Raw genomic sequence first — 57,671 nt, forward strand, 5'->3', positions numbered from 1 at the left:
CGATAAAAGAGACGAGCAGATCGCTCCAACTATCCAAGTCAATCATATCTTCGGTTTCGCAAATAAACAGCTCGCTCCAACCGAAACCTAGAGAGCTTGTTAAACGAAGACATACGCGATGGCCAGCGGAATCGACTGCGAGCGCGGGAATGACGAATAGTTCAATTCGAGAGACGGTGAGTGTAGGGGACTGTTCGGTGACAAATGGGAAATGATTTGCAGATTGACACAACATAAATAAATCTCTCCTCTTTTCGCTTACGAGGTTAGCTGTCGGATTCGGGCTAGAGAGAATGCCCTACCAGGGTTACAAATCCCTGGATTCACCCCTTGCGACCCGTTAAATAACGTTCGCGTTGGTTCCCCCGCTTTTTCATTCGAAAAATTCAGCGTTATTGGTATGCCATTTAATTTTAAACCTGATGCACGCTTTTGTAAACCACCAAGCTCTCAAAAATGGAAACTCTATCAATTATTGTATGTGGAATCAGAATAAAGATACATAAGAAATAGCAAAAAGGCTAACGTCATTATTTTTGAAAACGAGAGAGAAACGGAGAAATAGTTAAATAGATCGAGATCAAGCCCAATGAAAGCGTTGCTTTTCACTTTACAGCATCTTTAACAATCTGATTTAGCCGGCAGGCTTGCTTTACAGTACTATTATCGAGGAGTAAGATTCGATACAGGAATTGCAAATATGTTTCATTTGATGATCGCTGAGTTTCCGTTATAGCGGAAAGCGGGGGAACCAATTATTAGGCAGTGTACGAGTTCGATGTGAGAGTCGGACTGTTGCACCGCAGGGGTGAATCTTTGCACGGTACCATGGATACCGGACAAAGTAGGGCGACTCTCACCGCCCGAATCCGACAGCTAACCTCGTAAGCGTGGATCGAGAGAGGGATGATGAAGCTTGTGATCGATTAACTTCGACCGCAGAGTGTCATAGGCCTCTGCGGTTTTTTGCTGCCCGGAAAACGTGCATCTGGTAAGAATATGAAGTAAAACGCTGAGTCCTGCAACGGCAGGAGCGGGGGAACCAACGATCGTTTCGTGTTTAATAACACGCAATCGAATCATGGGGTGAATCGCTTGGCATAGGCCAAGCGTAGGGCAACTCTCAAGGCCCGAATCCGACAGCTAACCTCGTAAGCGCACTCGAGAGAGGCAACAGCCATCGTGCTTCCTGCTGCTTATTAAGCTGCGGGTAAAGAAGCCGCGGGAAAAGTTCCTCTTATCCCAAGGCTTCTTTTTTGTTGCCTTTTTTTCAAAAATGGAGGAGGGATTTCCGTGATAGATGTCTATATGATTATTGCCTTATTGGCTTGTTTCGGTTTGTTTTACGGATTTTTGACCTGGTGCGGCAATGTCATTGAGCAATCGGGAGGGGACAACGGATGATTATCGTAACCGTTCTGGCGTTGTTTGTGTTCGTTTATCTGATCTATGCCTTAATTCATCCGGAAAAATTTTAGCCAAGGAGGATTTACGATGGATGTTTTACAGATGCTGGTAGTCATTGCCGTCCTCTTACTGCTTGTCAAGCCGCTAGGAACGTATGTGTACCATGTATTTTCCAATGAACCAAATCGGCTGGACAAGATTTTCGGAGGAACGGAACGGTTTATTTTTAGGCTAATCGGCTTAAACCGGCGTGAGGGCATGAGCTGGAAAGGATATGCGCTAACCTTCATTGCTACGAATATCGTTCTCGTCGCCTTTAGTTATTTGATTTTGCGGCTGCAACATGCGCTCCCGTTCAATCCGAACGGCATGGGCAGTATGGAGCCCACGTTAACCTTTAATACGGTCATCAGTTTTATGACGAATACGAATCTCCAGCATTACAGCGGCGAGAGCGCCTTATCGTATTTCTCGCAAATGGCTGTCATTATGATGATGATGTTCACATCTGCGGCTACGGGCTTCTCGGTGGCGATTGCCTTTGTCCGCGGCATTACAAGCAAAGGAGAAACGATCGGCAACTTCTTCGAAGACTTTGTCAAAGCACATACGAGAATATTTCTTCCGGCTTCCTTCATTATTACGCTTGTGCTCGTGGCGCTTCAGGTGCCGCAAACGCTCGATCCGACGTTAACGGTCAAGACGCTCGAGGGCGCGATGCAGAAAATTGCGGTCGGACCTGTCGCTTCGCTGGAATCGATCAAGCATTTGGGAACAAACGGCGGCGGATTTTTTGGCGTCAACTCGGCCCATCCGTTTGAGAATCCGAGTCCGCTCACAAACGTCATTGAAATTTTATGCATGTGGGCGCTGCCGGCTGCATTGCCGTACACGTTCGGGTTATTTGCTAAGAACAAAAAGCAGGGCTGGGTTATTTTCTCGGCGATGATTTGCTTGTTCCTCGTCTTCCTAAGCGTGGCGTATACGTCGGAGAAAGCCGGCAGCCCAGCGATGGAAGCCCTTGGCATCGACGCTTCCCAAGGCAGCATGGAAGGCAAGGAAGTGCGGTTCGGAATTGCGCAATCGGCGTTGTTTACAACGGTGACAGCCGCCGCAACGACAGGAACCGTAAACAATATGCATGATACGCTCACACCGCTAGGCGGGTTGGTCCCGCTCGCGGAAATGATGCTTAACGTCATTTTCGGCGGCAAAGGCGTCGGACTGGTCAACATGCTGATGTATACGGTATTGGCCGTGTTCATATGCGGGCTCATGGTCGGCAGAACGCCGGAGTTTCTAGGACGGAAAATCGAGCCGCGCGAAATGAAGCTGATTGCCGTCGCCATACTGGCTCATCCGTTCATTATTTTAGTACCGACGGCGATTGCCTTCATGACCGATCTCGGGCATGGAGCGATAACGAATCCCGGTTTCCACGGCATTAGCCAGGTGTTGTACGAATACACTTCATCGGCAGCGAATAACGGCTCGGGATTTGAAGGCTTAGGCGATAATACCCCGTTCTGGAATATGAGCACCGGGCTTGTCATGCTGTTCGGCCGATATATTTCCATGATCGCCATGCTGGCTGTTGCCGGATCGCTCGTCCGGAAGCAGCCGGTGCCGGAGACGATCGGTACGTTCCGCACGGATAACGCTTTGTTTACGGGCTTATTAATCGGTACCGTTCTATTGATAGGAGCATTAACCTTTTTGCCGGTTATCGTTCTTGGACCGGTTGCCGAATATTTGACACTCCGCTAAAGGATGAGGTGAACGATGATGAGTAGCAATCGAACAAAAAAGATGCTGTCTGCTGATGCGGTGAAACGCGCTTTAGTGGAGAGCTTTATCAAATTGAATCCGGTCGTCATGCTGAAAAATCCGGTTATGTTCGTCGTTGAGGCCGGTACGGTTATTGTTCTGCTGATGGCTGTATTCCCTAATTATTTCGACTCGCGGGAGCGTGTCGGATTCAACGTAACGGTGTTTCTCATATTATTGTTTACGCTGTTGTTCGCAAACTTCGCAGAAGCGATTGCGGAAGGCCGCGGCAAGGCGCAAGCTTATTCGCTCAAAAAGTCGAAGCAGGAAATAACCGCAAATAAGTTAGTCGGGGGTTCTATCGTAGTAGTATCGTCAACCGAGCTTCGTAAAGGCGATATTGTAATGGTGTCGCAAGGGGAAATGATTCCCGGCGACGGCGAGGTTATTGAAGGCTTGGCTTCGGTGGATGAGTCGGCTATTACGGGCGAATCTGCTCCGGTTATTAAGGAAGCGGGAGGGGACTTCAGCTCCGTTACGGGCGGAACGCGTGTCGTTAGCGACTCGATTAAGATACGCATAACAAGCGATCCTGGGCAATCGTTTATCGACCGCATGATTGCGTTAGTCGAAGGTGCAAAGCGGCAGAAAACGCCGAACGAAATTGCGCTGAACACGCTGTTGACCAGCTTAACGATTATTTTTTTAATCGTTGTTGTGACATTGGCGCCTATCGCCAATTATTTGGATATAAAATTAGAGATTCCGGTATTGATCGCCCTGCTAGTATGTCTGATCCCTACGACGATAGGCGGACTGTTATCGGCCATCGGCATTGCCGGCATGGACAGGGTTACGCAATTCAACGTGCTGGCCATGTCGGGCAAAGCGGTCGAGGCGGCGGGCGACATTAATACGATGATATTGGATAAAACCGGCACAATCACCTTCGGCAATCGGATGGCAAGCGAGCTTGTACCCGTAGGCGGCGACAATATCGAGCAGTTATCGGGATGGGCAGCCATCAGCTCGCTCAAGGATGAAACGCCTGAAGGCCGCTCCGTGCTGGAGTGGATGAAAAAGCAAGGAATGAGCTACGATGCATCGCTTGCCGAAGGCGGCGAATTCGTTGAGTTCAAAGCGGAAACGCGAATGAGCGGCATGGACTTGAAGGACGGCCGCCATGTTCGCAAGGGTGCGGTCGATGCGGTCAAGAAATGGGTGGCTGCGCAGGGCGGGGAAATTCCGTCCGATTTGGATCAAGCAGCGAAGCAGATTGCGTCATTAGGCGGCACGCCGCTCGCCGTAGCAGTAGACAATAAAATGTTTGGCGTTATTTATTTAAAGGATACAGTGAAGCCAGGCATGAAGGAAAGGTTCGACCAGCTGCGCGAAATGGGCATCAAAACGATCATGTGTACAGGTGACAATCCGCTTACGGCAGCAACAATCGCGAAGGAAGCAGGCGTCGATGAATTTATTGCGGAGAGCAAGCCGGAAGACAAAATCGCCGTTATCCGCAAAGAGCAGGCTGAAGGTAAAATGGTTGCTATGACAGGCGACGGCACGAATGATGCGCCTGCGCTTGCGCAAGCGGAGGTTGGGCTTGCCATGAACAGCGGTACGATCGCGGCGAAAGAAGCGGCGAATATGGTCGATCTGGATTCTGATCCGTCGAAAATTATTGAAGTGGTCGCCATAGGCAAGCAATTGCTTATGACAAGGGGCGCACTGACCACGTTCAGCATCGCCAACGACATTGCCAAATATTTTGCGATTATTCCTGCGATGTTCATGCTCGCTATCCCGGAGATGGGCGTGCTCAATATTATGAAGCTCGGATCTCCGTTGTCGGCTATTTTGTCGGCGCTCATTTTTAACGCGATAATCATTCCGCTCCTCATTCCGCTTGCCATAAAAGGTATAACGTACAAACCGATGAGCGGGGCGCAGCTGCTAAGCCGCAATGTGTTCATATACGGGCTTGGCGGGGTTATTGTTCCTTTTATAGGCATAAAACTAATCGACTTAATCGTGCATGTATGGATCTAACTTAACTTTACATTAACAGGAAAGAAGGCGTGACATATGGACGGTCAAGCAAAATCAAGCCCGCGGGTCGGCTTATCGATTCTGTCGGTTTCTTTACGCATTAGCCTATTGTTTATGCTCATTTGCGGAATCATTTATCCGCTCGCAAGCACGGGAGCAGCACAGCTGCTCTTTCCATATCAGGCGAACGGCAGTTTATTAAAAGACAGCAATGGCGAGTTAACGGGTTCCGAGCTTATAGGACAAAGCTTCTCGGACCCAAGTTTCTTCCAAGGACGTGTATCAAGCATCGAATATAATGCGGCTGCATCCGGCTCTAATAACTTCGCACCGTCAAATCCCGCCCTAATTGAGCGGACTAAAGCTTCGGTCGAGGAATGGAAAGCGAATAATCCGGATGTTCCGGTCGATCAGGTTCCAATCGCGCTTCTTACGAACTCGGGCTCCGGACTGGATCCCCACATCACGCCGCAATCCGCGGCTGTCCAAATTCCGCGGATCAGCAAGCTGACCGGTCTGCCGGCTGCAGAGCTTACAGTGCTTGTTAAGGAGCAAACCGAAGGACGTGATTTAGGACTTTTCGGCGACGAGCGGGTTAACGTGCTTAAGCTGAATCTTGCATTATCAGCCAAATTGGTGAAATAGCATGCAGTATCGCAGAAAGACGCCGGAAGAGCTGCTGCTTTCCATTTCAAAGCTCCACCTTGGAAGGTTGAAAATATTGATAGGCTCCGTTAGCGGTTCAGGCAAAACCTATCACATGCTGCAGGAAGGAACTCAGCTTAAGCGTGATGGAATCGATGTTGTCATATGCGCGGTATCCACGCTGCAAAGGCCGGAAACGGTCGGCCAACTCGGTGAGCTGGAGCGGGTTCCAAGCATTCATTGGTGGAAGGACGGCGTTGAACAGAAGGACTTGAATCTCGATGCGCTGATCGAGCGCAACCCGGAGGTCGTGCTCGTAGACGGACTGGCGCACCGCAATCGTGCAGAGGCGCGTTTTCGAACGCGTTTGGAGGATGTTCTCTTTTTACTTGAGAAAGGGATTAGCGTAATAACGACGATTAATGTATACGAACTGGAAGGAGCGGATGAAGCGGCATTGAAATGGACCGGCATTCGTGCAGAATGCACGGTTCCGGCCCATACACTCGAGCTTGCGGACGAAGTCCGGTTAATCGACGTATCACCCGAAACGATATTGCAGCGGATTAAGGAGGGCGTTCTTGGCGAAAATACGCATCCGGCGATTTCGATGCGGGGAAACCTGGCTGTGCTGCGGGAGCTGTCGCTGCGGCTCGTTGCTGAAGGCGTGAATGAGACACTGGAGAAGCACCGCGAACAGCTGGGGCTCACCGGACCTTCCGGGGCGTCGGAGCGCATTTTAGTAACGGCTCAGTACCATTGGAACGGCTCATTGTACGTGCGCAGGGGCCAGCAAATCGCAAGAAGGCTGAACGGCGATATTGTCGTTGTTTCATTTGTTCACCCCCGCAAGGTGCTTTCTAAGGAGGAACTGGCTTTCAAGAGCTCCATCATGAAGCTCACGGAAAAAGTAGAAGGCAAATTCGAAGAGCTGCCGCTCCTTCATCGCCGTAAGCTGCCAGCCGCTCTCGTGCGATATGCGGAAGAACAGAACGTGACGCGCATCGTAATGGGACACTCGAAGCAAACAAGATGGCAGCAGTTATGGCAAGGCTCGATCGTTGACAGCGTGCTGCGCAGGCTGTATCAGATTGATTTGTTTCTGATGGCGGATCGCGCGGAGCACGAGGGCGAGCGTATTATGCCTATCAGGCAGAAAAGTGGCTCGAGCAGGGAGCTGTTCCGCCGCTTCAGCATGGAAGAGAAGGAGAAGCGGATCGAATCGATAAGCAGAGGCATGTTCAAGGTTTATATCGGAGCGGCGCCGGGTGTAGGGAAGACCTATACAATGCTTGCAGAAGCGAATGTCCTGCTCCGGAAAGGCATCGATGTCGTAGTCGGTTTGGTCGAAACGCATGGGAGGCGCGATACACTCCATCAAATTGGCGATCTACCGGTTATTGAGCAGCAGACGATACAGTATCGCGGGACGACGCTGAAGGAAATGGATGTCGACGCCATCATTCGCCGAAACCCCGATGTTGTTTTGGTCGATGAGCTTGCGCATACGAACGTTCCGGGAAGCTTGCGTAAAAAGCGGTATGAGGATGTCATTTATTTATTGGAAAATGGGATTTCAGTCATATCCACCATGAACGTGCAGCATATCGAAAGCTTGAATGATGCCGTCGAGCAAGTAACCGGCGTGCGCGTCAGGGAAACGGTACCGGATGCGATTTTACGTCTGGCGAATGAGGTCGAGCTCATCGACGTGACGCCTCAAATGCTGCAGCAGCGTATGAGAGAAGGCAAAGTTTATGCGATTGAAAAGGTCGAGCAAGCGCTTGGCGCTTTTTTCACGACCGTCAATTTGATTGCACTGCGCGAACTCGCTCTCCGCGAAATTGCCGATGATGTCGATGAGCGGCTCGAGTCGTGGGACCGCAACCAGTCGCTCCGGGGACCGCTTCGCAGGCGGGAAGTTATATTTGTCGGCGTCGATATCGACTCCGATGCCGAACGCCTCATACGCCGCGGCTTCCGTCTCGCTTACCGGCTCAAGGCCGAATGGTATACACATTACGTGCAGGACGGCAGCCCATGGACGGATGAGAAAACAACAAAACGAGATGCATTATTGAAGCTGACTGAGCGCCTCGGCGGGAAGTTTGAAATGTCAAAGGCGGAGAGCAAGCAGCATATTGCCGCGACGCTCCTAACAGCTGCCAATCTTGCGAAGGCAACGCAGCTTATAATAGGCCAATCCAACCGTACTTTGTGGCATGGTTTGCTGCGCGGCAATATCGTCCGCCAACTGCTGCGAACAGGCCGTCATATGGATGTGCTCATTGTCGCAAACCGGGTGGCGGAGAGGCCATAAATACAAAACAGCCCGAACCGTCTGCAGTTTGGGCTGTTTTGATTGTATTGGTTCAAATATAAGAATTATAAGTTTCAGTAAGCTGCGCCTCCAAAGGACGGCACAGAACCGAGCTGAGCACAAACGCAGCTAACGGTTCGTGCAAAGCGACAGCCGTTTACGCTTGTATATCAGGCTTCCTCAGCCGGTTCAATCCATTCTTGCGACCACACTTGTATTTCCCGAATGACCGGCTCAAGCGCGCGGCCTTTCTCTGTTAACGAATATTCTATGCGAACAGGTATTTCGGGGTAGACGTGCCGGTCGACAATACCTTCGTTCTCTAAGTCTTTGAATCGCTCCGATAACAGTCTGCCGCTGATCGGCAGCGCCGATTGTACGGCGCAAAATCGCTGCGGGCCGGACAATAGCTGATATATGATTAGGCCGGTCCAACGTTTGCTAACGATGTCCATTCCCTTCTGGAAACGGGGACAAAGGTTTGACTGATCCATGTGTATCACCTCTTTTTAGCTTCCATTAAGTATAACTCCAATATCTTATTTATACAAGCACACCTGAATATTGTTAATTACTTGACTATCATAAGTTATAAAATTATAATTAGTTACAAATAGTAACTGAACTTGAGGAGGCACAACCATGAACCCGTTATTTCTAGCACACGGATCACCTATGCTCGCTGTCGAGCAAAATGAATATAGCAAGTTTCTTCAAGCAACCGGAGCGAAGCTGAAGCCTGATGCAATCGTTATTTTTACGGCACACTGGGAGACCGAGACGGTTACCATTTCGTCAAAGGACGATGAATACGAAACGATTTACGATTTTTACGGCTTTCCCGATGAGCTTTATCAGGTTAAATATCCGGCTAAAGGATCAACGAAGGTTGCCGCTCTTGTCGGTCAATTGCTGAGCGACAAAGGCATACCGGTCGCTTATGATACTACGCGTGGACTAGACCATGGCTCCTGGACGATGCTGAAGCATATGTTTCCGATAGCTGATGTGCCGGTGGTTCAAATATCGGTCAATCCTTACCGCTCTGCGGAGGAGCAATATCAAATCGGTGAGGCGCTGCGCAGCTTAAGCGAACAAAACATTTTGCTGATCGGCAGCGGTGTTACTGTTCATAATCTGCGGGCTGTAAAATGGGGACAAAAGGAGCCGGAAAGCTGGGCAGTCGAGTTTGACGAATGGTTAATTAATCGAATGAACGAGCTCGATACAAAATCCTTATTTCAATATGAACAGCTTGCCCCATATGCTAAAATGGCAGTACCGCGTGCGGAGCACTTAGTTCCATTATACATTGCGCTTGGAAGCGGAAACCCTGCAAAAGCGCCGAAAGTTATTTATCGCAGTTATGAGTTTGGCACACTGAGCTACCTATCGTTGCAATTTTAATAATATATTTGTTGGAAAAGGTGAATTAGGATGATTAAACCCAATATTGCAGCCATTATTAAAGATAAAATAAAGCGCACGCAAAGCGGAGGCAATGACATTTACGTAGTTGGACCGGTAAAACTTCCTGTCGAGCTGGACGGTGAAACGAAGATATTCCACTGGTACAGCTGGCTCCGTAAGGAGGCTGGCGAGGAGCAATCAGCCGAACAGCTTGTTGAGGATTTGAATCGCTTCTCCTATGCCGATATGCAGCAATCGAGCGTGCTTGTGTACGGTGATTTCGAGAATAACTCAGATGCGCTTATCCGGATGCACAGCATTTGCCATACGGGCGATATTTTCGGAAGCGCAAGATGCGACTGCGGCTTTCAATTGAAGCAGTCGATGCGTATCATTACAGAACATGGCAGCGGCGCGCTCTTTTATTTAGCAAACCATGAAGGCCGCGGCATCGGCTTATTTAGCAAAGCGATCGCGTATTTACTTCAAGAGGAAGGTTTGGATACGGTCGATGCCAACACGGAGCTTGGCTTTGCTGACGATGCGCGTAATTACAGCGATGCAATCGCCGTACTTAAGCTGCTTCGCGCCTTGCCGGTGTCGATCATCACGAACAACCCGCGTAAGGTTGAGGCGCTGCGCACAGCCGGCTTGAATGTTGCTGCGAGAGTGCCGTTATGGGGCAACTCCTCAGTCTATAATGAGAAGTATATACAAACCAAAAAGACCCGGTCCGGTCATTTCGGGCAAGAGCCGCAATCGATTGTGCAGTAAAGTTTATAAAAGAAGAAGAAAGCCGTTTTTGCGTGTATGCGCAGGAACGGTTTTTTGTTGGTTAGGAAATCACATCGGTCATATCTTAATGTTGCTAGGAGCGCTTCGGCTCCGACAGTGCCCTTCTCTTTAATTAAAGGAAAATCCTCCAGTTAATTTGTCTTTGAAATCGTGAGGATCTATCTAGCTGGAAAACCTCCTTATAAAATCGGCGAATTGTTGAAAATTGCGTAAAATTATTAATTTAACGGGAGAATTTCCTTTTATATGATTACTAAATCGATTAAATTGAATAATTAGCTGGATGTTTTCCTGATATGTCCCCAGGGTGATTTTGTTCTGGCATCTCAACCTTTTTGACTCTTGTATCGTCTGTGATAATATCGGATTACAATTCAAATCATATCGAATGGAAAGGTCGGATAAATGATGAAAAACAAAGATCATACTAAACCGAATAAGCGGAGGAAGCGGCTGCTTGCCGGGCTTGTTTTAACAGCCGTATTGGCAGCAGTGACTGGCTGCAGCATAGAGATTGAATCAAAACCGGCGGATACTGACATTGCGACTGAGGACAATGGTTTTGCTGCTTCAGAAGGAAAAACGGATCAGCAAGCGCTGCTTAAACAGTTCCAGACGGTGGTGAAGGGGGCGTCAGAAGCCCCGCCTATAATTGCTTATCTGAATGCACAAATCGCAAACGCGGACCAGATAACGGCGGATACGATGCTCCGCGGACTGCACTCTTATTACGATTCGAATTTGGAAGCGGCACAAAAGGCTTTCTTTACAGATAACGTGCAAGACGTGCTGTTGAAGGAAGAATGGCCAATTACGGCGCAGACTGCAGCATCTATACAAGATACAACGGTACGAGAGCTTGTACAGAGTGCATTCTATGGCGGATATAAGCTGGAAATGGTCGAGGGCTCTCTCTATCCCATCGTGGATTACAGCTTTCAGAAGCGATATAGCAAATTTCTATCGAATCAAATGAAAACATTCGTCGAGCTGCAAGCAGTCGAGTCGGATAAGGCATCGGCCATGGATGGCGGACTTATGATTACATGGGATGAACTAGCAGAACGGGCTTTGCTTGCGGAAGCTTTTATTACGGAATATAAAGATTCGCCTGAGCGCGAGACTGTATTGAATCAATATGTAAATCGTTATTTGACGATGTATATTAACGGTTTAATTAATACGCCGATCCACGATTTTGAAACGTTCAAGCTGCTTGATGAAGTGAAAGACAGCTATAAGAAAACGGCTGAAGAAGCACCGCAAACTGTTACGGGTAACCTTGTTGCCCAATTTTTGGATGTGCTGGCCTCGACGGGTGATCAGGTTTTTGCAGTGAAGGATGGAAAACAGCTTGAATTACCTGCTGTTAAGCAGTTCCGTGAAGGCCTTTCCGCTAAGGCGGAAGGGCTGCTAAAACAGCCATAAAACGACAAAATTATTTTGCGTTCCGCATCCTTTTCAAGTATGATGAGAAAAACTGAACTCATGTTCACATCAAAGGAGTAACAACGCATGCATTCAAAAACGAGCCATTGTAAAATTGTTGACTGCACGATCCGTGACGGCGGACTCGTGAATAACTGGGATTTTAGTGTCGAGTTTGTTCAGCATTTGTACCAAAGCTTGAACGAAGCCGGCGTCGATTATATGGAAATCGGCTACAAAAACTCGCCAAAGCTGCTGAAAGGCGCTGAAAGCGCAGGCCCTTGGCGTTTTCTGAACGATGATTTCTTGAAGAAAGTGCTCCCTAACAAAGGTAACACGAAGCTTTCCGCACTCGTTGATATCGGCCGTGTAGACGAAAATGATATTTTGCCGCGCAGCGAGAGCTTGCTCGACCTAATCCGCGTGGCTTGCTACATTCAAGATGTTGACAAAGCGCTTGAGCTTGTAAAAGTGTTCCATGATCGCGGATACGAAACGACGCTTAACATTATGGCGCTCTCGAACGTTATGGAGAACCAGCTGGTCGAAGCATTCCAGCTGATCAATGACAGCGTGGTTGACGTTGTTTATATCGTTGACTCATACGGCAGCTTGAAGCCGAATGATGTAAGCTACCTGGTAGATAAATTCCGTCAACACCTGCCTAACAAACGTCTTGGCGTGCATGCGCATAACAACCTGCAGCTTGCTTTCGCCAATACACTGCTTGCAGCTGAGAAGGGCGTTGAATTGCTGGACGCCTCCGTATACGGCATGGGCCGCGCAGCCGGCAACTGCAACACGGAGCTGCTGGTATCTGAACTGCAAAACACGAAGTACAGCATCCGTCCAGTACTCGATATGATCGAGAAATTCATGATTCCGCTTCGTGAGAAGGAAGAATGGGGCTACATCATTCCGTACATGATTACGGGGATTTTGGATGAGCATCCGCGTTCCGCGATGGCGCTTCGCGATTCAGCGGACAAAGACAAAGGCGTGGAGTTTTACGACCGCCTCACAACGCCGGAAATTGCACACAGCAAATAAACAAACTTAAGGGCAGCTCCGATCAGTCTGTTGAAGACTATCGAAGCTGCCCTTTTTTTGTGAAAACACAGATATGTTATTGCTCAAACAGCTCGCCGTCTCCGCGAATGGCCGCCGCTTGATGCGGCTCGTTCGGATGCAGATATCCGCTGCCCCGGAAGGTTTGACCGCTGTTTGCAACCGCAGTAAGCTGTATGCTTATATCCTCGCTTTGCCCAAACCATCTGAGCATCTCGCGGTCGGCTACCCCGTTAATGTCAACGTACCAAAGCCGGTCGCCATATTCCGTAACACGGACAAGCTCGGCGGATGTGAAGGTTAACGGCTTCGTTTGACGCTGATACATAATTTCAATTGCGATTAATTCAAATGTTTCCACGATGAAGTCCTCCTGTATATCCAGCATAATGCAGCCGGTCCTTGGACTCGCCGCATGTCTGTAACCGATTGTAATGTTAAGGGCCAATTTATGCAACATTTGTAAGCCGCATCTCGTTAGATTAGCAAATACAAATACAAGGGGTTGAAGGGATGAAGGCGGGTCATTCGTTCAAAGGGTCAGGTAGACTTAGAAGTGCGGGAAGCTGGATCATTGCTATTCTTCTTGCAGTTATGTTAACACTCAGCGCGTGCTCTTCCGAATCAAATGATGCGTCAAACGGTAACGCAGGAAGCGATACGTCTGACAGCCGGGGGGCTGGTAATGAAGCTGCTAAGGAAGAGGATCACGGCACTAGTTCTGAGAATCGCGCCCCATCAATCGAAGAGCCTAAGCCTGAGAAGGAAGGCGGCAAGCGCGGTTATGATAATCAAGACAAAGAAGTGCAGGCTGGTCAATTAACGGCAGGCGAGTGGGATGATTTGGCGGCTTGGGAGCGGTTCGGCAATTTGCTGAATAGTCAGGAAGGCGACAGCAGCAAGCGGGTATGGTCATTTTGGAATTTTCATAGGCTTGAGGTTGTTGTGACCGCGAACGGCAAAGCAGTATCGGATGCAGAAGTGCAGTTGCTTGCCGGCAAGCAGACGGTTTGGAAGGCTCGCACGAATACGGAAGGAAGAGCTTACGTATTTGCCGGACTGTATGTGCGGGATATAGCCAATCAAGGAAGTTTTACGGTACACGTACAATCCGGGCAGGAAAGGAAAACAACACAGCAGGTTGATATCCCGCAGCAGGGCACCATAAAGGTCGATATAGGCAAAGGAACGAAGCTTTCGGAACAAGTAGACATTATGTTTGTTGTCGATACGACAGGCTCGATGGAGGATGAGCTGAACTACTTGGAAGCGGAGCTTAAGGATGTCGTTAAACGTGTTGCAAACGAGCATGCAAATCAGCTTGGCATTCGGATTAGCGCGAACTTTTATAAGGATAAGTACGATGATTATATTGTAAAGCCTTATCCGTTCACGACGGATATCGATAAAGTTATCGGTCAGTTCAGCAAGGAGGATGCAGACGGGGGTGGCGACTTCCCGGAGGCAGTCGATCAAGCGCTCCGCGATGCTATACATGAGCATAAGTGGAGCGAGGAAGCGCGGGCACGGCTTTTGTTTCTCGTCCTGGACGCACCGCCGCATGCTGATCCGCAAATTATTGACGAGATCCAGCGGCTGACGGAAGAGGCGGCGGCTCAGGGCATTCGCATCATCCCCGTAGCCTCCAGCGGCGTCGACGTCGATACGGAATATTTACTGCGGTTCATGGCGGTAGCGACAGGCGGAACGTATTTATTTCTAACCGATGACAGCGGAATAGGCGGCGGCCATTTGGAGCCTGCGGTAGGCGAGTATGAAGTTAAGCTGCTGAACGATTTGCTTGTCGAGGTTATTAACCGTTATGTGCAGGAGTAAGCTGAATATTTAAAGCTAAAATCAAGCGAAGATGGCTGAGCGGAATAGAGCTAAAATTTAATGTAATTTCAGCACTTTCCGCAGATCAGGATTCAGCTAGCTTATGTGGATGCGGACATAGGATTCACTATTTGTGTGAAAGAGGTTAAAATCCAAACTGTCCGGACATAGGATCTCCTATACGCCTTAAAATCCACTTAAAATACCGGTTTTACGGCAAATAACGGATTCCATGTCCGCAAGTACCTCAAAAGAGGGGCAAAACGGACAAATAACGGATTCCAGGTCCGCACGGTGGACATTGGATCCGTTTCGATTCTGTTTTTACAGCCGAAGCTTGTACGTCCGAAAACGTCCTTGACCACTGGCAACGCATGAATTGCTGTTTCAACACCGAGCCGTGCAAAATTCGCCTTAACATCTCGAAGGCTTACTCTAAGATAGTAATATTGCGTAAGTTAACAAAGGTCTATCCTGAAAGCGGTCTAGAACGCTTTCAGAATAGACCTGTTTTTTTAAAAATGGAAGTTTGAGACTATTTCGTCTTAACGGACTTTGGGTTAGTTAATCGACAGTCTCAGTTACTCAGTACAGCTTACCCTGCCTATACAGCACGGTGGACAGCTTCATGACGGCGTGGTTGTAGCAATTTTGGCGAAGCGGGTTAGGATCCCCGAAATAGGCCGGCAAGATGCCGTCTAACGTTTTTTGCATTTTCGCGTAGAGCATCTTATGAATTTCTTCTTCGCTGTAAAATTGTGTTTCCCGACCTTGCAGCCACTCGAAATAGGATACGATAACACCGCCGGCATTCGCTAATATATCGGGAATGACTATGGTACCTCTGGCGGTGAGCTCTTCGTCCGCATCGCCCGTTACAGGCGCATTCGCTCCTTCAACAATAATGCGGGCCATCACTTTCGCGACATTGTCCTTCCGTATTTGATCCTCCAGCGCAGCAAGGATGAGTGCATCGACATCCAAATAGAGGATATCCTCGCGTCCGAGTATTTGTGCTTTTAGGCCAAGCTCGGATAGAGCGGCTTCGGATGCTGGCAAATCTCCTTGATGATAAGCAGCGTATTCGATCAGCGCCGGGATTAACAGTCCATCCGGATTATAGAGCGTAACGTTTCGATCGCTTACCGCGACCACTTTATTGTGTAAGTAAGAGCACTTATATGCTTCAAGCGCAGCTACCGATCCGACATTACCGAAGCCTTGTACGGCGATAGTCAGCGAGCGATTCGAGTGGGCGACCGCCGTTTGCACGAACGGATTGGTGCTGCCGGCCAGCCAGCTGCTTTGTGCCTTGAGAAAATCGTAAATCATATAGCGGAAGGTGAAGTACACCCCTTTGCCGGTAGCTTCTCTGCGACCTAACGAGCCGCCGTTAATGACGCTCTTCCCGGTGAAGCTGCCAAGATAAGGATGACCGGGATGGATGCTCTTATATTCCGCCATCATCCAGTCCATCTCGCGCTCGCCGGTACCCATATCAGGTGCTGGAATATCTTTGTCCGGCCCTAATACGTCACTGAAGTACTGCACGTATTTTTTGCAAATGAGATACAGCTCTTTCACGGAATAGGTGCGCGGATTAATGACGACACCGCCTTTGCCGCCACCGAAGGGTACTTCGTGCAGCGCGTTTTTCAGCGTCATAAGAGCTGCCAGATTGGTTACTTCCTCTTCACTCACCGATTCATGGAACCGGATGCCGCCCTTATAAGGACCAAGCGTATCGTTATGCTGGATTCGATAGGCTGGAATGCGAACGACGTTGCCGCTATCGACCGTTATACGTAAAAATGCCTTATGAACTTTATTAGGTGTTGAAAGAATAGCGGCGAGCGACAAAAAGGCTTGCTCGCGGCTCTGGTCCTGTAGATGCGGCAAAAATGACGGGTCTCCCATTAAAGCGTTTAAGGACTGCTGTACGATGGCACCGGTTTGGCTTGCCATATCTAAACGACCTCCTTGTTCATGAATGGTAGTGCCGAAACGTGATGAAAGGGCGGGGCTTAATGGAAATAATTCACATGATAACTTTACCATATTGCATCGCTTAAGCCAAAAAAGCCCCTATCCGAAGGCCGGTTGCGCAACCGTCATTTGGACAGGGGGCTCTATAGTGAGAATGCCAGATAGTTACATTACATTATTATGTCAATTTGAGCAGCAATGAGCTGTGCGGAGGCAGTGAAAACGATAGCTCGTCTAACACGCCTAAATCCTCACGCTTCCACAGGTCGCGTACACGTTGCGCACCCGTCAAGCCGAGCTGTGATAATGATACACTAACGGTATCAATCTGTTCACCGGCATTAAATAATGCAGCATATACGGATCCGTCTTCACCCTTCGCGGTCCATGCTATTCGATCGGCTTCGCGATAAAGCTGGCGGGCGCCGCGCCCGTTGCGATGCAGCTCGAGCACCTCTTCATTCGTAAGCAAGGAAAGCGTCCACTCATCGTTATCGCGCATTTCACCGCCAAACATGAGCGGCGACCTAAAGATCGCCCACAGCGACATCATCGTTACCTGCTCGTCCCGCGTAAACCTGGTCCAGCGGTCGCTAGCTCCGCCATCAACGGAGCGAATGCCCAGGTGGCCAAGCGGCAGCATGTCGCAATCCGGCCATGCTCCAGCAGCCACATGCGGCGCCCACTTCTCGCAGCGCTCGAACATATCGTGCAGAAGATGCCATAAATCCCAGTAATCGTCCGTCATCCGCCACATATTCGCATGATCCGCGAGCGCCTCAGCATGCTCAAGCGGAGCTGGACCTGGCGATAGGCTGAGCACCATCGGCCGGCCGCATTGGTCGATGGCGTTACGGATTAATTGGATTTCTTCGAGATGAATGCCGTATAGCCGCGAAGCAGCAATATCATCCACTTTGACAAAATCGACGCCCCAAGACGCATATAGATCAAACAATGAATTGTAATATTGCTGCGCACCATCCTTCTTAGCATCCACCCCGTACATGTCCGTATTCCATGGACAAATGGAGTTCGGGTGAGCGATGGAGCGTGCGGTTGCGCTTGTACCTAAAATGGGGGTGTCGGCATGGACGGCCTGCCGCGGAATGCCCCGCATAATATGAATGCCGAATTTTAGGCCAAGACTGTGTACGTAATCTGCAAGCGGCTTAAACCCTTGACCGTCAGCAGCGGAAGGAAACCGTCCGACTGCAGGCAGCAAACGGGAATATTCGTCCATTTCAAGCGGTACGAAAGGGCGGTACTGCGAGGAGTTTGCGCCAGGCTCATACCATTGGATGTCAACGACAACATAGTCCCAGCCGAAAGCCTTTAAATGCTCGGCCATATACTCCGCATTGCCGCGAACCTCGTGTTCCCTCACGCTGGCGCCATAGCAGTCCCAGCTATTCCAGCCCATTGGCGGTGTTACTGCATATTGATGATGTTTCGAAGCAGTTATCATTACTTTTCGTCCTCTCTTATCATAATATTGCTCTCTTCGATAATCGTAAAACGAAACAATAGCCTGTGGCTAGCACAATTTATTGCGATAATGTGTAAAATATTGCCCTCTAATCGAACTGCAGGCGATCGATGGAAGGAAGCTCCTTCGCCATGCGGAAATCACCGGGCGGGAAGCCGACTCTGCTGCGAAACACCTTGCTAAAATAGCTGCCGCTCGAATAACCGACGGCAAACGCAATGTCCTCGACCGACAAGGCCGTGAAGCGCAGCAGCTCGACCGCTTTCTTGATTCGAAGCTTCGTGACGTAATCCATCGGCGACATGCCTGTCGTTTGCGTAAACATTCTCGTAAAATAATACTTTGACAACCCGGCGGCATTAGCGACGTCATCCAAGCTTTGCAGCTTATTATATTCTGCTTCCATATAAGCGGCAGCCTGCTGAATCTGAACGGGCCAATTCGCTCTTTCTTTTTGCTGTACCGAGCCTGATTGAAGCAGCTCCATCATGAAACGGTATAGAGATGCCGAAGCCTGATAGCTATTCTGAATGCGATTGCCGCGGGCATCCCCATATAAGCTTTGCAGTGCACGGACGGCTGCACTCGACTGCTCGAGCTTAGGCGTGGCGCCAATGCTCTGAACGAGCTCAGTCCACAGCTCCCGCAAATGCCGCTGACGGAACAGCACGAAATAAAACTCCCATTTGTCGCTTGTTTTCGGTAAGCAGTAATGATGATCGCCTGGAATTTCCGCCAAAAAGGCTGAACCGGCGGGAACTTCGCAGGTATCTTCTCCGAGGCGGAATTGGCCGGAACCGGAAACGGTATATTGAAACAAATATAAGGGGCCGTCGATACGCTTCATCCCGTCCCAGTAATAATCGTGCTGCGTCACAAGCTGGTAGCCGACAGCGAACAGCTGATAGATCGGAAGCTGCGGCGGGTCTTGGAAACGGTAGCCATAAGCGCCATAGGGGTTGTGCTGAGCCATGTCGGATAACTCCTCCTCCTGTGCAATGTAATTTGTATAGCGGAAAGATGTCAACATTAACTATTGAACTGTGTGCGAATTTCTATCATAATGTTAGAAAAACTAACGTCAATTATCGGAAGGACGGCAGTGTTTATGGATCTCATTCGCGTTTTCATTTATGGTTCGCTGCTTCCCGGTCACAGCAATCATCATGTTGTCGCTAATTTTGTGCACGACTACTCGCCAGGCCAAATTGCCGGCCGGTTAGTCGATTTTGGTCCATACCCGGCTGCCATTCGCGATTCCGTTGCAAAGGAATGCAATAGTATTATACGTGGACAATGGATTACCGTCGACAGAGCGGGCCTTGCTTCGATGGATGTACTTGAGGACTTTCACGGTATTGATGAGTATAACGACTACGACCGCATTTGGGTACAGGACATTCAAAATGCAGAGGTCTCGGGATGGGTATACGTATGGGACACAAATAGAGGCTGCCCGGCTATTCCGGAGGCCTATTGGCCGGATTTCTTCGCCCGCAAGAGCGGGTAAGCTTGTGCGGGAGTCATCGTGTATCCGTTCCCGGACACAAATAAAGGCACTGTCCCAAAGCGTGATTAACGCGGGAGAGTGCCTTTCATCGTCCTGCATGTCCCAGCCGGACAGCTGTTAGCTGTCGTCTTCTTCCTGCTCCGCGCTATAAGCGATCAGCACGACATCCGAGCCGTATTGCTTGCTTAGCTTCTCCTCCAGCTTGTGAATAGCGTCAAGCGCATCAGTTTGGCTGCTAAGCTCGGCGATCCGAAAGTCTTTGTCCATCATCGTCTCCCACATCCTTCTTTATTTTGCACTATGAATAGAATTAACACGATGGCTCTCCGTTATACGGAACGGGACGGTATAAGAATGGGCTCTGCTGCGCCATAGGCCGTTTCGTTGTTCTTTTGGTTACGGTCTAGTACACTGAAGCTGAACAATATAAAGGAAGTGACATCGTGGGCAATATGAAATACATAGTCTTTTTATCGCTATTTCTGCTTTTCTCCGCAGCCTCGCCCTTACTAATCGCAGCATCAAGCGTATCGGCGCAACCGCTATCCATAATCGAGGCATCCGCCTTCGATCCGCATCGGCAGGTCGGACACGATCATTCGGCCGCTGACTATGCGGATGCCGGCGTCACCGTGGAGCAAGCTTTATTTTATGCGGTTAGAACGGCTTATTATTTCGCGCTTATGGCTGCAGCAGGCATGATGCTGTGGACGATTGCCCTACCGGCAGGAGCAAATGAAACCGCGAGGCAGCTTGTGGATAAATGGAGCTTACTCGCATTACGGGGGCTGCTGATCGCTGTCCTTGCATTCGTCTTTGTTCATGTCCAAGCCTTATTGAAGGGATATGAGGGGGGCATTGCGAATGAATGGCTGCGCTTGCTTACCGAAACAGCGACAGGAAGGTCGTTTCTAGGCATAGCCGTCCTTTCGTTACTCGGCTTTGCAGTGCTGCGGTTAAATGATTCATTCAAAATGGTTTGGGCGCTGCTGCTCGCGGCTTCAGAAAGCTTTAACGGCCACGTCAATGCTCTGCCAGCCAGCACGTTAGCCATCGTAATTGATTTTGTCCATCTTATATGCTCGGCTTTGTGGGCAGGGGGCTTAATGCTGCTCCTGTTGTTTTGGTATGCTGACCGCAAGGAGGCGGCCAGGTTTGCCGAGAAATTTACAAAGGTTGCATGGCTGTCGATCTTGCTGCTTACAGCGAGCGGAATTGGAATGACTTATCTCATACTCCCGTCTTGGCGTTACTTGCTTTATACGGATTGGGGAATTATGCTGCTCGCGAAAGCGGTTATCGTTGTTCTGGTCATTGCAGTCGGAGCTTTATTGCACATAAGGGCAAGGCAACGAGAGCTGCCAAGCGGCAGGATGCTGAAGCTGGACGGCCTGTTGCTGAGCCTCATCATAATCATCGTAAGTGTGTTTACCTATTTGAGCCCTGTACCGAAAACCGTACCGCTGTCCTATCATAAAATGGGCGATACCCTGCATTACACGCTGGCCGTGACGCCTAATGGACCAGGACCAAATCGGGTAACGCTGAAGGTGTGGCTGCCTGAACAGCTTGGCGCCCCAGTGGAGGTGCAATTGCGGCTGCTTGCGGACGAGCATCCGGAGCGGTCTGCCATCGATGTCCCGTTGCATAGCGTAGAGACTGAGGCGGAGGAGTCGTTCCCAGGTTTTATTGAATCGGATTATCTAGCAGAAAAAGTGGATGTACCTTCGCGCGGCGCATGGACGGCGGAGCTTGTCATTATCGATGCAACAGGTGCGGAAACGAAGCAATCCATCGCATTTCGCAACGACTAAACCTGGAAGGGAGCAGGAGTGTAATGTCGTATAAATGGTTGAAATGGCTCATTTTATGGATTCCGACGGTCACGATAGGGGTGTGGGAATATTTGCGCCATATGCTGCTGCTTCCGTTCATTTCAATGGATCTAGGCAATTTGCTCGCTCCCGTCTTCGTATTTCTTATATCATTAACGCTGCTGCGGTCGCTGTTCGCTAAGCTGGAGCAAATGCAGGAATCGCTTCAGCGCGAGCGTATCGTCAAAGCGGCTTTCGAGGAACGGGAGCAATTGGCCCGTGAGCTGCATGACGGCATCTCGCAATCGCTGTTCATGCTTTCGGTTAAGCTGGACAAGCTGGAGCGGGCGCAATCGGATTCGGATGTGCAGCAAACGACGGAGCAAATAAGGCTGACGGTGCGCCATGTCTATGACGATGTGAGACAATCGATTGCCAACCTGCACGATGCGCCGTTCCCGGAGGATATGTCCTGGATGCAAAGCATCCATCATTTGGCAGCCGAGATCGAGCAAACCAGCGGCATACAGACGACCGTGGAATGGCATGTTCAAGAGCGTTTGTTGTCTTATAAGCAAAAGGTTGAGCTGCTTGCCATTATGCGCGAAGCTCTTATGAATGTGCAAAAGCATGCCCGGGCTGGGCGGATCGTTATTCGCGGGGATTATGAAGCCGCTATCCATTCGGATGATAGCACCTTCAGATGCACAATTTTAGACGACGGCATAGGAGTATCAGAGCAGATGCTTTACGAAAAAGGGAAATACGGCGTTAAAATGATGCAGGAACGGGCTGCCGCAATGGGCTGGACATTGACGGTGCAGGCAGCACAGCATCAAGGAACAAAGGTTGAAATAATAGGCAGGAGCATATGAAGATGACGGAAAAAATCGAACAGGTACGTGTGTTTTTGGTCGATGACCATCCGCATGGGCGCGAAGGAATGCGCGATATCGTCATGAGCGACGATTCCTTTGCCATTGTAGGAGAGGCGGCGAGCGGCGAGGAGGCGATTGCAGCCATACCTGAAACGCAGCCTGAATTGGTGCTGATGGACATTAATATGCCGGGAATGGGCGGTCTCGAAGCGACACAGCAGCTGAAGCTGCTTATGCCTACTTTGAAAATCGTGATGGTAACGGTATCTGATGACATTACCCACCTGTTCGAAGCGATTAAGCGGGGAGCGCAGGGCTATTTGCTCAAAAATTTAGCGCCATCGGCCTGGATGGAATATTTGCGCGCTGTATCGCTTGACGAGGCGCCGATGTCTAAGGAGCTTGCGTTCCGGCTGCTGCAGGAATTTTCAACAGACAAGGGACAGGAGGCAAAGCGGATAGCGGGCAAACCACAGAAGCTGAACAAAGACGCGGCCATCATTACGACTCCTTTGACGGAACGGGAGAAGGAAGTGCTGGAGCGGGTTGCTACCGGTGCGTCAAACCGCGAAATTGCCGGCCAATTTGGACTGTCTGAGCATACGGTCAAAAATCACCTCAAAAACATTTTGCAAAAGCTTCATCTCGACAACCGGGTGCAGCTGACACGCTACGCGATGGAGCAGGGACTGATCGAAAGGTAAATGCCGTGACATGACTTGCTTAATGTCTTATCTAAACATAACTGCTTCCGTTCCATTGATAAAATTCGAGCATTTCAAGGTCGATTTCGATCCCGATCCCATGGCCGGAGGGAACGGTAATTTCTCCATCCGACGGATAAATCGGGATTAATTTAGTAAACGGATTATCCATAACATCCCATTCAACAGGCTCGATGGTGTCCGTTCCCATTTTGCTCCATGCTTCCAAACAGGCTTGAGCGAAAATGGCGTATAAGCGCGTTAATGCACCGTCAAAGGTATGCGGCGTTGTACGTATGCCGAAATTTCTGGCAAGCCTTAATGTTTCCCTGTATCCGTCTATCCCTGTGACATGAAGAGGGTCGGGAGTGATGAAATCAAGAGCATGCTGTGTAAGGATAGGAAGGAAATCGGCCGCCGCCTCGATATTTTCACCGCCGGCAAGCGGTGCATTTAAACGGTTTCTCAGCATCGCATAGCCGGCAGTGTGGCTAATCGGCAGCGGTTCTTCAACCCAAAGGAGATTAGGCCATCCCTCAAGAAGAGATTGCCATTTAAGAGCAGCAGCCACATCATAGCTTTGATTGGCGTCCAAAGCCAATTCAATCTTTCCTTGCAGCGAGTTCTGTATTAAGAGGATATGCTGTTGATCCTCAGCGATAGATTTTCCACCTATCTTCACCTTGATTTTATCAAATCCCTGATTAACCGCATTTTCAACGGTCCTTAGGGAATGCTTTTGCCAGTCCATCTCTTCCGAATAGGACTGAAACGAAGCATAAACGGGCACTTTCTCGCGAAACTTGCCTCCCCAAAGGCCGCATACGGAAACTCCGCATATTTTTGCCATAATTTCGGTTAATGCCATACTAACGGCCGAAGCCGCGCGCGTATGCCATTTTTTTATGCTCCGGACTAAAAGGTTTCTATCGGCGACAGATTTTCCGGTCAAATAAGGAATGATACGCTCGTGAAATCCTTTATGCAAGGTTGGAAGCCAATCGACGCATTCGCCCCAACCCTCGACGCCGGTATCAGTCGTTATCCGGATCATATAACAGGCCCGGTACGATTTAATGCCGTTGGCGTCCCCATACGGCTTAGGAAGGCGATAAAAGAGCGGAAACGTATCGATTTTATGAATCTGCAAATTATGCAGCCTCCTTAACTTTTAATTGCCGATTAGTTTGGCGTAGCGGAAAAAAAGATTTCATTGTAGACAAAGCACTTTGTAAACTTTTTCAATACCTGACACTTAAACCGCCCGGCTTGAAATAATTCCAAATAGCTGTCCTCATTACGTATATAATCGCCGTCATCATACCAGTTCATAAACCGGTTATTAAATTTATTTTTATTGCATAGGTATGGCTCCATGACAATGACTCTTCCACCAGGCTTTAAGATCCTCTCAAATTCAAGCAGATAATCCTTGATCTGATCGTCTGATATGTGATGAAGAACCGCAACTACAATAATATAATCAACCGATTCATTATGCGTCGGAATCCGTTTTTCATCAAATATCATAAAGTTGTGGTTCGGGTAAAGCCGCTTGGAAAGATCAACCCTCTCTGCACTCGGTTCGATCCCTAGATAATGACTGGGATTACATATGGAACAATTTGCGCCGGTACCGGACCCAAAATCCAGCACGGCTTTATTGTCCAAAACGAAATGGCTCTCAATGTGGTCGTGGATGTATTTTTTTGTAAACCATCGCGGACGAACAAACCAATGGTACAATTGCGGAGAAAGATGCATTTTGTCAGTACTCACCACCATTTCTTTAAAGTAACGAAACATAATTTAACTCTTTCCTCCAGTAAACATACATGGAAAATATTACTGATCCGGAAAAAACAAAAAGCGCATCTCTTTATAAACCATAAAGAAGATGCGCTTTCGCTTTCTTCAACCTCGATTAATGGACTGGTTCGTTATCTATAATAAGTTCATCAACCAGTTCGTTTTTGAACATCAGAGAGAGGTTAAGACCGTCGTAGTCCCTTTCTTTGTCAAGCTCCTTCATTAGCGCGGAAGTAATAGCTCCAGCATCGTTGACGTTGGGTTGGTCGCGGAAATCAATGAAGCCGGTTAACCGGCGATGCCTAATGTTTACAGTTGCGGTTCCGATCGGTAGTTTTCCGGCAGTATGCTGATAAATCTCGTAGGTTAAAACTTCTCCGTCATCACGGGCTAAAATGACGTTAAAATCTTCCTCCTCCGCAGAATCCCTGATTACCTCGACCGGAGTATCCAATAGGTCATCGTGGGTCAATTCCACGGTTTCTAATAGTTCCCCATTGAATTTATGGTTAATAATGAATGTATCCACAATATCTTCATCAAAATCCGAAACCAGCAGCTCAGTGATATTTTCGACTTCATCGTCATCCGGCTCGATTACCCAGCGTACATCCCCCGAAATGTGCGCATGGTCAGTTCTGAGTAAGGCCTCAGCTATCCATTTTCCTTTGTTGTCGTAAACCTGATAATCGATGCGATTCCGTTTTTTGTTCACCATTACCAATTCGTATTCGGCGGATTCCCAATCCTCCGCTGACACTTCGTTCTCGTCGGAAAAATGAGTTTGACGCTGTGGGCTGTAATCTTGCCGGTCTCGAGTAGTAAACTCCTCTGCGTTAAACTCCTCTGTCTTGGCTTCATAATCCTCCTCAGCCGTAGTTACAATATCATCGAAACGGCTGAAAGTCATGACAACATCGCATGCCTCTGCCCCGACTGCATCGATCAAGGATTGAATATAGTCCTTCAAGTAGGATTCGACGCGTTGTTTGTAAGCAGGCTTCAATGATTCCTTGTCCAGCTGGACGGACCCCGTGACGCGGTCTCCTTCCCTGTATACCAGTGTTAAGGAACCCGCAAACCGGCCGCCTACCATAATATCACTGAATTCTCCCCCGGCCGTTCTAAGGTTCGGCCTGATTTCGATATTTCGCATGTTTTCGCCTCCCGTATGATTATAAAGCAGCGTTTGTTAATGTTCCCGAACCGGGACGGAAATATAGATGCCCCTTTGAGCTCCGCTGTTTCTGGAATAATTTATTTCAATTCAAGAGAAAATAAACCAGGAAAAAAAGCTTTAAAGAAGGTTGGGAAATCCTATGAAAGCAAGACATAAAAAGGCCATTATGTTCGTGGTATGCCTAAGTTTGCTTATTACCGGCTGCACGGGGGAGTCTGGAGAGCGGATCAAACAACTGAAAGCAAAGTCCAATGCCACAGTAAATCAAAACAACAAACCCGTCGTATTTATCATCATCGATTCTTTGATGGACAAGCCTCTGCGGAAAGCGATGCAAGAAGGCCGCGCTCCCGCTCTGCAGTTTTTGATCAATAACGGAAAATATTTTCCGAAGGTCGTCAGTTCGTTTCCCACGATGTCTGTGACGATTGACAGTACATTATTAACAGGAGTGTATGCAGACCGGCACCAAGTGCCTGGACTAGTCTGGTACAGCGGTAAAGAAGGCCGCATGATTTTTTATGGAAATGGTGCCAAGGAAGCCTTGAAAATCAATCAACCGCAAGTACTTATGGATGCTATTTATCAGTTGAATCAGGTTCAATTGAACAAAAAAACGAAAACGATACATGAGGAGCTGGCTGAAAAAGGAAAAAACTCCGCATCGATCAATGCTGTCGTTTTTAGAGGGAAAACGGCGCATGCCTTACGCATGCCGCAATGGGTAGCGGACAGCACAAGTTTACCGGAACAAATCAATGTAACAGGACCGAAATGGTTATCCTATGCGGCGCTTGCACAGCAAGATCCGAACAATATCCTGGATACCACAGTCTGGAAAAAATATGGAATGAACGACGAATTATCCGCGCAGGACACTGCTTATCTTATTAAACAAAATAAACGTCCAACGGTCACGATTACTTATTTTCCGGAAAATGATAATGTCGTCCATCGAAAAGGCCCTTCTGAATTGGGGGGGATTGAAAAAGCCGATCAAGCGCTACAGGAGGTGCTGGGTGCTTACGGCTCATGGGATCAAGCTGTAAAAAACGCCATATGGGTCGTCATGGGAGACAGCGGGCAAAGCTATGTCTATGATGACCGGAAAGCAGCCGAGGTTGATTTAAGGCCGCTTTTGAACCGGTACCGTATAGCAAAATTAAATCAAACTGTCAGGACCGAGGACCAAATTGTGATCGCCGCTAACGAACGGATGGCCTATGTTTATGCGATAGATGCTAAGGTTGAGATATCTGATCTCGTGGAGCTTTTGAAAAACGAGGAGAAGCTAGATATCATCGCTATGAAAGACGGTAAAAATATTCGTATCACTGCAGGGATAAACGGCAAAACGTTTTCTTACCGCCCAGGCGGAAAGTATGTGGATGAATATGGGCAATCGTGGACATTTTCGGGCGACTCCGACCTCGTGGATATTATGATAACGAACAACCGGATCAAGTATGGAAAGTATCCTGACGTACTTGCCAGATTATACGGGTCCATGAATTCTCATGAAGGAAAATATGTTGTCGTCACGGTGCAGCCGGGATACGAAATTGTCGGTGAAAATTCTCCTACCCACTTCAACGGAGGGGCCCACGGTTCGCTGCATGAACTGGATTCACTTGTGCCATTAATTGTAACCGGAACGAGTACCCGGCCTAAAACATTGCGATCTGTTGATATCAAAGACTGGATTCTGAAAATAGTTAACGGATAAGCTGGCAAATCATATGAAACACGAACCTTAATTGTTGCAACGCTGCAACAGATTGCATATAATAAAGATTAATATTTCATATTCGCAGTAAAGCGATGATGGAGAAAAGTACGCAGTGCTTTCGTACAGGGAGAAGACGCCGTAGATTGAGAGCGTCTTTGTGAAATCAGGCTGCCGAAGTTCGCTCCGGAGCAGACCCCTGAAACGCTGGCGCAGCTTGCTGCAAGGCGCGGGTAGGGAGTGTCCGGTTCCCGCCGTTATGGGGCTAAGGGATTGCAGTCCGCCGTCAGGCGATAGATGACAGGCTGGCATGTAATCCGAATTAGGGTGGTACCACGGTTCTTTCGTCCCTTTAGGGAGAGAGGGCCTTTTTTTGTGTCAAGATTTATGGAAGATGATATGGAGGCGAAGAACGATGAAGGAAAGATTGGAAGGGCTGCGCATCGAAGCGCTTCAAGAGCTGCAGCATGTGGAAACGCCGCAGCAGCTGAACGACTTGCGCGTAAAGTACTTAGGGAAAAAGGGCGCGCTTACAGAAATTTTACGCGGAATGGGCGGATTGAGCGCGGAAGAGCGTCCGGTTATCGGTCAGGTTGCGAATGATGTCCGAGCGGCAATTGAGACGGTTATCGAGGAGAAGCAGGAGGCGTTCCAGCAAGCTGAAACGAACAACCGACTGCTCGCCGAGACGATTGATGTGACATTGCCGGGCAAGCAGCTGCCGACAGGCTCTGTGCATCCGCTCAATAAGGTAGCTCAAGAAATCGAGGATGTGTTTATCGGACTAGGCTATACGATAGCGGAGGGCCCGGAGGTTGAGGAGGATTACTACAACTTCGAGGCGTTGAATTTGCCTAAAAACCATCCGGCACGCGACATGCAGGACTCGTTCTACGTGACGGATGATATTTTAATGCGCACGCACACGTCGCCTGTACAGGTCCGCACGATGAAAGCGATGAACGGAGAAACGCCTGTCAAGGTTATTTGCCCGGGTAAAGTGTATCGCCGCGATGATGACGACGCTACGCATTCGTTCCAGTTTAATCAAATTGAAGGACTCGTTATCGGCAAAAACATTCGGATGAGCGACTTGAAGGGGACACTGCTGCAATTCGTCCAGCAAATGTTCGGAGCGCAAGCGCAAATTCGTCTTCGTCCAAGCTTCTTCCCGTTCACAGAGCCGAGCGCCGAGGTTGACGTGACTTGCGTGCAGTGCGGCGGCCATGGCTGCCGGATGTGCAAGCATACGGGCTGGCTTGAAATTCTTGGCTGCGGCATGGTGCATCCGCGCGTGCTTGAGATGGGCGGCTACGACCCGGAAGAGGTCAGCGGCTTCGCTTTCGGCATGGGCGTTGAGCGTATCGCGCTTTTGAAATACGGCATTGACGACATTCGTCATTTCTATACGAACGATCTGCGGTTTTTGAGTCAATTTGCGAGAATGTGACGAAGAGAAGGGAAGAAGAGAAATGAACGTATCCTATCAATGGTTAAATAAATATATCGATCTGTCGGGTTATACGGCCGAAGAGCTGGCGGAGAAAATGACGCGCGGCGGCATCGAGATCGACAGCGTGGAATCCCGCAACAAGGGCGTGACCGGCGTCGTTGTCGGTTATGTGAAATCGAAAGAAAAGCATCCTGATGCGGATAAGCTGAACGTTTGCAAGGTGGACGTCGGTACGGGCGAAGAGCTGCAAATCGTATGCGGCGCCAAAAATGTCGATGCAGGCCAGCTTGTTCCCGTAGCGGTTATTGGGGCGAAGCTTCCAGGCGACTTCAACATTAAGCGCGCGAAGCTGCGCGGCGTTGAATCACAAGGCATGATTTGCTCGGCGAAGGAGCTTGGCCTGAACGACAAGCTGCTGCCGAAGGAGCAGCAGGAAGGCATTCTTGTGCTGCCTGCAACGACAACGATTGGCGCGCCAATCGGGGAAGTGCTTGGCATTAATGATGAGGTGCTGGAGCTTGATCTGACGCCGAACCGTTCTGACTGCTTAAGCATGCTGGGCGTAGCGTATGAGATCGGGGCGCTGACCGGCCGCGAGGTTCGTCTGCCGGACACATCCGTTAATCATACTCCGGTCCGTACCGATAGTCTCGTATCTGTTAGCATTAGCGCAGCTGAGCAATGCTCGCATTATTCGGCTCGTTATATTAAAGGGGTTAAAGTCGGCCCTTCTCCTTTGTGGCTGCAAAACCGTTTGATCGCTGCAGGCGTGCGTCCGATTAATAATGTGGTTGACGTGACGAACTTCGTCATGCTGGAATACGGTCAACCGCTGCATGCATTCGATGCAGACCGCGTGCCGGGCGGACGTATTGACGTCCGGCTTGCAAAAGCCGGCGAAACGCTCGTAACGCTGGACGATCAAGAGCGCCGCTTGGAGCCTCATATGCTCGTTATTACGGATGGCAATCAGCCGATTGCGCTGGCGGGCGTAATGGGCGGAGCAAGCACCGAGGTAACGGGAAAGACCGTTAACATTTTGCTGGAATCGGCTAAATTCGATGGCGGCACCGTACGGAAAACGTCGCGCCAGCTCGGCCTTCGCTCGGAATCAAGCATCCGCTTCGAGAAAGAAGTCGACCCGGCTAGAGTGATACCGGCTCTAGATCGTGCGGCTGCTCTTATCGCAGAGCTTGCGGAAGGTCTAGTTACCGAAGGTATAGTCGAGGTTTCAAGCGGTCTCGTACAGCCGGCCAAAGTGGATGTTTCCTTGGATAAAATCAACGGCTACCTCGGCACCGAGCTTTCGAGGCTTGAGGTTCAGACGATTTTTGGCCGTTTGCATTTTGAATATGAGCTGTCTGACAGCAATGTGTTTAGCGTTCACGTACCGACCCGCCGCGGCGATATTACGCGCTCTGTCGATTTAATCGAGGAAGTTGCCCGCTTGCACGGCTACGATAACATCCCTACGACGCTTATTCACGGCGATGTGGTGCCGGGCTCGCTTTCGAAGCCCCAGGCGATTCGCCGCGAGCTGCGCAAGCGTCTGACGGATGCAGGCCTTCATGAGGTCGTCAGCTATTCCTTCACGGGACCTGGACGGACGAAGCTATTCCCGGCATTAGCGATGGATACAAATCCGGTTCGCCTGGCGATGCCGATGAGTGAGGACCGCAGTGTCCTTCGGACGACACTTATCGCACAGCTGCTCGAAACAGCTGCCTATAACCGCAACCGTAAAAATGAATCAGCTGCAATTTTTGAAATCGGCAGCGTTTTCCATACCGATGAAGCGCAGCTGACGCGCTTGCCGCAGGAGAAGCACCGTTTTGCGGCGCTGCTGACAGGCAATCGCACGGAAGCGCAGTGGAACGCTAAAGCGGTTCAGGTTGATTTTTACGATGCGAAGGGCATTTTGGAGACCGTGTTTGGCGTGCTTGGATTAACGGCAAGCGTATCGTACGAGGCGGCTCAGCCGGAGCATTTCCACCCGGGCCGAACAGCTGCCGTTCTTATTGATACGCCGCATGGACCGGAAGTGATCGGTTACGTCGGACAGCTGCATCCCGCTCTTCAGCTGGAAGCGGATCTCGCTGATACGTACGTGCTCGAGATCGGTCTGGATTTGCTTTATGAATTAGCGGATTCGGAAATTGAATACAAGGTGCTTCCCCGTTATCCGGCTATGCAGCGCGATATCGCGGTGGTCGTTGATCAAGCGGTGGCGGCTGCCAAGCTGACCGGTACAGCATGGGACATTGCGGGTGAATTGCTTGAGTCTGTCCGCGTGTTCGATGTATTTACGGGAGAGAAGCTTGGCGCGGGCAAGAAAAGTGTCGCAATATCGCTTGTGTACCGTCACGGCGAGCGTACTTTGACAGATGAAGAGGTAACAGAGCTGCACGGAAAGGTTGTTTTCCAATTGGAACAATCTTTTGCAGCGGAATTACGAAAGTAGGCAGGAAACCTTCAAAGTCGCATCGAAATAGTTCCTAGTGAGCTACGATGCGGCTTTTTGTTGCTCTACTTGGACAATGGGAGGATTTGCCTTAATGGATGCTGAACAAACGGTAGTTACGGTTGATATATATGGAGTTCAATATAAGCTTAAAGGTCATTCCAATGTGGAATATATGAAAAGGGTTGCAAGTGCAATCGATGAAAGCATGAAGAAGCTTGCCAAAGGCTATCCGCGTCTGGATATGCAAAAGCTGGCTGTTCTCTCCGCCGTACAAATAACGGAGGAAGTATTTCGTCTGCGGCGGGACAATTCAAGACTCCAAGAGGAGGAGGCTAAGCTGCATGTGCTTAGTCACCAGCTCGAGCTGACGACTAAACAGGCAGAAGCGCTTCAGGCTGAATTGGCTGAGGCGAAACGCGCGACTAACGAGAAGCTCCAAGAGGCGAAGGCTGCTGCTGAAGCGGAGCTGGCAGAAATGCTTGAGCTTGCCGCTGAGCAAGCGAAGGCTCAGCAGGAAGCAGCGGCCGAGGCGCTTAAGGCTCAGGAGGAGAAAATCGCACAGCTTACTGCGGCACACGCGGAACGGTTAACGGCGTTAAAGCTCGAGAAGGAAGAGCAGATGGCAGGGCTCAGTAAGGACAAAGAAGAGCAGCTTACAGAGCTGAGGCAGGAAATACAAGTCAAGCTGTTAGAGCTGGAGCAAGAGAAGGAAGCGGAGCTGGCAGAGCTGCGGCGCGAGAAGGATGAGCAGCTGGCAGCATTGGAAGCAAGCCATGCAGCGCTGTTTGCCGATGTAACAGCAGAGAAAGAAAAGCTGCTGACTGAGCTGGCAGCAAGCTGGCAGAATAAATGGGATGAACGTGAGCAGGGCTGGCTGGCGAATGCTAAAGCTGCGCAATTGGAGCGTGACCGCCTGAATGAGGAACGGGAGCAAGCATGGAAGGCAGAGGCTGCAGAGAAGGAGCAATCGTTCCGCTCGGATCTCGAACGGCGCAGAAACGGCTGGCTGGAAGAGCGGAGCAGGCTGCAGGCACAGATAACCGAGCTCCAGCAAAGCTGGAATGCGGAAAAAGAAGCGTTGGAGAAGCGTATTGCATTAGCAGAGGAACAGCTGGTACGTGCAATGGAGCAGGAGGAGTCTTTCCGTACGTCTTTTGCACAGCTTGAGCAAGAAGGCCGGGATCGCGAAGATCAGCTTAATGAAACCAGTAAACAATTAGCGGAGCTGCAGAAGCACAATAGCCAAGCTAATCACATCATACAGGAGCTTGAGCAGAAGCTCATTCACGAGCGCAATCACGTTTCGGCAGCAGATAAGCGCGCGACGGAATTGCTGCTGCGTCTGAAAGAGGCAAAAGAGAGGGAGCAGCAGCAAGAGCAAAAGCTGATGCAGCTTGAGGAGCGGCAAATGGCGCAAGAGGAGCTGATTTTGCAGCAGCAGCTGGCGCAAGAAGAGCATCTCGATACATTGAGGTCAGAGCTTGAAAAGCAGCGGGAAATGCTTCAAGAGACGCATGAACAGCAATTAATATCGCTCAAGAAAGAGCATGGTGAGCTTCTGCAATCGTTACGTCAGGAGCAGGAAGAGCAGCTTAAGCTGGTAGAAGCAGAAAATGATGAGCTATTCAAGCAATTGGCGGCTGAAAGCAACGAACGATTAGAGCAGACGATAGCTGAGCGGGATGAGCGTTACAAGCATCTTGAAGCTCAGCATAAACAGCTGGTTGCCCTGCACGAAGAGCAATATAAGCAATTAGAAGCGAATCATGAGGAGCAGCTATTGCAGCAGCGTCATGATTACGAGACGAGCATTCATAAGCTGCAAGCACAGCTTGAGCAAATCGAGAAAATAGCAGCATCCGCAGCGCAAAGCGAGCAGTCCTATAAAGCGGAGCTTGAGAAGCTGGAATCGAGAGAGCGGGAGCTAACCGAGCAGCTCGAGCTCACGGCAGCCCGCGAGCGTATTGCGGCGCAGCAGCTTGAAGCGGCTGCAGCCCGTGAGCGGGAATTGAGCGAGCGGCTGCAAGCACAGCAGCAATATGCGGAGCAGACGGCAGCGGAAGCGGTAAGGCTGGAGCAGGAGAAGAAGGCGCAAGAGGCAGACGAAGAGGCGCTGCGCATACAGCTTGAACGGGCGGTGCAGGAGGCTGCGGCGGCATCTGAGCTGCAGGAGGAACTGAGCGAGCATACTTCGAAGCTCGAAAGCGAGCGGGATGAGGCAGCCCGGGCTGCTGAGAAGCTGGCGTCCGAGCGTGATAAGGCAGCCCGGGAAGCGGAGTCGTTAGCATACGAGCGCGATGAAGCAGCCCGCGCAGCAGCTAAGCTGGCTGAGGATCACGCGCATTTGCTTGAGCAGCACCATAAGCTGAAAAACGAGTATTCCAAGCTGCAAACCGAATACAATGAATGGATTGAACTCATCGAACAAAGCTAAAACGACAAAAAAACCCTGCAGTAACAAGCGAGGCTGGAAGCCGATGCTTATCACTGCGGGTTTTTTTCGTGGAAAAGAGTTGTGCTTGAATTAACACGCTGCCCTTGTATAGTTGCCTTTTCCTACCCATAGGAGAGGATCGTGCCGGTAGGACCACCGACAGGCAGGGTTGCCAGTCGAATGAGATCAGGCGTTACGATGGCAGGATCTTTACCGGTTGCATGCATTTCCGTACGAAGCGTACCTGGATTGTACAAGTTAACTAGAATGCCATGCTCATGCTCTTCATCTGCAAGCGTTCGCGTTAATGATTCCAAGCCTGCCTTGGCCGCGCTATAAGCGGCATAGCCGCCGGCTCCGTTCCAGGATAAACCTGAGGTTATATTAATAATTCGTCCGTATTTTGCTTTACGCATGGCTGGCAATACGGCTTTCGTCAGAAGAAACGGTCCGGTTAAATTAGTTGCGATTTGATTTTGCCATTCGTCAGACGTTAATTCAAGTACTGTTCCAGGCTCAAACACGGCGGCATTGTTTAAAATAATATCGATCCGGCCCCGTTGCTGAAGCGCAGCCGTTACGGTATCCAGTACTTGCTGCTCATCTGAGACGTCAGTTTGCAATATCAGCGCGTCTTTGCCCGTCTTTTGCTTAACTGCTGCTGCTGTTTCCTCAAGCTTAGCCTTACGCCTCCCCAGAAGGACGACATCCGCACCTTCGGAGGCGAAAGAAATTGAAGCTGCGCGGCCCAGCCCCGTACCGGCTCCGCTGATTATGGCGACTCGATCGTTTAATACTCCCATAACCGTTCCTCCATTCCTTGTTCGTATTGTGACTATCTTATCAGAGGTCAGTTAGCAGCGGAAGAGGCAGAGCTATCAGACTTTCTTACTTAATGGGTAAGGAAAGATTATATTAATGCGGCTAACTTGCTCCTGCAAGATCTTAACCGGATTACTGAAGATCTATTGTGGATTTTCGAGACTGTCGATTAACTAGCCATAAGCGAAACTTCGGACGGAATCTGAGTAACAGCATGCTACCCCAAAGAATCATTCATACGAAATTAGATAAAACTTGATTGAAATAGTAACGATTTTTAGGGATGTCTAGAATATATTTTATGACGTCTTCTCGCATTTATTCGCAGCAATAAAAGCAATATAAATAAACCCGCAGCATAAATGCCGCGGGTTTATTTATTTACTCTACAACTAATGTAGCTTTCATTTGTCTATGGCCTTGTCCGCAGGGAACGTTGCAAATCAATTCGTATGTTCCAGCTTTCGAAAAGCTGACAGGGACTGTTTTGCCATTTTCGATTTTATCATAGTCTGTGTTTAGGATTTGTATGCCATGTACGCCATCAATCGATTTAAGCGTAAGATTGACCGTTTCGCCGGCTTTGATCTTGTATTCCTTCTGATCAAACTCCCAGTTGGATGCCGTGATAACAAGCTCCGAGGATGCTGCGCCGCTGTCAGCGATACCTGTGCTAACCTCCTGATTAGCTGCGTTGTTCGTGCCTTTGTTGGTACCGCATGCTGCAATGACAAATACGACACACATGACGCTGGCAAAAAGTAACCATTTTTTCATTTGTAAAGCTTCCCCTTTCAATATGTTAACTTTGTTAAAATATAAGAAAGTATAAATTTGAACCTTATACGATGCTTATATTTCACCGCGAAACGAGCTTTTGCCGCCAAGACGGCGTCAGCCGTTTACGCTTGTATGGCTTGAATATTTTTATTGTAACCTATCTGGTCTGTAAATACAGTGACAGGAGTATGACAAACTGATGAATAGCATGTGAATGCAGCAAGCAGCCCTTGAAGGCCGTATTGGGCTGTCAAGGGCTGTCGCTGCAACATCATTTAGGCACGTTCGCGTCTGCCTGCGTCATAAGGGGTGCTGACCGGAATGAACAGGTCAATAATCCCTATGACAAGAGCAGCCAATATGGCGCCAAGCCATGTTACGGTAACGTCTCCGACGATGAATTGGGCGATCCAAATGACCGCTGCGCTGGCAAGAAAGCCGACGATACCGCGTCCAAATGGCGTAATCCGTTTTCCAAATATACCTTCAATAATCCAGCCGATCGCCGCGATGACGAGAGCAAGAAATAGCGCGCTCCAAAATCCGCCGACAGTAAACTGAGGAACAATAAACCCGACTATCATTAACACAATCGCGGCTACAATAAAGCGGACAACGTGGCCCAAAAACCTCATATCATAAACCCTCCTTAGCATAAACTTACGGTTTGTGTAGCAAAAGTCACTTCATAAGGCGGTTCAATCGTTACTATTGTGACCATTTTAGCATGAATTATGTATGGATTTGATGCTGGGCCCGTGCATAGCGTTCGCGGTTCGGATATAATAATAGGGCGAGAGGAGTGTTATTTGTTGGATACGAAAATTTTGACGACACTAGAGTTTCCTAAAATCATACATAGATTATCGCAGCATGCCGCAACATCGCTCGGTAAATCGGTTTCAGAAGCACTGCAGCCGGTTTCCGACCTTGAAGCGGTTAAGCTCATATTGCAAGCTACGGACGAAGCTTATACGGCAGACCGGCTTAAAGGAAGCGCGCCATTCGGCGGAATCGTCGACATTAAAGCGCCTCTGCATCGTGCCCGGATCGGCGGTACGCTTAATCCTGCCGAGCTGATGGATATAGCGGCCACCGCTCGAGGCGGACGCCGCGTTAAGAAGCATATCAGCGTATTGAATGAAGAGAATCCCATTCCGATGCTTCAGCATATAGCGGAGCAGATCAGTGAGCACAAGCCGCTCGAGGATGCCATCTTTGACTGTATCGATGATCAAGCTGAAGTTATGGACAGCGCCAGCACAGAGCTCGCTTCGATTAGACGCGAGCTGCGCAATGGTGAATCTCGTATTCGAGAGAAGATGGAGCAAATGATTCGTTCCTCTTCCGTGCAGAAGATGCTGCAGGACGCTATCGTGACACTCAGAAACGACAGGTACGTTATCCCGGTAAAGCAGGAGTACCGTTCCCATTTTGGCGGCATCGTGCATGATCAATCGGGATCGGGAGCGACCTTATTTATTGAGCCTGAAGCAATCGTAGCCATGAATAACAAGCTGCGTGAGCTCAAGGCCGGAGAGCTGCGCGAGATCGAGAAAATTTTACAAAAGCTGACCGCTCACACATCGGATCATGTTGAAGATCTGCTTTTCAACTTAGATTTGCTTGGCCAAATCGACTTCGCATACGCAAAGGCGCGGCTTGCGCATGAGATGAAAGCGACATTGCCTCGAATGAACGATAGAGGGTTTCTAAAACTTAAGCGGGGCCGTCACCCGTTAATCGCTGCCGATAAAGTGGTCCCAATAGATGTGGAGCTCGGCAACAATTATACGGCAATCATTGTGACCGGGCCGAATACAGGCGGAAAAACCGTCTCGCTCAAAACAATCGGGCTGCTTAGCTTAATGGCGATGTCAGGCTTGTTCGTGCCTGCTGAGGATGGAAGCCAGCTATGCGTATTTGACGCTATATATGCGGACATTGGCGATGAGCAAAGCATCGAGCAAAGTTTAAGTACATTTTCCAGCCATTTGAAAAATATCATTCGTATTTTGAGCTCCATGACATCCAAAAGCCTAGTGCTTCTGGACGAGCTTGGGGCCGGAACAGACCCCGCAGAAGGCTCAGCGCTGGCGATTGCGATATTAGAGCATGTACATGCGATGGATAGCCGTATTGTCGCGACGACGCATTACAGCGAGCTTAAGGCTTATGCCTATAATCGAAAGGGCGTTATTAATGCAAGCATGGAATTCGACGTTGCAACGCTAAGTCCGACTTATCGTCTGCTTGTCGGCGTTCCGGGGAGAAGTAACGCGTTTGCCATTGCTGAACGATTAGGACTTGACCGTTCGATTATTGACCACGCCCGGGGCGAGGTTAGCGAAGAGGACCAACGGGTTGAAAATATGATTGCTTCGCTTGAGGAAAATCGATTAGGGGCTGAATCGGAACGTCAAACGGCAGAATCGCTCCGTCGTGAGATGGAAACGCTCAGAGCGCGTCATGAGGCGGAACGGCAGCGGTTCGAGGAGCAGAAAGACAGGCTGCTGCTTAAAGCACAGGAAGAAGCACGCGAAGCAGTAGCGAAAGCCAAGCGGGAAGCGGAGCAAATTATCTCCGATTTGCGCAGGCTGGCATTGGAAGAAGGCGCTTCGGTTAAGGAGCATAAGCTTATTGAAGCACGCCGAAAGCTGGATGAAGCTGCGCCTGAGCTGCAGAAAACGAAGCGCGGGGGTACGAAAGCAGCGAATAAGCCTGCGAAGATCGAAGCAGGTGACGAAGTGACCGTATACAGCCTGAACCAGAAAGGTACGGTCGTCGAGATCCATGGCTCTGATGCTACAGTGCAGCTTGGCATTATGAAAATGAAGGTTGCCTTGGACGACCTGGAGCTGCTTAAATCATCGGCATCCGTAAAGCCTCAGCAGCCGAAGCAAGCGGCAAGCCTGAAGCGTTCACGTGATGAGAACGTCAAGATGGAGCTTGATTTGCGGGGCGAAAACCTGGAGGAAGCTATTCTTGAGGTTGACCGTTTTTTAGATGAAGCGTTTTTGTCGGGACTTGGTCAAGTGTCCATTATCCATGGCAAAGGCACTGGTGTGCTTCGTACGGGAATCCAGCAGTACTTGCGGAAGCACAACCATGTAAAGAGCTTCCGTTTAGGCAATTACGGTGAGGGCGGAGTTGGCGTTACAGTAGCGGAGCTTAAGTAACAGTCACCCTGCCTTCGTACATGAACACGTTTGATGATGGAGGGGTCAGGTTTTGGATAATGAAGTCGATATGCTGCTCAGCAACCCGTATGCCGCCTCTCTCGTGTACGTATCGGTAACGGTTCTTTCCCTTATTGTGTTTTTGTCATGCTTTGAATTCGTTACACGCTATAAGTGCTGGAGTGAAATCAAAAATGGCAATATGGCAGTAGCTATGGCAACGGGCGGAAAAATATTTGGGATTTGTAATATTTTCCGCTTTTCGATTGAAGCGAATGATTCGGTTTACCAAAGCTTGATTTGGGGTGCTTTTGGATTCGTCATATTAATGGCGGCCTATTTTTTATTCGAATTTTTGACGCCTGTATTTCGGATTGATGAGGAAATATCACGCGACAACCGTGCCGTCGGGCTTATCGCTATGATGATATCCGTTTCGATTTCCTACGTTATCGGAGCAACTGTCATAATTTAAAATATAAGAAAGTATAAATTTGAACCTTATACGATCCTTATATTTCACCGCGAAACGAGCTTATGCCGCCAAGGATGGCGCAAGCCGTTTACGCTTGGTTGGAGGCAGCTTTAATGAAATATTTATGGGGAATTTTACTTGTTATCGCTATTTTATTTTTTGCATTCGGAGTCGTTTACTTAATGAACAATTAGAAGGGAAGAAACGTAAATGGGAGAGCATGTCATTTGTCCATGGTGCTTGACAGAAATTGTTTGGGATGAGGAATTAGGGCCTGAGGAGCTATGTCCGCACTGCGGAAGCGAGCTGAGCAATTACCGGTCCGTACAGCTCGGCTTGGAGAGCGATGAACAGCAGGAAGATTTGGAAGAAGAATATGAGGAAGAGGCGCATGAGGAAGAGGATTATGAGAGTACGGATCATAAGCGCTGGTTAGAGCAAGGAGAAGGCTATCGCAGCGGAAGCATCGCCAGGATAGCGGTCGAAAGCACGGTTCAGCGTATTGTCGATGACCAGGAGGAAGCTCCTGAATGTCCCGCTTGCCGTGAGTATATGATAAAAGCGGGAATTCAGACGATAGGCGATCAGCATTTTACTCCGGCTATTGCACCGGCTATAGGCGGACCGGTTTTGACTGCGCCATTTCAGATCGAAATGTATGTATGTCCAGCTTGCTTCAACACCTCATCTTTGCTCAGCCAGCGAGATCGGGAGCAAATGCTTGAACGTTTAACTCCGAGTGAATAGCGCTCACTGGTAATATTGGACGGGCATGGCTTACGGCGATTAAGGGAACCTTACAAAACGTATTTCTGACCACAACGGTAATGGATGAGTGCAGTTAAAAGCTCATTCTGACGGCAGGAGGAAACGTTTTGGCAAAAACGACATTAGGCGGACAAGCCGCGCTATTATTAATCGTACAGGGATTGTTCGCTGTTGCAAATGCGCTGTCGGGTACTTTCGTGCCGGTTTACTTATGGAAGGCCAGCCAGTCGTACATGCTGATCGGTTGGTTTGCGTTAAGCCAATATGCAACAAGCGGATTAACGTTCTGGATTGCAGGGAAATGGGTCAAAGAGTATAACAAAATGAATAGTCTGCGCATAGGCATTATATTGTCGGGAGCTTTCTATTGCGCAGTGCTGCTGCTAGGACCGCAAGCAAAAACATACAGCGTGCCGCTAGGTATTTTAGACGGGATGGCGCTCGGATTTTTTTGGATCGCGTTTAATGTCATTTATTTCGAAATAACCGATCCTGATAACCGCGACCGTTACAACGGGTGGGCAGGACTGCTTGGTTCCGCCGCAGGTATAGTTGCCCCATGGGTTTCTGGTCTGCTCATTACATCGATGAAGGGTGAGCGCGGGTACCGGTTCATATTCACCTTGTCGCTGGTCATTTTCGCTGTCAGTGTCGTACTCAGCTTTTGGTTGAAAAAAAGACATGGACAAGGAACCTATAACTGGAAGCACGGCGTGCAGCAGCTTATGAAGAAAGGGAACCCTTGGCGTCGCATGTTCCCGGCTATTGCGGCACAAGGCGTGCGCGAGGGCGTATTTATGTTTCTTGTCGGTCTTACCGTATATGTAGCAACGAAGAACGAAAGCAAGCTGGGGATGTATTCGCTCATTACATCCTTTGTAGCCCTCATCAGCTTCTGGTTCGTCGGCAAAAAGCTGAAAAAGAAAAATCGCAAACTGTCGATGCTGATTGGCGTCGTGATGATAGGGGTCGTTATTTTGCCGCTATTCTGGAACGTTTCATATACGACGCTGCTGCTGTTTGGTATCGGGACGTCATTATTTATGCCGTTTTACATTATACCAATGACATCGAGAGCGTTTGATTTGATCGGGGCATCGGAGGAAAGCGCACGCGAACGCGAGGAATTTATCGTGCTTCGGGAAGCAGGACTTGTGATCGGCAGAGTCATTGGATTATCTTCTTATTTAATCGTTTTGCCGCTGAACGATTCACCGCTTGCTATTACATGGCTGATGTTTGCGGTTGGCATTGTTCCAATTGCGGGCTGGTGGTTCATGAAGCCATTTCTTGAACAGCAGCAGAAAGCATAATATTGAATGGTTGGAAGGAGGCGGAGCAGATGCCGAGAGTAGTATCGGATATAACGAAATTGATCGGAGATACGCCGGTTGTCCGGCTGAACCGTCTTTCTGCGGAAGGCAGTGCTGAGGTGTGCGTCAAGCTTGAGCGGTTTAACCCTAGCGGAAGCGTGAAGGACCGCGCTGCTTTCTCGCTTATTGAGGATGCGGAACAGCGCGGGCTGATTCATCCAGGTGACACCCTTATAGAGCCCACGAGCGGAAATACAGGTATCGGGCTTGCGATGAATGCGGCAGCGAAAGGGTACAAAATGATTTTGGTCATGCCGGACAACATGACGGCGGAGCGGATTAAGCTTCTTCAGGCTTACGGGGCAGAAGTCGTACTTACCCCTGCGGCTGAGCGGATGCCTGGGGCAATCCGCAAAGCGGAGGAGCTTCGGGCTGAACGGCCAGGCAGCTATATTCCGAATCAATTTGAAAATATGGCGAATCCCAATATTCACCGGATTACGACGGCACAAGAAATTATGAGGCAAACGGAAGGTAAGCTTGATGCTTTTGTGGCGACAGCAGGTACCGGGGGAACGATAACCGGAACGGGAGAAAGGCTCAAGGAACTACTTCCTAATCTATTTGTAGCTGTCGTTGAGCCGCAGGGCTCGCCTGTCCTGTCTGGCGGGAAGCCTGGTCCTCATAAACTTGTCGGTACAAGTCCCGGCTTTGTACCAGCCATACTGAACACATCCATTTATGATGAAATTATTCAAGTTTCGGATGAAGATGCATTAACCACGATGAGAAGTCTGGCTACCAGGGAAGGATTGCTGCTTGGTCCATCTTCCGGCGCTTCGGTATGGGCGGCGATGCAAATCGCAAAGAGGCTTGGTACCGGCAAGAGGGTACTTTGTATTGCCCCGGACACTGGTGAACGATACATGAGTATGGACATATTTTAAGAGGAGCATTCGAGAGAGAGGGGTGGACTTACGCCCACTCCCTTAGCGATTTCTGAATTAATTCTCTTCGCTCTTCAATATAATCGTGAATAAAGGATGGCTCTGAAAGAAAGGAGTCGTAGCTTGCTTTTCGCGTATAGTCATTACGTATGGCAGGAGATAGACGCTGGTGCATCTTTTGGATGACCGGCTGAAGATTTTCAACGGTAAATGATTTTTTAAGCAGCTTTTTTATAATTTTGCTATATTTTCGGCGGCAAGCCGGGAACGTGAAGAGCTTGCTGGTCAGCGTGTTATAGCCTTCCAAACGGACAAGGTCGCTACCGCAAGGCTTCCCGTAACAATTTCTTCCCCATGTTCCCTCATAATCCCACGGAATTATTCTATATTTTTCGCTTGACCGATGCTCGTAGATTGCGTAATTTTGATCAAATCCATCATAATTCCCCGTCAAGACTGCACCCGCCAGCCACAATAAATATTGTGATATATCAAGCCTGCGGGCAGTGAATGTACTTAAGCTTTTACCAGACTTGCGATTAAGATTCCGAATAAAAGAAACGAGCCGGCTCTTAGTGCCCGTCTTCCCATGCATAATCTCATAGCCGTCGAATAACGAGGGCTTCCTGTGTTTCGATTCCGGATCGATTAAGCTAAAGTCAGCGCTGTCGTTTACAGCATAAATGAGCGAGCGGTAACCGATTCCCCGTTTCTCAAAGAACAGTCGGTCAACGGCCTCAATTTCCAAATAAACGCCTTGCGGCACCCCGTTGATTACAAGCCAGAAGTGGTTTGTCTGAGGTGAAGGTACCCCGATTTTGTTGAAAAAATAAAAGGAAAGCGCGTTGCGCATCATCGAAGGATCGTCAAATTCGGCATTCCAATGAAGCGTTCTGCCCCCTTCAAGGCGCACCTCATATGACTTTTTGGAATAATTGCGCGTATGACCGCCCCGCAGTCCAAACTTAGCTTTGTATAGGTTCCCCTCTTGTTCCAATTCAGCGGGTTTAAATGATTTACCCCAAGCGTTGCTTTGAATTTCTTGAAGATCAGAGGCATTAATCCGAATGGAGCGAGTAGGCAATATTTCAGTGGCCATTTAACCATCCCCCGAGGCAAAAGATAAAGCCTACCGTCAGACGATAGGCTTCTATTTTATTTACCGTATTCAGTTGGCGCCTAGAAGGTCACTGTTATTTCTGTATTTATAAGAAGAAATAATCAGAGTCGACTCTATTATTTTCGTAATGGGGCATTCGCTCAATCTTCAATAAATAGATAGTAATCTAGTACCACTGCTATAGGGGATACATATAAATATATTACATATCGCTTCCCATGATAGATGAACCGAATCAAGTATAGGAGGGATGCTCGCCGCAGTTCATTCATTATGCTGGTGATAGGCTCAAGGCGTCGGTAGTGATGTAACGTTTTGGAAATCTACTAATGAAATTATCGGAGGGATTTTTTTATGAATTATTGTTGTAACAGTTACGTGGCTGGACAGTACGATTTTAACTACGTCAGTCCAATGGTTAGTCCAACTAGCAACAAAAGCGGAATCAAAGATCACAACTTTCTTGCAAGCTTGGTAGGTAAACACGTTAAAATTAACCGCGGCGGACCTGAATCGCTTGAAGGCAAGCTGCTTGCGGTAAAAAGTGACTACCTTGTATTAAGCACGGACAAAGGCATCGTTTATATCGCTACCAGCCATGTGAAAAGCATCACCGAGTTGGAATGCGACAAAAGCGGCAACAAAAGCGGCAACAAAAGTGGCAACAAAAGCGGCAACAGAAGCGGCCACAAAAGTGGACGCCGCCACCCGGATTTTATAAATGCCAATACTTTCGAAGGAGTTATCCGGGCGTTAAACCAAACATTCGTACAAATTAACTGGGGCGGTCCGGAGAAGGTCGAAGGCTTCATTGCGCAGGTAGGAAGAGATTCTATCCTACTAGTCTCAGGCAAAGAAGCTTTGCTAATTCAGATCGATCACATCAAAACGATCAAAGAAGTATGCAATGACAAATCTAACGGCAACAAAAACGACAACAAAAACGATAACAAAAACGAAAACAAAAAAGACAATAAAAAAGATAAAAATAAAGGCAAAAAAGGTGCTAAAACTTCTACTTTCCGCTTAGTGCAAACAATGACTCGTCGTTCGAGCAAATAAGGCGATTTATGCCGGGCTAAGGTCTCGACCTTGCCCGGTTCTACTACCTACTCGGATGAAAGGAGGTTGATCGCATGAAAAACCGTCATCCGCTGCTGGACCGACAGGTCGAATTAGAGATTTCAGGGAAAGTGGCACCTATACGGGGGAAATTGATAGAGTTTGGCCAAGATATTTTAGTGATCCATAACGGAACACAATTTTTGTATATACCGCTAATCCATCTACAGCAGCTCCGTGCCTCGACGCGTGAAGAGGAAGTCATTTTTGAAGTTCCGGAAATGCCTTTTGAGCCTTATAATGAGCCGATTTCGTACCGGAAAATATTAATGAACGCCAAAGGGATGTTTTCCGAGATCTATATTACAGGGAACCAGTCCATCCATGGATACTTGACGACTGTGATGAATGATTTTTTTGTCTTCTACTCCCCCGTCTATCATACTGTCATCATTTCGCTCCATCATTTGAAATATTTAATTCCTTACAATCCGAACGTAACGCCGTACACGTTAACGCCAGAGCAGTTTCCGCTTAAGCCGTCGCCTTTAACACTCGCGCGAACGTTCGATCAACAGCTGCGTAAATTAATCGGGGAATTTGTCGTTCTTGACTTAGGTGAAAATTCGAACAAAATCGGTGTTTTAAAAAGCGTAGATCAGAGCATGATCGAGCTTGCAACAGCTAGCGGAAATGCCGTAATTTTACATTTTGACCATGTAAAGACGGTTCATATTCCGTAGTTTCATAGACTGTGCTCAAAGCTAATTAGCGGCTTGGGGACAGTCTTTTTTATGGCAAAAAAAATGTAAGAAGAATGGCGGTTCATGCATTTAGAAAATCATTTCGGGAAACAGTACAACGTAAGGAAGTGATTGGAAAATGAATGTAAAGCCGTTTGGAATATTGCCTGCCATCGCGATTTTGATTTTATCGGTCGGGCTTGTGAATCACGTAATCTCCGTACCGATGCTGCTCGGCGCTGCTCATAGGGACGCATGGATGTGTGTGTGGGTTGCGATGCTTATCCTACTGCCTTGGACGGCCATTCCGTTATTCGGGGCTCTAAAAAAAATGAAGCAAATACCAATCGATCAATGGCTGCTGCAGCGGCTGCATCCGGTTTTTGTATGGCTTCTAATTACCGTTTTTTTGGCAGATCTGCTATTGATCGCATATGAAACGTTAATTGTGACATCCTCCTGGACGGCAACGACCTATTTGCCGAATACGCCGACTTTCGTAATTGAGATCGTTTTTTTGGCGCTTTGTTTGTTCGCAGCCAGTTCGGGCTTGCGAACCATTGCGTACATGAGTTGTCTGCTGCTTCCGCTAGTTGTGCTGCTTGGTGATTTCGTCATGTCTACAAATATGCCGCACAAGGATTACCGTTATTTGCTGCCAATGCTCGAGAACGGCATATCTCCGGTAATTCAAGGAGCAAATCGCGCAATTACTGCATTCAGCGAGCTGTTCACACTGCTGTTTATTCAACATCATATAAAAGGAACGTTTAAGCGTTGGCATCTCATTTTACTTGTATTGTTTCTTGCGCTGCTCACCTTTGGTCCAATTACCGGAGCGATATCAGAGTTTGGTCCTGCCGAAGCAGAAAGGATGCGCTATCCCGCTTTTTCGCAGTGGAGACTGGTATCCATAGGACGTTATTTGGAACATGTCGATTTTTTCGCCGTCTTCCAGTGGTTGTCCGGCGCACTCATCCGGCTTTCACTTGCCATACATATCATTGAGGAATTTGGACCCGTACGGCGGTTAAAACGGAAATGGGTTTCAACCGCTTTGTTAGCAGTCGTATTGGCTGTTCCTGCTTATTTTGGAACAAAAAATATGATGTTATATCGTTTAGTTCAACAATGGACCTTCAGTTATTTAGGTTTATTTATGGTATTTCTCGTGGTTTGTGTTTGGGGGGCCAGCTTCCTTAAGAAGAAGCAGGGCAATAAACAGCTGAAAAAGTGCGATGCGGAGGAGGTTATGCAGTGACAGTTCATGGCGGATCCGGTACAAATGATGAAATGACGGTCGAGCAGTTTAAGGACTGCTTGCGGGAATGCCGCGACGTCATTGAATATACCGTAACGGTAGGCAAAGACAAACAGCTGGAAGTGAGAATGTTCTATTGCGACGGCATGATCGACAACCAGCAGTTTCATCTTGGACTGCTGCCTCAGTTAGAGAAATGGGATGAGCAGCCCGAACCGTTTCTAGAGAATGTCGAAGAAGGCCCGGAAAAACGAACCCTCATGTTCACCTATATAAAACAAGGTCCGAACAGCGCTCATCTGTACGCGCGCCTGTTTGCAGGCAGTGTGATTATCTCGTTTTCTGACCGTAACGGTTTCTATGAATACAATATTGCAAGCCAACCGGCGAGAACTCCCGAGGAATCCACGATGGAGCTGTCACTTAAAGGACCGCGTGACGGCTTTGTCGAGCAGCTATCTGTTAATCTCGCCTTAGTCCGCAAACGACTAAGAACACCAAATATGCATGTTGAATACCGTAAAATCGGCAGCGAATCGCAAACGGAAGTAGCGCTGCTCTATATGGCGGGACAAGCAAAGCCGGAGCTTATAGAGGAAGCGAGAAGAAGGCTGGATGCCATTGATATCCCTTCTCTAAATGGCGCAGGCCAGCTGGAGGAGCTGTTATCCGATAAGCCGTTAGCGTTTTTTCCTTTACTTGAATACATCGGCCGGCCTGATTATGTCGTGCAATCTCTTATGAACGGGAGATTTGCGGTTTTGGTGGATGGATCTCCCGCCGCGCTTATCGGTCCGGGTAATTTGATGCTTCTAATTAAATCACCTGAAGATACGCATCTGCCTTATTATTTTGTTTCTGGTGAACGGATACTGCGGCTGCTCGGTTTAGCGCTGTCGTTATGCTTGCCGGGCTTTTGGATCGCATTGTCAGCCTTCAATACGGATCAAATACCGTTTACGTTGCTTGCGACAGTAACCATTTCACGTATCGGCCTGCCGATATCCGCTACCATGGAGATGTTCCTGATGCTGGGGATGTTTGAGGTGTTCCGGGAAGCAGGGGTTAGGCTTCCGAGAGCGGTCGGACAAACGGTGTCGGTCGTCGGCGGTCTTATTGTCGGGGATGCGGCTATCCGTGCCGGAATAACGTCTCCTACGATGCTTGTCGTATCCGCGGTTACGGCAGTATCCACGTTTACGCTCGTTAATCAGTCGCTTATCGGCTCGATAAGCATTATCCGGTACGTTATCCTAATTCTTTCCTCTTTGCTCGGTATATTCGGTTTTTTTGTAGGATTGTTTGCCGTTCTTATCTATATGTCCACATTGGAATCGTTCGGGCGTTCCTACTTGGAGCCGCTTGCCCCGATTCATTTCAAGCAGTGGATACCGGCGCTCCTTCAGAAGCCATGGAAGCTTCGAAGCGGCAAAAGGGGGCGGGCATGATTCATTTTGAAAAAGGCAAGGCGCGTCGGCTGCTGCGCCGAGGAGGAATGCTGCTTCCCGCCTTAATGGCAGCACTACTGCTGCAGGGCTGCTGGGATGAGGTCGACTTGCAGGATGTCAGCTATGTGTCATCGATCGGCATTGATTATAAGGAGGAGCAATTCACTATTTATGCGCAAATGATTAAGTTTGCTCAGGTGTCGAAATCCGAATCGCCGCAGCCTGACCCGAACCCCGTATGGATCGGGAAAGGAAAGGGGGACACGGTGATGCTTGCCTTTAACAACCTGGCACGGGCAGGACAAGCCAACATCAATATCGAGCATTTAAAAACAATCGTAGTCCATGAAAGAGCGCTCAGCAAAATAAACGATATCATTGATGGTCTAAACCGCCAGCGCGCATCCCGCTACACGACCTGGGTGTTCGGATCGAGAGTGCCGATCGAGGATGTACTTACAACCGATACTTTTTTTGACCAATCGCCGCTTAATAGTATCTTGTATATACCGGTGCTGCACGAAAATCAGCACAGCTTCATTCGCCCGCATGAGATGCAGCTTGCCGTTCAGTCGCTGAAGGAACCATCCAAGACGACAACGCTGCCCGTATTGGATGTTAGCGATGCTTCTTGGCAGCGCGGCAAGAAACCGTTGCAGACTCAGCTGATAACAGGCATTTTCGTATTTAGAGAGCTGAAATATGTAGGATATTTGCCCGAAACATCAGTTGAAGGGCTTCGCTGGATGAATCCTGAATTTGAGCAATATATGCTCAAGGCAGAAGGGGCGAACGGCAAGGCGACAATGGCTGTCCGGTCAACGCGAGGGGAGCTGAAAGCGAAGTTTAAAAAAGGGCAGCCTGAGTTCGTATGGAGGCTTAAGCTTCAGGGGGAGGTTGCAGAGATTGACGGCACGATCAAGAAGGATGAAATCATTGCCTCGCTTGAAAGTCAGGTTAAGCGGCAAATCGATGAGACCTATAAGAAGGGGCTTGCAAACAAAATGGATCTTTTTGATTTGAGCCACCATTTATACCGGTACCATCATGCGCAGTGGAAGCTGACGGCTTCCAAGGAAGATTGGCTGCCTCGTGCGGATCAGCTCAAGGTTGAAGTGAAATTTCAGCTCACGCACTCCGGCAAGTTTGAATTGAACAATGACACATAAATAAAGGAAACATTGTCCGTCATGCGGTTTTACATGTTAAGACCCTTCGGGGTCTTTCGTTTTTTGCTTTGCAGGATGTTCGAATTCGTTGTAAAATATTCTTTATAATCGCAGGCGTACTGGAAGGAGTTATACAATGAACGAGTTACAGTTAAAAGTGTTAGAACTGCTGAAGGAAGACGCGCGAAGGGACGCCGGGTTGATCGCAACCATGCTTGACGTAGCGGAAGAAGAAGTGAAGCAAGCAATTGCGGCTATGGAAGATGAGCATGTTATCGTGAAATATGCGACAGTCGTAAACTGGAGCAAGATTGACGATGAGAAGGTCACAGCGCTCATCGAGGTTCAAATTACGCCGGAGCGCGGCCGCGGTTTCGAAGGCATCGCGGAGCGTATTTATTTGTATCCGGAAGTGAAGTCGGTTTATTTAATGTCCGGAGCTTATGATTTGCTTGTAGAAGTAGAAGGCAAAAATTTAAAAGAGGTTGCCTCTTTTGTTTCTAATAAATTATCTCCGATTGATGCGGTATTATCGACCAAAACATTTTTTATTTTGAAAAAATACAAACAAGACGGCATTATCTTCGAGGAGCATGAAGGTGACCATCGCTTGATGGTTTCGCCGTAAAAAAGGGTGATGGCAAATGATTAAAGACGAAGAAAAACAACCCTCCACACCTGTGCAGCGTCAAACGATGGCTGATTATTTGTCCCCGCTCGTACGAGGCATCAAACCGTCGGGTATCCGTCGGTTTTTTGATTTGGTCAGCACGCGCAAGGATGTCATTACGCTCGGAGTAGGCGAACCCGACTTCGTAACGCCATGGCATGTCCGGGAAGCAGCGGTATACGCGCTTGAAACCGGGAAAACACAATATACGTCCAATGCCGGAATGCCTGAACTGCGCGAGGCGATCGGCCAATATTTGAATGACCATTTCGATGTGGAATATAATCCTGCGAGTGAAATACTCGTTACAGTAGGCGGAAGCGAAGCGATCGACCTTGCGCTTCGCGCTTTGATTGCGCCGGGGGATGAAATATTGATCCCGGAGCCTTGTTATATTTCTTATTCTCCTATTACGGCTCTTAGCGGCGGCAAGCCGGTAGGCATCGAAACGTATGCGAAGGACGAGTTTAAGCTGAAGGCGGAATCCCTTCAGGCTGTCATTACGCCTCGTTCCAAGGTACTTATATTATGTTATCCGAGCAATCCGACAGGCGGCACGATGACTTATGAAGATTGGCTGCCCATTGCAAAGGTTGTTGAGGAGAACGATTTAATCGTCATCTCCGACGAGATTTACGCGGAGCTGACTTACGGCTCAAAGCATGTAAGCTTTGCAGCGATGCCGGGTATGAAGGAACGGACGATTCTCGTTAGCGGGTTTTCCAAGGCGTTCGCGATGACCGGCTGGCGGATGGGTTATGCGTGCGGGCATTCCGATTTGCTGTCGGCGATGTTGAAAATTCATCAGTACACCGTTATGTGCGCGCCGATTATGGCACAATATGCGGCTCTTGAAGCTCTCCAGCACGGTCTGGAAGAGAAGGATCGAATGGTTGAAGCTTACAATCAGCGGCGCCGTCTTGTCGTAAAAGGATTTCGGGATATCGGACTCGAATGTCATGAGCCGCAAGGCGCGTTCTATGCTTTTCCGTCCATCGTATCGACAGGCTTAACGAGCGAGCAGTTCGCACAGCGTCTGCTTGAAGAAGCGAATGTAGCTGCGGTCCCTGGTGATGTCTTCGGACTCGGAGGCGAGGGACATCTGCGCTGCTCTTATGCAACATCTGTCACGAATTTGACCGAAGCGCTTGATCGGATCGGCCAGTTCGTAAATAGACTGAAGCAGCAAGGCTAGAATGATACTTGCAAGTAACAAACAGCAGGTCAGGAGTGCATCCGGCCTGCTGTTTGCGTAATATATAGAGTAACGATTGAACGAGGAGGAATAACGGACGATGAAAATATATACGAGAACGGGAGACAGCGGTCAGACGTCATTGATCGGCGGACGGGTACGGAAGGACGATATTCGCGTTGAAGCGTACGGAACGATCGATGAGCTGAATAGCTTTGTCGGGCAGGCCGCCGCTGAAGCGGTCAAGCACGCGGAGCTTGCGGAAATGGCAGGCTGGTTAGTCGATATTCAGCAGGAGCTGTTTGATTGCGGCTCGGATCTCGCTTATGCCAAGGAAGGTGCCCCCCTCAAAATATCAGCAGAGCCTGCCGCCCGTTTGGAAGGCTGGATTGATCAATATACTTTGGAGGCGCCGGAAATTACGAAATTTATTTTACCGGGAGGAAGCTCTGTTTCCGCCTTGCTGCACGTATGCAGAACGGTGTGCCGCCGTGCAGAGCGCCGGGTTGTTACGCTTGCCTCAACGCATCCCGTTAATCCGGAGGTACAGACCTATTTGAATCGTCTGTCTGACTTTTTCTTTGCCGCGGCAAGAGTGGCGAATGCAAAGCTGGGCGTACCGGATACGGAATATGTACGGAGCGCGGAAGTGTTTCGGAAATCGAAAAAATGATGGAATCGATCGACAGCAAATACTATAAGCCGTTAATCGCTGTTGTCAGCGAAGCGGAGCACGGAAAGACGGTTCGAGCGGTGCTGGAGCGGCAGCTTGGCGTATCGAGGAAGCTGCTTTCGCAGGTGAAGCTTACGGAGCATGGTCTAACGGTTAATGAAAACCGCGCATATACGACGGCTCCGGTCGTTCAGGGCGATATTATACGTGTTCGAATGGAGCGGGAAATATCCGAGGATATCTTGCCTCAGCCTATCCCTATCCAAATTGTTTTCGAGGACGAGGATTTATTAATTGTTAATAAGCCGGCGGGCATGATCGTTCATCCGACACACGGACATTATACGGGGACGATGGCGAACGGCGTCGTTTATCATTGGGAGCAAAAGGGGGAACGGGTGCGGTTCAGACCCGTTCACCGTCTTGACGAAGAAACGTCCGGCCTTGTCGCAGTCGCCAAAACGTCCTATGTTCATCAGCAGTTGTCCGAGCAGATGCAGGCGAATACCATTCTGAAGCTTTATCGTGCTTATGTGTACGGTATTCCCGAGCCTGCGGTGGGAATTGTTGATGCGCCGATCGACCGTAATCCGGACGAGCCTCATATTCGCATAGTGACGCCGGAAGGATATCCTTCTGTAACCCATTATGAAAGGGTAGAGACCTTTCGTTCGAATGATGGAAATCCCGCTGCGTCTGCCGTTCGTTTGAAGCTGGAAACGGGACGGACGCATCAAATTCGCGTTCACATGCAGCATATTGGCTGTCCTCTCATTGGGGATAAAATGTATGGTTCGAAGCAAGGCGCTGTCGAGGAGTGGGAGGAGGCAGCCAGCCGTCAGGCCCTGCATGCCGAAACGCTCGGCTTCAAGCACCCGATATCCCGGCAATGGATGGAGTGGCATGCGGCTTTGCCGCCCGAGCTGATTTTGCTGGAGCAGAAGCTCCGTCAATAGTTTATTGGCGCTTTAAATTAGGAGGATATTCAACATTGAGTAAACAAAATGTACTGACCATTATTCAATACCCGAAATGCGGGACGTGCAGAGCGGCCGTTAAATCTTTGCAAAGCAAAGGCAATGAGTTGCTTTCGCGCCATATTGTCGAGCAGACTCCGACTGCAGCCGAGCTTAAGGAAATTGTAGCCAACAGCGGTTTGGAGCTCAAAAAGTTTTTTAATACATCCGGTGAAGTATACAAAGAGCTTGGCTTGAAGGACAAGCTGGCTGCGATGACAGAGGATGAAAAATACGCTCTGCTTACATCGAACGGCATGCTGATTAAACGCCCGATCGTAACGAACGGCAAGCAGGTAACGGTAGGCTACAAGGAAGAGCAGTATGAACAAGTTTGGAACGGGAACGGGTGAGTAGAAGATGAAGCAAACCAAATGGAGATCCGAGAGGCTATCGCTGCTGGGTTCTTCAATCTTTGCTGAAGTAGCAGCGTGGAAAATGGCGGCCGCGGAAAGCGGGCTCGATATTATTGATTTAGGTATTGGCAGTCCGGACCAGCCGCCGTCAGCTGCCGTGCGGCAAGCGCTGAGCGAAGCGGCACTTCGCTCCGATATGTATGCTTATCCGGCAACGAGAAGCGGTCTTCCATTTCGCCAGCATGCCGCGGATTGGATGAAGCACCGTTTCCAGGTAGAGCTTGATCCCGTGAACGAGATCGTTACGCTGCTGGGCTCGCAGGATGGGCTTGCGCATTTGGCAATGGCGCTTTGCGATCCGGGCGATATAGCCTTGCTGCCGGACCCGGGCTATCCGATTTATGCGGCATCGTTAGCGCTGGCAGGCGTTGAACCGGTTCTTATGCCGCTGCGGGAGGAAAACAACTACATGCCTGATTTGGAAGCAATCCCAGATGAAATATGGGAACGGGCATCGTTTATATTATTGAATTACCCGAACAATCCGATATCAGCTGTAGCGGACTTATCATTTTTTGAACGGCTTCTGGTCAAAGCAAAACGTCATGGCGTATTAGTCGTACATGATTTGGCTTATTCCGAAATGGGCTTCGACGGCTGCGAGCCGCCAAGTATTTTGCAAATACCCGGAGCATCGGAGCAAGCGGTAGAGTTCCATTCTTTATCCAAAAGCTTTAATATGGCAGGCTGCAGAATCGGTTTTCTGGCCGGCAATAGAACAGCTGTCGGTGCGCTTCGCGAACTGAAGGCAAATATAGATTACGGGGTATTCGATCCTGTTCAGGAAGCGGGAATCGTCGCATTGAAGGAAGCAATGACGAACAAAGACTTGCCAAAGGCAGGAAAGCTGTACGAACAACGCCGGAATACGTTTATTGATGCGCTTCGTGAAGAAGGCTGGTCCGTTACTACTCCGAAAGCAACGATGTTCGTCTGGGCTCAGCTGCCGCCGATGTGTTGGTCGTTAGAAGAGCCTTGGACCTCAAGGCGGATTTCCAAGGAAATGCTCCGCCTAACCGGCGTTGTCGTCGTACCCGGCGAAGCGTTCGGCACAGAAGGTGAAGGTTACGTACGAATCGCGCTTGTTGAAAGTGAGGAACGGTTAAAGGAAGCGGCTAAAAGGATTGGAAGCTTCATACGCGGGCAATAATAAAGAAATTACGTGTTGATCATACGATTATTCATTAGGATATTGCTTTAAGCAATACTTCTATTTCATAAAGATAGGATGGTAGAAATAATGAATGAAAAAAAAATTCTCATAGTTGATGGAATGGCTCTTCTTTTTCGAGCTTACTTTGCGCAATCTTACAGTGCCAGAAGACTGGATGACGGTACACCGACAAATGCTATTTATGGCTTCTTTCAGTACCTCTTCGATGCAGTAATTAACTTCCAGCCTACACATGTCGTCTGCTGCTGGGATATGGGGAGCAAGACCTTTAGAACAGATCTTTACTCAAATTACAAGGCCAATCGACCTGATGCCCCTGACGACTTAGTACCGCAGTTCACTTTGGTAAAAGACATTGTCGCTGCCCTACAGATTCCTAATATTGGTCTTGAAGGCTACGAAGCAGATGACTGCATTGGAACAGTGTCACACAAGCTCAGTGATCTCGGACACGTATACATTCTTACGGGTGATCAAGACATGCTTCAACTTGTGACAGAACGTGTTCATGTTGTGATCATGAAGAAGGGCAGATCTAATTATGCGGTGTATGATTTAGATTTCCTTAAAACTGACAAGGGTATTCACCCTTTCCAGGTTGTCGAAATGAAAGGTCTTACTGGTGATACGAGCGATAATTATCCCGGGGTAAGAGGTATTGGTGAAAAAACGGCATTAAAATTACTTACTGAATATGACTCGATCGATGGTATACTCAACAACCTGGATATTCTCCCGAAGAGTGTTAAAATTAAAATTGAATCTGATTTAGAGATGCTTCATTTATCAAGAACACTTGCACGAATTAATATCGAAGTTCCAATTGAATGTAGTTTAGAAGAATGTTTATGGAACGTGTCAATTGAAGATGCAACCATTGTTTTTGATAAATATCGTTTGACATCGCTGTTGAAAATAATAAGCTAATGATTTTGAACATGGTGCGATAAAGGCGATCGAGATTTTCTCGATCGCCTTTATTATTTTTAATGTCTTTGTTTTTCAGGTTCTCCATCGCTTACGCATGAAGAAGGTTACCGAGCCGATAAGTGCCAGAAATACAAGACTAATGAAAAAGCCCGGTCTGCTTGCTTGGTCGAACAACGTTCCCAGTACCGCGATGAGCAGAAGAGCAATGGAGGAATAGGTTTGGGTCAGCCCCCATGGATTTAGCTTCAGCAGTTTTCGGGCCGCGCATAGGATGTACAGCCAAGTATATAGCAGCATAAGACCGCCTGCTGTCGTGATGTATTCGTAAACTTTATTCGGAAGCAACAAAGCGACAGTAATGGAAACGGCCATTCCCGTTATCGTCAACCCAAGCGCACCGTAAGGGAAACGGCGTTTCCGTGATCTTTTCGCGAACAACTTCGGTGCATCTCCTTCGTCCGCGATCATCGATATGACGAGCGTGACGGAATATAGGGAAGCGACCAGTCCTGAGAACCCTGCAATAATCAGCACACCGTTAAAAATATGAACCAACACGTGATAGTGCAAATCCTTCAATGCGGATACAAACGGACTTTCCTGCGTCGTGATCTGTTCGATCGGCGTAACTAACAAGGCCAGTCCAAGCGAGGAAATGAATAGGACTGTAATTGTAATCACCATAAGCCGGCCCGATTTTGGCGCGTCCTTCGGGTTCTTTAACTCACCGGCCATAATTCCCATCACTTCAATGCCCGCAAAACAAAAAAAGACATAGATCAGGCTCGTCCATAACCCCATTGATCCGCCCTTGAAAGCATCGCCAATATTGCTTGGCGCATGCATATGCGCATTATCGGCACCGAGAAAGCCGGGGATAACCAAACAGGTTAAGATGATGAACATAAGTATGGCTGCTATTTTGACGATGGCCAACATGTTAACGGTCTTCTCAAACCAGGCCGTCCCGAGAAGAACAACTCCAACACCTAAAACAGAGTAGACACTAATAAGAATCCACAGAGGAATATGAGGGAACCAGAATCTTGTGAAGAGTCCGATTGCGGTCAGCTGGCTTCCCAGGATCAACATCTCGGAGGACCAATATACCCAGCCATGGCTGAAGCCTGCCCAGTGACCGAATGCTTGTCTGGAATAGGTCCGGAAAGAGCCCTTCTCCGGGTGCTCTGCGATCATTTTGGCTAATGCTTGAAAGACGAAATAGGTGCCGATAGCAGCAACGAAAAAACTCAGGAGAACCGAGAATCCGCTCTTCTCGATTGCGAGACTCGAGCCAAGCAGAAATCCGGTTCCGATCGTTGTGCCTAACCCGAACAAGGCAAGCTGCCACCATGTAAGGCTGCCTTTTGTTTTGTTTTCGGATTCTGCACGCCCTGAAGTTGAATTAGCCATTATATAAACTCCTTTGCCAATAGCTTTGCCATACATCGTAAATTCCGTCATTCTTTTGTTTTCGTTGAGAGAGAAGCTACATTATTTTAACTTACGGTACTTGAAGTTATACCGGCATTTTGAGCGGTAAGGAAATACTACGAAATTATCGTATAAGGATAGCTCCGAGATCTTCCCTTGCCCTCATAATCAGTTTGAACTATTTGCAAATAGATGTAGGAAGGGCTGACAGGAGCCCTGATTAGAGCTTACAATAATCGAATCTAACGCAAGCGCGTCGCCAGGCTATATTTCCTCAAGCGTACGTCCGGCCCGCCTGCCAATATTCGATCATTGTTGGGCATTAACATTTTTAACGCTGGACGCTTTACGTCGACCGCTGGGATCTTGCAGGTCAATGGGCCAAGCCTAACGGGGAAAACCTTTCATGTATAGAACTCTATTTGGGATCCCCTTAGAAGATAATAATACCAGTTGCCATAGGCATAATTAGCGTGTTATATTCTTAGTCCGGCCGCGAGACAATGGGCTGTGAGAAACTAAACAAATTTGATAGCATGATTTACCAGTAGATTTCATGGATCGAATCATGATATATTATTAGTCCGGCCGCAAAACGGTACGGACAACGAAAGAAAAGAACGAAAGAAAAGATTGTTCTTTGAAAACTGAACAACGAGTAAAAAACTGCCCCGCAAATCCTAACGGATGAGCGGAAAAGCGATAAAAAAGTAATGAGCAATCAAACACATGAAGCTTTTCTCAACGACATCGCGTCGATGCGAAAACTTCCATTTGGAGAGTTTGATCCTGGCTCAGGACGAACGCTGGCGGCGTGCCTAATACATGCAAGTCGAGCGGATCTTATCCTTCGGGATAAGATTAGCGGCGGACGGGTGAGTAACACGTAGGTAACCTGCCC

Annotated in this window: 50 protein-coding genes, 1 rRNA gene and 3 riboswitches (2 of these 54 cut by a window edge); of the genes, 36 read left to right on the top strand and 15 right to left on the bottom strand. The window is 48.8% G+C overall.

Features of this window, described 5'->3' with window-relative positions; translation table 11 throughout:
• Nucleotides 1–235: the 5' portion of a hypothetical protein gene (locus tag DFP97_RS26105; protein ID WP_114383613.1), read on the bottom strand. Its footprint begins 191 nt before the window's first position; only the first 235 of its 426 coding nucleotides appear in the window; the start codon lies at nucleotides 233–235; the stop codon falls past the left edge of the window.
• Nucleotides 236–240: 5 nt separating this feature from the next.
• A riboswitch (cyclic di-AMP (ydaO/yuaA leader) is annotated at nucleotides 241–402 on the bottom strand.
• Between the two features lie 305 nt (nucleotides 403–707).
• A riboswitch (cyclic di-AMP (ydaO/yuaA leader) is annotated at nucleotides 708–907 on the top strand.
• Nucleotides 908–1,000: 93 nt separating this feature from the next.
• Nucleotides 1,001–1,173: riboswitch (cyclic di-AMP (ydaO/yuaA leader) on the top strand.
• Between the two features lie 227 nt (nucleotides 1,174–1,400).
• Here DFP97_RS26105 and kdpF point away from each other — a divergent pair.
• From kdpF to DFP97_RS26130, 5 genes are read left to right on the top strand one after another with little or no spacing between them, the layout of a single operon-like run.
• A complete protein-coding gene (gene kdpF / locus DFP97_RS32360; RefSeq protein ID WP_114383660.1) occupies nucleotides 1,401–1,478 on the top strand; it encodes a K(+)-transporting ATPase subunit F in 78 nt (25 codons plus the stop codon).
• Nucleotides 1,479–1,494: 16 nt separating this feature from the next.
• Nucleotides 1,495–3,174, top strand: a complete 1,680-nt coding sequence (gene kdpA / locus DFP97_RS26115) for a potassium-transporting ATPase subunit KdpA (protein WP_114383614.1) — start codon at nucleotides 1,495–1,497, stop codon at nucleotides 3,172–3,174.
• Between the two features lie 18 nt (nucleotides 3,175–3,192).
• Nucleotides 3,193–5,226: a potassium-transporting ATPase subunit KdpB gene (gene kdpB / locus DFP97_RS26120; RefSeq protein WP_114383661.1), complete on the top strand. Its 2,034-nt coding sequence runs from the start codon at nucleotides 3,193–3,195 to the stop codon at nucleotides 5,224–5,226.
• A 36-nt stretch (nucleotides 5,227–5,262) separates the two neighbouring features.
• Nucleotides 5,263–5,871, top strand: a complete 609-nt coding sequence (kdpC, locus tag DFP97_RS26125; RefSeq protein WP_114383615.1) for a potassium-transporting ATPase subunit KdpC — start codon at nucleotides 5,263–5,265, stop codon at nucleotides 5,869–5,871.
• A gap of 1 nt (nucleotide 5,872) precedes the next feature.
• Nucleotides 5,873–8,191 (top strand): histidine kinase, encoded by a 2,319-nt coding sequence (locus DFP97_RS26130; RefSeq protein ID WP_114383616.1) that lies wholly within the window; start codon nucleotides 5,873–5,875, stop codon nucleotides 8,189–8,191.
• 170 nt (nucleotides 8,192–8,361) lie between these two features.
• On the opposite strand, the gene DFP97_RS26135 is transcribed toward DFP97_RS26130, so the two are convergent.
• Complete coding sequence (locus DFP97_RS26135; protein ID WP_114383617.1) at nucleotides 8,362–8,685, bottom strand: winged helix-turn-helix transcriptional regulator; 324 nt, start codon at nucleotides 8,683–8,685, stop codon at nucleotides 8,362–8,364.
• A 148-nt stretch (nucleotides 8,686–8,833) separates the two neighbouring features.
• On the opposite strand from DFP97_RS26135, the gene DFP97_RS26140 reads away from it, so the two are divergent.
• From DFP97_RS26140 to DFP97_RS26155, 4 genes are all read left to right on the top strand, one after another.
• Nucleotides 8,834–9,598 carry a DODA-type extradiol aromatic ring-opening family dioxygenase gene (locus DFP97_RS26140; protein WP_114383618.1) on the top strand — a complete coding sequence of 255 codons (765 nt, stop codon included), beginning with the start codon at nucleotides 8,834–8,836 and terminating at the stop codon, nucleotides 9,596–9,598.
• 30 nt (nucleotides 9,599–9,628) lie between these two features.
• Nucleotides 9,629–10,375 carry a GTP cyclohydrolase II gene (locus DFP97_RS26145; RefSeq protein WP_114383619.1) on the top strand — a complete coding sequence of 249 codons (747 nt, stop codon included), beginning with the start codon at nucleotides 9,629–9,631 and terminating at the stop codon, nucleotides 10,373–10,375.
• A 426-nt stretch (nucleotides 10,376–10,801) separates the two neighbouring features.
• Nucleotides 10,802–11,824 carry a hypothetical protein gene (locus tag DFP97_RS26150; protein ID WP_114383620.1) on the top strand — a complete coding sequence of 341 codons (1,023 nt, stop codon included), beginning with the start codon at nucleotides 10,802–10,804 and terminating at the stop codon, nucleotides 11,822–11,824.
• 87 nt (nucleotides 11,825–11,911) lie between these two features.
• A complete protein-coding gene (locus tag DFP97_RS26155) occupies nucleotides 11,912–12,874 on the top strand; it encodes an aldolase catalytic domain-containing protein (protein WP_114383621.1) in 963 nt (320 codons plus the stop codon).
• 76 nt (nucleotides 12,875–12,950) lie between these two features.
• Here DFP97_RS26155 and DFP97_RS26160 read toward each other — a convergent pair whose 3' ends face one another.
• On the bottom strand, nucleotides 12,951–13,253 hold the full coding sequence (locus tag DFP97_RS26160; RefSeq protein WP_114383662.1) for a hypothetical protein: 303 nt from the start codon (nucleotides 13,251–13,253) through the stop codon (nucleotides 12,951–12,953).
• Between the two features lie 152 nt (nucleotides 13,254–13,405).
• On the opposite strand from DFP97_RS26160, the gene DFP97_RS26165 reads away from it, so the two are divergent.
• On the top strand, nucleotides 13,406–14,728 hold the full coding sequence (locus tag DFP97_RS26165; protein ID WP_114383622.1) for a VWA domain-containing protein: 1,323 nt from the start codon (nucleotides 13,406–13,408) through the stop codon (nucleotides 14,726–14,728).
• A 585-nt stretch (nucleotides 14,729–15,313) separates the two neighbouring features.
• Here the strand turns inward: DFP97_RS26165 and DFP97_RS26170 are convergent.
• The 3 genes from DFP97_RS26170 to DFP97_RS26180 all read right to left on the bottom strand — a co-directional run bounded on the left by DFP97_RS26170 (nucleotide 15,314) and on the right by DFP97_RS26180 (nucleotide 19,176).
• Nucleotides 15,314–16,693, bottom strand: a complete 1,380-nt coding sequence (locus tag DFP97_RS26170) for a Glu/Leu/Phe/Val family dehydrogenase (protein ID WP_114383623.1) — start codon at nucleotides 16,691–16,693, stop codon at nucleotides 15,314–15,316.
• A gap of 199 nt (nucleotides 16,694–16,892) precedes the next feature.
• Entirely contained in the window at nucleotides 16,893–18,182 is a 1,290-nt protein-coding gene (locus tag DFP97_RS26175) for a glycoside hydrolase family 27 protein (RefSeq protein ID WP_114383624.1), read from the bottom strand.
• Between the two features lie 109 nt (nucleotides 18,183–18,291).
• Entirely contained in the window at nucleotides 18,292–19,176 is an 885-nt protein-coding gene (locus tag DFP97_RS26180) for a helix-turn-helix transcriptional regulator (protein WP_181873684.1), read from the bottom strand.
• Nucleotides 19,177–19,311: 135 nt separating this feature from the next.
• Here DFP97_RS26180 and DFP97_RS26185 point away from each other — a divergent pair, with 135 nt between their 5' ends.
• Nucleotides 19,312–19,713, top strand: a complete 402-nt coding sequence (locus DFP97_RS26185; RefSeq protein WP_114383626.1) for a gamma-glutamylcyclotransferase family protein — start codon at nucleotides 19,312–19,314, stop codon at nucleotides 19,711–19,713.
• 117 nt (nucleotides 19,714–19,830) lie between these two features.
• Here DFP97_RS26185 and DFP97_RS30970 read toward each other — a convergent pair whose 3' ends face one another.
• A complete protein-coding gene (locus tag DFP97_RS30970; RefSeq protein ID WP_181873685.1) occupies nucleotides 19,831–19,983 on the bottom strand; it encodes a hypothetical protein in 153 nt (50 codons plus the stop codon).
• A gap of 182 nt (nucleotides 19,984–20,165) precedes the next feature.
• Between DFP97_RS30970 and DFP97_RS26190 the strand changes: the two genes are divergently transcribed.
• Genes DFP97_RS26190 through DFP97_RS26200 form a run of 3 tightly spaced genes read left to right on the top strand, consistent with a single transcriptional unit; the run spans nucleotide 20,166 to nucleotide 23,109 of the window.
• Nucleotides 20,166–21,527, top strand: coding sequence for a copper resistance D family protein (locus DFP97_RS26190; RefSeq protein WP_245976613.1), 1,362 nt, complete (start codon nucleotides 20,166–20,168; stop codon nucleotides 21,525–21,527).
• A 23-nt stretch (nucleotides 21,528–21,550) separates the two neighbouring features.
• Entirely contained in the window at nucleotides 21,551–22,402 is an 852-nt protein-coding gene (locus DFP97_RS26195) for a sensor histidine kinase (RefSeq protein WP_114383628.1), read from the top strand.
• A gap of 2 nt (nucleotides 22,403–22,404) precedes the next feature.
• Nucleotides 22,405–23,109 carry a response regulator gene (locus DFP97_RS26200; RefSeq protein WP_114383629.1) on the top strand — a complete coding sequence of 235 codons (705 nt, stop codon included), beginning with the start codon at nucleotides 22,405–22,407 and terminating at the stop codon, nucleotides 23,107–23,109.
• 31 nt (nucleotides 23,110–23,140) lie between these two features.
• Here DFP97_RS26200 and DFP97_RS26205 read toward each other — a convergent pair whose 3' ends face one another.
• The 3 genes from DFP97_RS26205 to DFP97_RS26215 all read right to left on the bottom strand — a co-directional run bounded on the left by DFP97_RS26205 (nucleotide 23,141) and on the right by DFP97_RS26215 (nucleotide 26,074).
• A complete protein-coding gene (locus DFP97_RS26205) occupies nucleotides 23,141–24,259 on the bottom strand; it encodes a mandelate racemase/muconate lactonizing enzyme family protein (RefSeq protein WP_114383630.1) in 1,119 nt (372 codons plus the stop codon).
• Between the two features lie 32 nt (nucleotides 24,260–24,291).
• Complete coding sequence (locus DFP97_RS26210; protein WP_114383631.1) at nucleotides 24,292–24,915, bottom strand: class I SAM-dependent methyltransferase; 624 nt, start codon at nucleotides 24,913–24,915, stop codon at nucleotides 24,292–24,294.
• A gap of 118 nt (nucleotides 24,916–25,033) precedes the next feature.
• The gene (locus DFP97_RS26215; protein WP_114383632.1) at nucleotides 25,034–26,074 is read right to left on the bottom strand and encodes a hypothetical protein; all 1,041 of its coding nucleotides are present in this window, start codon (nucleotides 26,072–26,074) and stop codon (nucleotides 25,034–25,036) included.
• A gap of 163 nt (nucleotides 26,075–26,237) precedes the next feature.
• Here DFP97_RS26215 and DFP97_RS26220 point away from each other — a divergent pair, with 163 nt between their 5' ends.
• The 4 genes from DFP97_RS26220 (at nucleotide 26,238) to zapA (ending at nucleotide 34,175) form a co-directional block, all read left to right on the top strand.
• Nucleotides 26,238–27,824, top strand: a complete 1,587-nt coding sequence (locus DFP97_RS26220; RefSeq protein ID WP_114383633.1) for an alkaline phosphatase family protein — start codon at nucleotides 26,238–26,240, stop codon at nucleotides 27,822–27,824.
• Nucleotides 27,825–28,239: 415 nt separating this feature from the next.
• Nucleotides 28,240–29,274 (top strand): phenylalanine--tRNA ligase subunit alpha, encoded by a 1,035-nt coding sequence (gene pheS, locus DFP97_RS26225; RefSeq protein WP_114383634.1) that lies wholly within the window; start codon nucleotides 28,240–28,242, stop codon nucleotides 29,272–29,274.
• A 22-nt stretch (nucleotides 29,275–29,296) separates the two neighbouring features.
• A complete protein-coding gene (pheT, locus tag DFP97_RS26230; RefSeq protein ID WP_114383635.1) occupies nucleotides 29,297–31,738 on the top strand; it encodes a phenylalanine--tRNA ligase subunit beta in 2,442 nt (813 codons plus the stop codon).
• Nucleotides 31,739–31,832: 94 nt separating this feature from the next.
• Nucleotides 31,833–34,175, top strand: coding sequence for a cell division protein ZapA (zapA, locus tag DFP97_RS26235; protein ID WP_181873686.1), 2,343 nt, complete (start codon nucleotides 31,833–31,835; stop codon nucleotides 34,173–34,175).
• Nucleotides 34,176–34,297: 122 nt separating this feature from the next.
• On the opposite strand, the gene DFP97_RS26240 is transcribed toward zapA, so the two are convergent.
• The 3 genes from DFP97_RS26240 to DFP97_RS26250 form a co-directional block, all read right to left on the bottom strand.
• Nucleotides 34,298–34,978, bottom strand: coding sequence for an SDR family NAD(P)-dependent oxidoreductase (locus DFP97_RS26240; RefSeq protein ID WP_114383637.1), 681 nt, complete (start codon nucleotides 34,976–34,978; stop codon nucleotides 34,298–34,300).
• A gap of 400 nt (nucleotides 34,979–35,378) precedes the next feature.
• Complete coding sequence (locus DFP97_RS26245; protein ID WP_114383638.1) at nucleotides 35,379–35,774, bottom strand: cupredoxin domain-containing protein; 396 nt, start codon at nucleotides 35,772–35,774, stop codon at nucleotides 35,379–35,381.
• A gap of 278 nt (nucleotides 35,775–36,052) precedes the next feature.
• A complete protein-coding gene (locus DFP97_RS26250) occupies nucleotides 36,053–36,412 on the bottom strand; it encodes a phage holin family protein (protein WP_114383639.1) in 360 nt (119 codons plus the stop codon).
• 177 nt (nucleotides 36,413–36,589) lie between these two features.
• Here DFP97_RS26250 and DFP97_RS26255 point away from each other — a divergent pair, with 177 nt between their 5' ends.
• The 5 genes from DFP97_RS26255 to cysK all read left to right on the top strand — a co-directional run bounded on the left by DFP97_RS26255 (nucleotide 36,590) and on the right by cysK (nucleotide 42,459).
• On the top strand, nucleotides 36,590–38,956 hold the full coding sequence (locus DFP97_RS26255) for an endonuclease MutS2 (RefSeq protein ID WP_114383640.1): 2,367 nt from the start codon (nucleotides 36,590–36,592) through the stop codon (nucleotides 38,954–38,956).
• A gap of 70 nt (nucleotides 38,957–39,026) precedes the next feature.
• On the top strand, nucleotides 39,027–39,431 hold the full coding sequence (locus DFP97_RS26260) for a DUF350 domain-containing protein (RefSeq protein ID WP_425453561.1): 405 nt from the start codon (nucleotides 39,027–39,029) through the stop codon (nucleotides 39,429–39,431).
• Nucleotides 39,432–39,641: 210 nt separating this feature from the next.
• Nucleotides 39,642–40,178, top strand: coding sequence for a hypothetical protein (locus DFP97_RS26265; RefSeq protein ID WP_114383642.1), 537 nt, complete (start codon nucleotides 39,642–39,644; stop codon nucleotides 40,176–40,178).
• A gap of 128 nt (nucleotides 40,179–40,306) precedes the next feature.
• Entirely contained in the window at nucleotides 40,307–41,512 is a 1,206-nt protein-coding gene (locus DFP97_RS26270) for an MFS transporter (protein ID WP_114383643.1), read from the top strand.
• A gap of 29 nt (nucleotides 41,513–41,541) precedes the next feature.
• A complete protein-coding gene (gene cysK, locus DFP97_RS26275) occupies nucleotides 41,542–42,459 on the top strand; it encodes a cysteine synthase A (protein ID WP_114383644.1) in 918 nt (305 codons plus the stop codon).
• A gap of 28 nt (nucleotides 42,460–42,487) precedes the next feature.
• Here cysK and DFP97_RS26280 read toward each other — a convergent pair whose 3' ends face one another.
• Nucleotides 42,488–43,558: a CotH kinase family protein gene (locus tag DFP97_RS26280; protein WP_114383645.1), complete on the bottom strand. Its 1,071-nt coding sequence runs from the start codon at nucleotides 43,556–43,558 to the stop codon at nucleotides 42,488–42,490.
• A gap of 375 nt (nucleotides 43,559–43,933) precedes the next feature.
• Between DFP97_RS26280 and DFP97_RS30450 the strand changes: the two genes are divergently transcribed.
• The 12 genes from DFP97_RS30450 to DFP97_RS26340 all read left to right on the top strand — a co-directional run bounded on the left by DFP97_RS30450 (nucleotide 43,934) and on the right by DFP97_RS26340 (nucleotide 55,333).
• Nucleotides 43,934–44,641 (top strand): DUF2642 domain-containing protein, encoded by a 708-nt coding sequence (locus DFP97_RS30450; protein ID WP_147275092.1) that lies wholly within the window; start codon nucleotides 43,934–43,936, stop codon nucleotides 44,639–44,641.
• Between the two features lie 74 nt (nucleotides 44,642–44,715).
• Complete coding sequence (locus tag DFP97_RS26290) at nucleotides 44,716–45,384, top strand: DUF2642 domain-containing protein (protein ID WP_114383647.1); 669 nt, start codon at nucleotides 44,716–44,718, stop codon at nucleotides 45,382–45,384.
• A 139-nt stretch (nucleotides 45,385–45,523) separates the two neighbouring features.
• Nucleotides 45,524–46,645: an endospore germination permease gene (locus DFP97_RS26295; RefSeq protein ID WP_114383648.1), complete on the top strand. Its 1,122-nt coding sequence runs from the start codon at nucleotides 45,524–45,526 to the stop codon at nucleotides 46,643–46,645.
• Nucleotides 46,642–48,093 carry a spore germination protein gene (locus DFP97_RS26300; RefSeq protein WP_245976609.1) on the top strand — a complete coding sequence of 484 codons (1,452 nt, stop codon included), beginning with the start codon at nucleotides 46,642–46,644 and terminating at the stop codon, nucleotides 48,091–48,093. The genes DFP97_RS26295 and DFP97_RS26300 overlap by 4 nt, the downstream gene beginning before the upstream one ends.
• Nucleotides 48,090–49,262, top strand: a complete 1,173-nt coding sequence (locus DFP97_RS26305) for a Ger(x)C family spore germination protein (RefSeq protein ID WP_181873687.1) — start codon at nucleotides 48,090–48,092, stop codon at nucleotides 49,260–49,262. Before DFP97_RS26300 ends, DFP97_RS26305 begins: the two co-directional genes overlap by 4 nt.
• A 136-nt stretch (nucleotides 49,263–49,398) precedes the next feature.
• Nucleotides 49,399–49,890 (top strand): Lrp/AsnC family transcriptional regulator, encoded by a 492-nt coding sequence (locus DFP97_RS26310; RefSeq protein WP_114383650.1) that lies wholly within the window; start codon nucleotides 49,399–49,401, stop codon nucleotides 49,888–49,890.
• 16 nt (nucleotides 49,891–49,906) lie between these two features.
• Nucleotides 49,907–51,127, top strand: a complete 1,221-nt coding sequence (locus DFP97_RS26315; RefSeq protein WP_114383651.1) for an aminotransferase class I/II-fold pyridoxal phosphate-dependent enzyme — start codon at nucleotides 49,907–49,909, stop codon at nucleotides 51,125–51,127.
• Between the two features lie 100 nt (nucleotides 51,128–51,227).
• Entirely contained in the window at nucleotides 51,228–51,800 is a 573-nt protein-coding gene (locus DFP97_RS26320) for a cob(I)yrinic acid a,c-diamide adenosyltransferase (protein WP_114383652.1), read from the top strand.
• Nucleotides 51,797–52,756, top strand: a complete 960-nt coding sequence (locus tag DFP97_RS26325) for an RluA family pseudouridine synthase (protein WP_245976610.1) — start codon at nucleotides 51,797–51,799, stop codon at nucleotides 52,754–52,756. The genes DFP97_RS26320 and DFP97_RS26325 overlap by 4 nt, the downstream gene beginning before the upstream one ends.
• Nucleotides 52,757–52,791: 35 nt before the next feature.
• Nucleotides 52,792–53,169 (top strand): arsenate reductase family protein, encoded by a 378-nt coding sequence (locus tag DFP97_RS26330; protein WP_245976611.1) that lies wholly within the window; start codon nucleotides 52,792–52,794, stop codon nucleotides 53,167–53,169.
• A 7-nt stretch (nucleotides 53,170–53,176) separates the two neighbouring features.
• The gene (locus DFP97_RS26335; protein WP_114383653.1) at nucleotides 53,177–54,382 is read left to right on the top strand and encodes an aminotransferase class I/II-fold pyridoxal phosphate-dependent enzyme; all 1,206 of its coding nucleotides are present in this window, start codon (nucleotides 53,177–53,179) and stop codon (nucleotides 54,380–54,382) included.
• 90 nt (nucleotides 54,383–54,472) lie between these two features.
• Nucleotides 54,473–55,333, top strand: coding sequence for a 5'-3' exonuclease (locus DFP97_RS26340; RefSeq protein WP_245976612.1), 861 nt, complete (start codon nucleotides 54,473–54,475; stop codon nucleotides 55,331–55,333).
• Nucleotides 55,334–55,408: 75 nt separating this feature from the next.
• Here the strand turns inward: DFP97_RS26340 and DFP97_RS26345 are convergent, their stop codons facing one another.
• Nucleotides 55,409–56,749 carry an amino acid permease gene (locus tag DFP97_RS26345; RefSeq protein WP_114383655.1) on the bottom strand — a complete coding sequence of 447 codons (1,341 nt, stop codon included), beginning with the start codon at nucleotides 56,747–56,749 and terminating at the stop codon, nucleotides 55,409–55,411.
• A gap of 792 nt (nucleotides 56,750–57,541) precedes the next feature.
• Between DFP97_RS26345 and DFP97_RS26350 the strand changes: the two genes are divergently transcribed.
• Nucleotides 57,542–57,671 (top strand): 16S ribosomal RNA (locus DFP97_RS26350) (its annotated part continues 55 nt past the right edge of the window); the annotation flags it as partial.

Origin of the sequence: Paenibacillus prosopidis, assembly GCF_003337375.1 — a bacterium.
Taxonomy (GTDB): domain Bacteria; phylum Bacillota; class Bacilli; order Paenibacillales; family Paenibacillaceae; genus Pristimantibacillus; species Pristimantibacillus prosopidis.

Bases quoted from the DNA above. Each gene is read 5' to 3' on its own strand.
- zapA (WP_181873686.1), top strand. From the start codon at position 31,833: ATGGATGCTGAACAAACGGTAGTTACGGTTGATATATATGGAGTTCAA.
- DFP97_RS26175 (WP_114383624.1), bottom strand. From the start codon at position 18,182: ATGATAACTGCTTCGAAACATCATCAATATGCAGTAACACCGCCAATG.
- DFP97_RS26280 (WP_114383645.1), bottom strand. From the start codon at position 43,558: ATGGCCACTGAAATATTGCCTACTCGCTCCATTCGGATTAATGCCTCT.
- DFP97_RS26195 (WP_114383628.1), top strand. From the start codon at position 21,551: ATGTCGTATAAATGGTTGAAATGGCTCATTTTATGGATTCCGACGGTC.
- DFP97_RS26165 (WP_114383622.1), top strand. From the start codon at position 13,406: ATGAAGGCGGGTCATTCGTTCAAAGGGTCAGGTAGACTTAGAAGTGCG.
- pheS (WP_114383634.1), top strand. From the start codon at position 28,240: ATGAAGGAAAGATTGGAAGGGCTGCGCATCGAAGCGCTTCAAGAGCTG.
- DFP97_RS26265 (WP_114383642.1), top strand. From the start codon at position 39,642: ATGGGAGAGCATGTCATTTGTCCATGGTGCTTGACAGAAATTGTTTGG.
- DFP97_RS26135 (WP_114383617.1), bottom strand. From the start codon at position 8,685: ATGGATCAGTCAAACCTTTGTCCCCGTTTCCAGAAGGGAATGGACATC.
- DFP97_RS30450 (WP_147275092.1), top strand. From the start codon at position 43,934: ATGAATTATTGTTGTAACAGTTACGTGGCTGGACAGTACGATTTTAAC.
- DFP97_RS26345 (WP_114383655.1), bottom strand. From the start codon at position 56,749: ATGGCTAATTCAACTTCAGGGCGTGCAGAATCCGAAAACAAAACAAAA.
- DFP97_RS26155 (WP_114383621.1), top strand. From the start codon at position 11,912: ATGCATTCAAAAACGAGCCATTGTAAAATTGTTGACTGCACGATCCGT.
- DFP97_RS26170 (WP_114383623.1), bottom strand. From the start codon at position 16,693: ATGGCAAGCCAAACCGGTGCCATCGTACAGCAGTCCTTAAACGCTTTA.
- DFP97_RS26340 (WP_245976612.1), top strand. From the start codon at position 54,473: ATGAATGAAAAAAAAATTCTCATAGTTGATGGAATGGCTCTTCTTTTT.
- DFP97_RS26260 (WP_425453561.1), top strand. From the start codon at position 39,027: ATGCTGCTCAGCAACCCGTATGCCGCCTCTCTCGTGTACGTATCGGTA.
- kdpC (WP_114383615.1), top strand. From the start codon at position 5,263: ATGGACGGTCAAGCAAAATCAAGCCCGCGGGTCGGCTTATCGATTCTG.
- DFP97_RS26295 (WP_114383648.1), top strand. From the start codon at position 45,524: ATGAATGTAAAGCCGTTTGGAATATTGCCTGCCATCGCGATTTTGATT.
- DFP97_RS30970 (WP_181873685.1), bottom strand. From the start codon at position 19,983: ATGATGGACAAAGACTTTCGGATCGCCGAGCTTAGCAGCCAAACTGAT.
- DFP97_RS26200 (WP_114383629.1), top strand. From the start codon at position 22,405: ATGACGGAAAAAATCGAACAGGTACGTGTGTTTTTGGTCGATGACCAT.
- DFP97_RS26320 (WP_114383652.1), top strand. From the start codon at position 51,228: ATGAAAATATATACGAGAACGGGAGACAGCGGTCAGACGTCATTGATC.
- kdpB (WP_114383661.1), top strand. From the start codon at position 3,193: ATGAGTAGCAATCGAACAAAAAAGATGCTGTCTGCTGATGCGGTGAAA.
- DFP97_RS26210 (WP_114383631.1), bottom strand. From the start codon at position 24,915: ATGTTTCGTTACTTTAAAGAAATGGTGGTGAGTACTGACAAAATGCAT.
- DFP97_RS26290 (WP_114383647.1), top strand. From the start codon at position 44,716: ATGAAAAACCGTCATCCGCTGCTGGACCGACAGGTCGAATTAGAGATT.
- DFP97_RS26315 (WP_114383651.1), top strand. From the start codon at position 49,907: ATGATTAAAGACGAAGAAAAACAACCCTCCACACCTGTGCAGCGTCAA.
- kdpF (WP_114383660.1), top strand. From the start codon at position 1,401: ATGATTATCGTAACCGTTCTGGCGTTGTTTGTGTTCGTTTATCTGATC.
- pheT (WP_114383635.1), top strand. From the start codon at position 29,297: ATGAACGTATCCTATCAATGGTTAAATAAATATATCGATCTGTCGGGT.
- kdpA (WP_114383614.1), top strand. From the start codon at position 1,495: ATGGATGTTTTACAGATGCTGGTAGTCATTGCCGTCCTCTTACTGCTT.
- DFP97_RS26185 (WP_114383626.1), top strand. From the start codon at position 19,312: ATGGATCTCATTCGCGTTTTCATTTATGGTTCGCTGCTTCCCGGTCAC.
- DFP97_RS26180 (WP_181873684.1), bottom strand. From the start codon at position 19,176: ATGGCTCAGCACAACCCCTATGGCGCTTATGGCTACCGTTTCCAAGAC.
- DFP97_RS26325 (WP_245976610.1), top strand. From the start codon at position 51,797: ATGATGGAATCGATCGACAGCAAATACTATAAGCCGTTAATCGCTGTT.
- DFP97_RS26130 (WP_114383616.1), top strand. From the start codon at position 5,873: ATGCAGTATCGCAGAAAGACGCCGGAAGAGCTGCTGCTTTCCATTTCA.
- cysK (WP_114383644.1), top strand. From the start codon at position 41,542: ATGCCGAGAGTAGTATCGGATATAACGAAATTGATCGGAGATACGCCG.
- DFP97_RS26145 (WP_114383619.1), top strand. From the start codon at position 9,629: ATGATTAAACCCAATATTGCAGCCATTATTAAAGATAAAATAAAGCGC.
- DFP97_RS26220 (WP_114383633.1), top strand. From the start codon at position 26,238: ATGAAAGCAAGACATAAAAAGGCCATTATGTTCGTGGTATGCCTAAGT.
- DFP97_RS26190 (WP_245976613.1), top strand. From the start codon at position 20,166: ATGAAATACATAGTCTTTTTATCGCTATTTCTGCTTTTCTCCGCAGCC.
- DFP97_RS26245 (WP_114383638.1), bottom strand. From the start codon at position 35,774: ATGAAAAAATGGTTACTTTTTGCCAGCGTCATGTGTGTCGTATTTGTC.
- DFP97_RS26305 (WP_181873687.1), top strand. From the start codon at position 48,090: ATGATTCATTTTGAAAAAGGCAAGGCGCGTCGGCTGCTGCGCCGAGGA.
- DFP97_RS26250 (WP_114383639.1), bottom strand. From the start codon at position 36,412: ATGAGGTTTTTGGGCCACGTTGTCCGCTTTATTGTAGCCGCGATTGTG.
- DFP97_RS26150 (WP_114383620.1), top strand. From the start codon at position 10,802: ATGATGAAAAACAAAGATCATACTAAACCGAATAAGCGGAGGAAGCGG.
- DFP97_RS26240 (WP_114383637.1), bottom strand. From the start codon at position 34,978: ATGGGAGTATTAAACGATCGAGTCGCCATAATCAGCGGAGCCGGTACG.
- DFP97_RS26335 (WP_114383653.1), top strand. From the start codon at position 53,177: ATGAAGCAAACCAAATGGAGATCCGAGAGGCTATCGCTGCTGGGTTCT.
- DFP97_RS26310 (WP_114383650.1), top strand. From the start codon at position 49,399: ATGAACGAGTTACAGTTAAAAGTGTTAGAACTGCTGAAGGAAGACGCG.
- DFP97_RS26140 (WP_114383618.1), top strand. From the start codon at position 8,834: ATGAACCCGTTATTTCTAGCACACGGATCACCTATGCTCGCTGTCGAG.
- DFP97_RS26215 (WP_114383632.1), bottom strand. From the start codon at position 26,074: ATGCGAAATATCGAAATCAGGCCGAACCTTAGAACGGCCGGGGGAGAA.